This is a genomic window from Pseudomonas coleopterorum (genome assembly GCF_900105555.1).
GTDB classification, from domain to species: Bacteria; Pseudomonadota; Gammaproteobacteria; order Pseudomonadales; family Pseudomonadaceae; genus Aquipseudomonas; species Aquipseudomonas coleopterorum.
In genome coordinates, this window is record NZ_FNTZ01000001.1 from 922,746 (window position 1) to 979,463 (window position 56,718).

51 protein-coding genes and 1 other RNA gene (2 of these 52 running past the window's edge) are annotated in these 56,718 nt (G+C 62.6%); 39 read left to right on the forward strand and 13 right to left on the reverse strand.

Going from position 1 to position 56,718, the window contains the following annotated elements:
* A protein-coding gene (gene cysN / locus BLV18_RS04080; protein WP_090356497.1) for a sulfate adenylyltransferase subunit CysN crosses the window boundary here: on the forward strand, positions 1-1,602 show its 3' portion. The gene continues 297 nt to the left of window position 1, outside the view; only the last 1,602 of its 1,899 coding nucleotides appear in the window; the start codon falls outside the window, past its left edge; it ends in the stop codon at positions 1,600-1,602.
* 128 nt (positions 1,603-1,730) lie between these two features.
* Entirely contained in the window at positions 1,731-6,338 is a 4,608-nt protein-coding gene (locus tag BLV18_RS04085; protein WP_139211005.1) for a coiled-coil domain-containing protein, read from the forward strand.
* A gap of 107 nt (positions 6,339-6,445) precedes the next feature.
* Here BLV18_RS04085 and BLV18_RS04090 read toward each other — a convergent pair whose 3' ends face one another.
* On the reverse strand, positions 6,446-6,883 hold the full coding sequence (locus tag BLV18_RS04090; RefSeq protein WP_049860598.1) for a Z-ring associated ZapG family protein: 438 nt from the start codon (positions 6,881-6,883) through the stop codon (positions 6,446-6,448).
* 139 nt (positions 6,884-7,022) lie between these two features.
* Between BLV18_RS04090 and BLV18_RS04095 the strand changes: the two genes are divergently transcribed.
* From BLV18_RS04095 to zapE, 3 genes are all read left to right on the forward strand, one after another.
* Positions 7,023-7,652 (forward strand): alpha/beta hydrolase, encoded by a 630-nt coding sequence (locus tag BLV18_RS04095; protein WP_090356503.1) that lies wholly within the window; start codon positions 7,023-7,025, stop codon positions 7,650-7,652.
* Between the two features lie 34 nt (positions 7,653-7,686).
* Positions 7,687-9,036, forward strand: a complete 1,350-nt coding sequence (locus BLV18_RS04100) for a tryptophan--tRNA ligase (RefSeq protein WP_090356506.1) — start codon at positions 7,687-7,689, stop codon at positions 9,034-9,036.
* An 85-nt stretch (positions 9,037-9,121) separates the two neighbouring features.
* A complete protein-coding gene (gene zapE, locus BLV18_RS04105; protein ID WP_049860601.1) occupies positions 9,122-10,216 on the forward strand; it encodes a cell division protein ZapE in 1,095 nt (364 codons plus the stop codon).
* A gap of 93 nt (positions 10,217-10,309) precedes the next feature.
* On the opposite strand, the gene BLV18_RS04110 is transcribed toward zapE, so the two are convergent.
* Together BLV18_RS04110 and BLV18_RS04115 are read right to left on the reverse strand one after the other, a co-directional pair.
* Positions 10,310-11,308 carry a GlxA family transcriptional regulator gene (locus tag BLV18_RS04110; RefSeq protein ID WP_090356508.1) on the reverse strand — a complete coding sequence of 333 codons (999 nt, stop codon included), beginning with the start codon at positions 11,306-11,308 and terminating at the stop codon, positions 10,310-10,312.
* 188 nt (positions 11,309-11,496) lie between these two features.
* Entirely contained in the window at positions 11,497-12,537 is a 1,041-nt protein-coding gene (locus tag BLV18_RS04115) for an NADP(H)-dependent aldo-keto reductase (RefSeq protein ID WP_090356510.1), read from the reverse strand.
* A 251-nt stretch (positions 12,538-12,788) separates the two neighbouring features.
* Between BLV18_RS04115 and rplM the strand changes: the two genes are divergently transcribed.
* From rplM to BLV18_RS04150, 7 genes are all read left to right on the forward strand, one after another.
* A complete protein-coding gene (rplM, locus tag BLV18_RS04120; RefSeq protein WP_043186791.1) occupies positions 12,789-13,217 on the forward strand; it encodes a 50S ribosomal protein L13 in 429 nt (142 codons plus the stop codon).
* Between the two features lie 14 nt (positions 13,218-13,231).
* Complete coding sequence (gene rpsI / locus BLV18_RS04125) at positions 13,232-13,624, forward strand: 30S ribosomal protein S9 (RefSeq protein ID WP_049860604.1); 393 nt, start codon at positions 13,232-13,234, stop codon at positions 13,622-13,624.
* A gap of 133 nt (positions 13,625-13,757) precedes the next feature.
* Positions 13,758-14,366, forward strand: coding sequence for a ubiquinol-cytochrome c reductase iron-sulfur subunit (gene petA / locus BLV18_RS04130; protein WP_090356512.1), 609 nt, complete (start codon positions 13,758-13,760; stop codon positions 14,364-14,366).
* Positions 14,366-15,580 carry a cytochrome b gene (locus BLV18_RS04135; RefSeq protein ID WP_090356514.1) on the forward strand — a complete coding sequence of 405 codons (1,215 nt, stop codon included), beginning with the start codon at positions 14,366-14,368 and terminating at the stop codon, positions 15,578-15,580. The genes petA and BLV18_RS04135 overlap by 1 nt, the downstream gene beginning before the upstream one ends.
* Positions 15,577-16,305: a cytochrome c1 gene (locus BLV18_RS04140; RefSeq protein ID WP_090356517.1), complete on the forward strand. Its 729-nt coding sequence runs from the start codon at positions 15,577-15,579 to the stop codon at positions 16,303-16,305. Before BLV18_RS04135 ends, BLV18_RS04140 begins: the two co-directional genes overlap by 4 nt.
* Before the next feature lie 87 nt (positions 16,306-16,392).
* Complete coding sequence (locus BLV18_RS04145) at positions 16,393-17,010, forward strand: glutathione S-transferase N-terminal domain-containing protein (protein ID WP_043186799.1); 618 nt, start codon at positions 16,393-16,395, stop codon at positions 17,008-17,010.
* Positions 17,011-17,027: 17 nt separating this feature from the next.
* Positions 17,028-17,459, forward strand: coding sequence for a ClpXP protease specificity-enhancing factor (locus BLV18_RS04150; RefSeq protein WP_090356519.1), 432 nt, complete (start codon positions 17,028-17,030; stop codon positions 17,457-17,459).
* Positions 17,460-17,528: 69 nt separating this feature from the next.
* Here BLV18_RS04150 and BLV18_RS04155 read toward each other — a convergent pair whose 3' ends face one another.
* The 4 genes from BLV18_RS04155 to BLV18_RS04170 all read right to left on the reverse strand — a co-directional run bounded on the left by BLV18_RS04155 (position 17,529) and on the right by BLV18_RS04170 (position 20,985).
* Entirely contained in the window at positions 17,529-18,107 is a 579-nt protein-coding gene (locus tag BLV18_RS04155) for a BON domain-containing protein (RefSeq protein WP_090356521.1), read from the reverse strand.
* Entirely contained in the window at positions 18,104-18,697 is a 594-nt protein-coding gene (locus BLV18_RS04160) for a phosphoheptose isomerase (RefSeq protein ID WP_090356523.1), read from the reverse strand. Before BLV18_RS04160 ends, BLV18_RS04155 begins: the two co-directional genes overlap by 4 nt.
* 123 nt (positions 18,698-18,820) lie before the next feature.
* Positions 18,821-19,192: a YraN family protein gene (locus BLV18_RS04165; protein ID WP_090356525.1), complete on the reverse strand. Its 372-nt coding sequence runs from the start codon at positions 19,190-19,192 to the stop codon at positions 18,821-18,823.
* Entirely contained in the window at positions 19,192-20,985 is a 1,794-nt protein-coding gene (locus BLV18_RS04170; RefSeq protein WP_090356527.1) for a penicillin-binding protein activator, read from the reverse strand. The genes BLV18_RS04165 and BLV18_RS04170 overlap by 1 nt, the downstream gene beginning before the upstream one ends.
* A gap of 164 nt (positions 20,986-21,149) precedes the next feature.
* On the opposite strand from BLV18_RS04170, the gene rsmI reads away from it, so the two are divergent.
* From rsmI to lpxC, 18 genes are all read left to right on the forward strand, one after another.
* A complete protein-coding gene (rsmI, locus tag BLV18_RS04175) occupies positions 21,150-22,052 on the forward strand; it encodes a 16S rRNA (cytidine(1402)-2'-O)-methyltransferase (RefSeq protein ID WP_090356529.1) in 903 nt (300 codons plus the stop codon).
* Positions 22,053-22,128: 76 nt separating this feature from the next.
* Positions 22,129-22,501: RNase P RNA component class A (gene rnpB / locus BLV18_RS04180), an RNA gene on the forward strand.
* A gap of 324 nt (positions 22,502-22,825) precedes the next feature.
* Complete coding sequence (mraZ, locus tag BLV18_RS04185; protein ID WP_049860613.1) at positions 22,826-23,281, forward strand: division/cell wall cluster transcriptional repressor MraZ; 456 nt, start codon at positions 22,826-22,828, stop codon at positions 23,279-23,281.
* Positions 23,278-24,225: a 16S rRNA (cytosine(1402)-N(4))-methyltransferase RsmH gene (gene rsmH / locus BLV18_RS04190; protein ID WP_167375909.1), complete on the forward strand. Its 948-nt coding sequence runs from the start codon at positions 23,278-23,280 to the stop codon at positions 24,223-24,225. Before mraZ ends, rsmH begins: the two co-directional genes overlap by 4 nt.
* On the forward strand, positions 24,222-24,515 hold the full coding sequence (ftsL, locus tag BLV18_RS04195) for a cell division protein FtsL (RefSeq protein WP_049860615.1): 294 nt from the start codon (positions 24,222-24,224) through the stop codon (positions 24,513-24,515). The genes rsmH and ftsL overlap by 4 nt, the downstream gene beginning before the upstream one ends.
* Entirely contained in the window at positions 24,515-26,260 is a 1,746-nt protein-coding gene (locus BLV18_RS04200) for a peptidoglycan D,D-transpeptidase FtsI family protein (RefSeq protein ID WP_161804298.1), read from the forward strand. The genes ftsL and BLV18_RS04200 overlap by 1 nt, the downstream gene beginning before the upstream one ends.
* Positions 26,260-27,723: a UDP-N-acetylmuramoyl-L-alanyl-D-glutamate--2,6-diaminopimelate ligase gene (locus tag BLV18_RS04205; RefSeq protein WP_090356532.1), complete on the forward strand. Its 1,464-nt coding sequence runs from the start codon at positions 26,260-26,262 to the stop codon at positions 27,721-27,723. The genes BLV18_RS04200 and BLV18_RS04205 overlap by 1 nt, the downstream gene beginning before the upstream one ends.
* Positions 27,716-29,083 (forward strand): UDP-N-acetylmuramoyl-tripeptide--D-alanyl-D-alanine ligase, encoded by a 1,368-nt coding sequence (locus BLV18_RS04210; protein WP_090356534.1) that lies wholly within the window; start codon positions 27,716-27,718, stop codon positions 29,081-29,083. The genes BLV18_RS04205 and BLV18_RS04210 overlap by 8 nt, the downstream gene beginning before the upstream one ends.
* On the forward strand, positions 29,083-30,165 hold the full coding sequence (gene mraY, locus BLV18_RS04215; protein WP_043186836.1) for a phospho-N-acetylmuramoyl-pentapeptide-transferase: 1,083 nt from the start codon (positions 29,083-29,085) through the stop codon (positions 30,163-30,165). The genes BLV18_RS04210 and mraY overlap by 1 nt, the downstream gene beginning before the upstream one ends.
* A gap of 5 nt (positions 30,166-30,170) precedes the next feature.
* Positions 30,171-31,517 (forward strand): UDP-N-acetylmuramoyl-L-alanine--D-glutamate ligase, encoded by a 1,347-nt coding sequence (gene murD / locus BLV18_RS04220; protein ID WP_090356536.1) that lies wholly within the window; start codon positions 30,171-30,173, stop codon positions 31,515-31,517.
* A complete protein-coding gene (ftsW, locus tag BLV18_RS04225) occupies positions 31,514-32,728 on the forward strand; it encodes a putative lipid II flippase FtsW (RefSeq protein ID WP_049860620.1) in 1,215 nt (404 codons plus the stop codon). Before murD ends, ftsW begins: the two co-directional genes overlap by 4 nt.
* Positions 32,718-33,794: an undecaprenyldiphospho-muramoylpentapeptide beta-N-acetylglucosaminyltransferase gene (gene murG / locus BLV18_RS04230; RefSeq protein WP_090356538.1), complete on the forward strand. Its 1,077-nt coding sequence runs from the start codon at positions 32,718-32,720 to the stop codon at positions 33,792-33,794. Before ftsW ends, murG begins: the two co-directional genes overlap by 11 nt.
* Complete coding sequence (gene murC, locus BLV18_RS04235) at positions 33,787-35,232, forward strand: UDP-N-acetylmuramate--L-alanine ligase (RefSeq protein ID WP_049860622.1); 1,446 nt, start codon at positions 33,787-33,789, stop codon at positions 35,230-35,232. Before murG ends, murC begins: the two co-directional genes overlap by 8 nt.
* Positions 35,229-36,188, forward strand: coding sequence for a D-alanine--D-alanine ligase (locus BLV18_RS04240; RefSeq protein WP_049860623.1), 960 nt, complete (start codon positions 35,229-35,231; stop codon positions 36,186-36,188). The genes murC and BLV18_RS04240 overlap by 4 nt, the downstream gene beginning before the upstream one ends.
* A gap of 4 nt (positions 36,189-36,192) precedes the next feature.
* Positions 36,193-37,062: a cell division protein FtsQ/DivIB gene (locus tag BLV18_RS04245; protein WP_090356540.1), complete on the forward strand. Its 870-nt coding sequence runs from the start codon at positions 36,193-36,195 to the stop codon at positions 37,060-37,062.
* A 14-nt stretch (positions 37,063-37,076) separates the two neighbouring features.
* Positions 37,077-38,333 (forward strand): cell division protein FtsA, encoded by a 1,257-nt coding sequence (ftsA, locus tag BLV18_RS04250; RefSeq protein ID WP_090356542.1) that lies wholly within the window; start codon positions 37,077-37,079, stop codon positions 38,331-38,333.
* Between the two features lie 52 nt (positions 38,334-38,385).
* Positions 38,386-39,579 carry a cell division protein FtsZ gene (gene ftsZ, locus BLV18_RS04255; protein WP_049860625.1) on the forward strand — a complete coding sequence of 398 codons (1,194 nt, stop codon included), beginning with the start codon at positions 38,386-38,388 and terminating at the stop codon, positions 39,577-39,579.
* 112 nt (positions 39,580-39,691) lie between these two features.
* Positions 39,692-40,603 (forward strand): UDP-3-O-acyl-N-acetylglucosamine deacetylase, encoded by a 912-nt coding sequence (gene lpxC, locus BLV18_RS04260; RefSeq protein WP_049860626.1) that lies wholly within the window; start codon positions 39,692-39,694, stop codon positions 40,601-40,603.
* Positions 40,604-40,715: 112 nt separating this feature from the next.
* On the opposite strand, the gene BLV18_RS04265 is transcribed toward lpxC, so the two are convergent.
* The gene (locus BLV18_RS04265; protein WP_049860627.1) at positions 40,716-41,171 is read right to left on the reverse strand and encodes a DUF721 domain-containing protein; all 456 of its coding nucleotides are present in this window, start codon (positions 41,169-41,171) and stop codon (positions 40,716-40,718) included.
* A gap of 308 nt (positions 41,172-41,479) precedes the next feature.
* Between BLV18_RS04265 and secA the strand changes: the two genes are divergently transcribed.
* The 3 genes from secA (at position 41,480) to BLV18_RS04280 (ending at position 46,595) form a co-directional block, all read left to right on the forward strand.
* On the forward strand, positions 41,480-44,221 hold the full coding sequence (gene secA / locus BLV18_RS04270) for a preprotein translocase subunit SecA (RefSeq protein WP_090356544.1): 2,742 nt from the start codon (positions 41,480-41,482) through the stop codon (positions 44,219-44,221).
* Positions 44,222-44,364: 143 nt separating this feature from the next.
* Positions 44,365-45,582 (forward strand): bifunctional glutamate N-acetyltransferase/amino-acid acetyltransferase ArgJ, encoded by a 1,218-nt coding sequence (gene argJ, locus BLV18_RS04275; RefSeq protein ID WP_090356547.1) that lies wholly within the window; start codon positions 44,365-44,367, stop codon positions 45,580-45,582.
* A 68-nt stretch (positions 45,583-45,650) separates the two neighbouring features.
* Positions 45,651-46,595, forward strand: a complete 945-nt coding sequence (locus tag BLV18_RS04280; protein ID WP_090356549.1) for a Nudix family hydrolase — start codon at positions 45,651-45,653, stop codon at positions 46,593-46,595.
* A 42-nt stretch (positions 46,596-46,637) separates the two neighbouring features.
* On the opposite strand, the gene BLV18_RS04285 is transcribed toward BLV18_RS04280, so the two are convergent.
* From BLV18_RS04285 to BLV18_RS04295, 3 genes are all read right to left on the reverse strand, one after another.
* A complete protein-coding gene (locus tag BLV18_RS04285; RefSeq protein WP_090356551.1) occupies positions 46,638-47,207 on the reverse strand; it encodes a cob(I)yrinic acid a,c-diamide adenosyltransferase in 570 nt (189 codons plus the stop codon).
* Positions 47,208-47,209: 2 nt separating this feature from the next.
* Positions 47,210-49,225, reverse strand: a complete 2,016-nt coding sequence (locus tag BLV18_RS04290) for an ATP-binding protein (RefSeq protein WP_090356554.1) — start codon at positions 49,223-49,225, stop codon at positions 47,210-47,212.
* Between the two features lie 105 nt (positions 49,226-49,330).
* Positions 49,331-50,287, reverse strand: coding sequence for a putative 2-dehydropantoate 2-reductase (locus tag BLV18_RS04295; protein ID WP_208598842.1), 957 nt, complete (start codon positions 50,285-50,287; stop codon positions 49,331-49,333).
* Between the two features lie 158 nt (positions 50,288-50,445).
* Between BLV18_RS04295 and BLV18_RS04300 the strand changes: the two genes are divergently transcribed.
* Together BLV18_RS04300 and BLV18_RS04305 are read left to right on the forward strand one after the other, a co-directional pair.
* Entirely contained in the window at positions 50,446-50,925 is a 480-nt protein-coding gene (locus tag BLV18_RS04300) for a YajQ family cyclic di-GMP-binding protein (protein WP_049860634.1), read from the forward strand.
* A gap of 100 nt (positions 50,926-51,025) precedes the next feature.
* Positions 51,026-51,874: a mechanosensitive ion channel family protein gene (locus BLV18_RS04305; protein WP_090356555.1), complete on the forward strand. Its 849-nt coding sequence runs from the start codon at positions 51,026-51,028 to the stop codon at positions 51,872-51,874.
* Between the two features lie 58 nt (positions 51,875-51,932).
* On the opposite strand, the gene BLV18_RS04310 is transcribed toward BLV18_RS04305, so the two are convergent.
* Together BLV18_RS04310 and BLV18_RS04315 are read right to left on the reverse strand one after the other, a co-directional pair.
* Positions 51,933-53,471 carry an AmpG family muropeptide MFS transporter gene (locus BLV18_RS04310; RefSeq protein ID WP_090356557.1) on the reverse strand — a complete coding sequence of 513 codons (1,539 nt, stop codon included), beginning with the start codon at positions 53,469-53,471 and terminating at the stop codon, positions 51,933-51,935.
* Positions 53,472-53,512: 41 nt separating this feature from the next.
* Complete coding sequence (locus tag BLV18_RS04315) at positions 53,513-53,881, reverse strand: MGMT family protein (protein WP_056845063.1); 369 nt, start codon at positions 53,879-53,881, stop codon at positions 53,513-53,515.
* Between the two features lie 81 nt (positions 53,882-53,962).
* On the opposite strand from BLV18_RS04315, the gene BLV18_RS04320 reads away from it, so the two are divergent.
* The 4 genes from BLV18_RS04320 to groL form a co-directional block, all read left to right on the forward strand.
* Positions 53,963-54,970 carry a DUF481 domain-containing protein gene (locus tag BLV18_RS04320; RefSeq protein ID WP_056845064.1) on the forward strand — a complete coding sequence of 336 codons (1,008 nt, stop codon included), beginning with the start codon at positions 53,963-53,965 and terminating at the stop codon, positions 54,968-54,970.
* A 156-nt stretch (positions 54,971-55,126) separates the two neighbouring features.
* Positions 55,127-55,618 (forward strand): FxsA family protein, encoded by a 492-nt coding sequence (locus BLV18_RS04325; protein ID WP_090356558.1) that lies wholly within the window; start codon positions 55,127-55,129, stop codon positions 55,616-55,618.
* 249 nt (positions 55,619-55,867) lie between these two features.
* On the forward strand, positions 55,868-56,161 hold the full coding sequence (locus BLV18_RS04330) for a co-chaperone GroES (RefSeq protein ID WP_043186886.1): 294 nt from the start codon (positions 55,868-55,870) through the stop codon (positions 56,159-56,161).
* 45 nt (positions 56,162-56,206) lie between these two features.
* Positions 56,207-56,718, forward strand: the start of a protein-coding gene (groL, locus tag BLV18_RS04335; protein WP_056845066.1) for a chaperonin GroEL. It continues 1,135 nt past the right edge of the window; only the first 512 of its 1,647 coding nucleotides appear in the window; the start codon lies at positions 56,207-56,209; its stop codon lies beyond the right edge, outside the window.

Genomic DNA, 56,718 nt, shown 5'->3' on the forward strand with positions numbered 1-56,718 from the left:
TCCACGGCCAAGCGCAAGTTCATCATCGCCGACACCCCGGGCCATGAGCAGTACACGCGCAACATGGCCACCGGCGCGTCCACCTGCGACCTGGCGATCATCCTCGTCGATGCCCGCTACGGCGTGCAGACCCAGACCCGCCGGCACAGCTACATCGCGTCCCTGCTGGGCATCAAGCACATCGTTGTGGCCATCAACAAGATGGACCTCAAGGGCTTCGATGAGGGTGTGTTCGAGCAGATCAAGGCCGACTACCTCAAGTTCGCCGAAGCCATCGCTCTGCAGCCGACCACATTGGCCTTCGTGCCGATGTCGGCGCTCAAGGGCGACAACGTGGTCAACCGCAGCGAGCAATCGCCGTGGTACACCGGCCAGACCCTGATGGAAATTCTGGAAACGGTGGAAGTGGCGGCCGATCGCAACTTCGACGACCTGCGTTTCCCGGTTCAGTACGTCAACCGACCGAACCTCAACTTCCGCGGCTTCGCCGGCACTCTGGCCAGCGGTATCGTGCACAAGGGCGACGAAGTGGTGGTGTTGCCTTCGGGCAAGAGCAGCCGGGTCAAATCCATCGTCACCTTCGAGGGTGAGCTGGAACACGCCGGTCCCGGCCAGGCCGTGACCCTGACGATGGAAGACGAGATCGACATCTCCCGTGGCGACCTGCTGGTGCATGCCGCCAACGTGCCGACCGTCTCCGACAGCTTCGAAGCCATGCTGGTGTGGATGGCCGAAGAGCCCATGCTGCCGGGCAAGAAATACGACATCAAGCGCGCCACCAGCTACGTGCCGGGCTCGATCGCCAGCATCGTGCACAAAGTCGATGTCAACACCCTGGCCGAAGGCCCGGCCAGTGCGCTGCAGCTCAACGAGATCGGCAAGGTCAAGGTGTCGCTGGACAGCGCCATCGCTCTGGACGGTTACGACAGCAACCGCACCACCGGCGCGTTCATCATCATCGACCGTCTGACCAATGGCACCGTCGGCGCCGGCATGATCATCGCACCGGCAGCCGCCACCCAGGGCGGCAAGTCCCACGGTCGCTCCGCTCACGTGACCACAGAGGAACGCGCCCAGCGCTTCGGCCAGCAACCGGCTACCGTGCTGTTCAGCGGTCTGTCGGGTGCGGGCAAGAGCACCTTGGCCTACGCCGTCGAGCGCAAGCTGTTCGACATGGGCCGCGCAGTGTTCGTGCTCGATGGCCAGAACCTGCGGCATGACCTGAACAAAGGTCTGCCACAGGACCGCGCCGGACGTACCGAAAACTGGCGTCGTGCCGCTCACGTGGCGCGCCAGTTCAACGAAGCGGGGCTGGTGACCCTGGCCGCCTTCGTGGCGCCTGATGCAGCCGGCCGTGAGCAGGCGCGTGACCTGATCGGCGCCGATCGGCTGCTGACCGTCTACGTTCAGGCCTCACCCCTGGTCTGCCGCGAACGCGACCCTCAGGGTCTGTACGCTGCGGATCAGGACAACATCCCGGGCGAGTCCTTCCCGTACGATGTGCCGCTCAACGCCGACCTGGTGATCGACACCCAGTCCTCGTCCGTCGAGGAGGGCGTCAAGCAAGTCCTGGATCTGCTGCGCAGCCACGGCGCGATCTAAGCCTTGCGAAACGACAAGAGACCCCGCCTTGGCGGGGTCTCTTGTTTGCGGTGACTAATTGTCTACCACCCTGCATGACGCCCAGCGGTGCCTGATGCGCCTTCATACATCCTGAAGGCGCCAGCTCCATGACCTCTCTTCTTACCCTGAGCGGTGAAGTCGCTCGATCCGCACCATTGGCCAGTAGCGTCAGCAAGCATTTTGCCAGTCGTCCCTCGTTGCGTGACGTGGCGCAGCAGGTGCTGCTGACGCAGTTCGCCACCCGCTATCCCAAGCTGAACGTGGATTTTTCTCTTGTTCATCTGTTCGAGCCCATCGGCCCGACCGGCACTACACCCTTCTCGGGGTATCGCAAGCTGTTGCTGGCTGATGTTCTGATCGATCGCTACCTGCACGATAAGAACATCATCCTCGTTCAGGGCTACCACTTTCTTTCTGCACAGGCCGGCGCCGAAAATCCGAGCGCGCTGGCTGTGGATATGATCCAGGTGCAGGGCATCGTGAATGAATGGGGACCGCAGATACTGCGCGCCTACAGCGAAGCGCTGTGTAGCTACTGGGACCTGATCGCGCCGACGGGCGGTAGCCGCTGGCAATGGCTCGGCAATACCTTGCAGACCCGGCTCAAGCGCAGTGTCGAACGCGAACAGAAAGCAGGCCGCCTGAGCAATGATCAGGGCGCCACCGCTATGCTGTTGATATCGATGCCCAGCGCTCGCCAACGTGCGCTGTATACCGGCGATACCATCGAGGCGAGCTTGATCAGTGTGCAAGCCATGGGCTTGCCGTTGCAGCGTCATGCCGAGCTTACCCACGCCTTGTTCATCCGCCGCCGTGTCAGCAGTCATGGCGGCGACGTATTGCTTATGTATACCCCCGTCAACGGTCTGGAAGCGTTCTCGACCCTGCAGGCGATGGCGGACGCATTTGCCCTGCATCTTGGGCATGCGATCACAGGTCCGGTGCTTGAGCTGGCGCTGTATTCGCCTGCAGGCAACGTCTTCGAGGCCCAGGCCCAGGCCATTCTGGAGCAGCAACTCGAAGCATTGCAGGCGCTGGGTGATTATTGCCGGGCCAATGGCTTTGGCGTGGGTGCGCTGGAGCGGGGCGCGGACTATGTCACCTGCCTGTTCGATATCGACAGCGCCGAAGAGCGGGCGCGTCTGCAAGCGCTGCAAGACGGGCTGCCGACATGGTTGACGCAGGCCGATGACGCGCAACGGCGGGAATTCTCGCTGTACCTGGCGACCTTGGCCGCGCTGCGCGAACAGCAGCAGCACGCATCGTTCCTGGACGGCATCCCCGCCATCACCGACTTTGCCGAACAAGCGCTGATCAGGCAGATCGGCCGGGACCATCCTCATGCAGCGCTTGACGCTGTCGATGATGTCGAAGTGCACATCCTGACGGTACCCAACGCGCCGCTGAGCATCGTCAACGCGGGTGACATGACGTTGGAGGATCATGTCATCAGTTTGGTCGACCTGGCTTTGGACAACCTCTCGGGTCGACCCCAGGGGCGCTTGCTGATCCAGCCCAGGACGGGCGCTACACTGCCGTCCTGGGTCGATGAGACCACTATTCAGACCTTGATCGACAGGACCGATGCCAGCGGCGGCTACCTGGCGTTGCTTAAACAAAAACTCCTGCAGGACCCCGTCGAGTTCAAGCGTCGCAGCGCGCTGTTCGCCAGTCAGTTGCAGTGCCAGTTGCCAATGCTGGCGTTGGAAAACAGCATTCGCGGGCTGTGGGGGTTTACCCGTCTGGGCTGGAAGTATGTCGCCGGAGTCATGGAGGCCGCAGGTAACACTGAAATCGAAGGAGTGAGCGTGGCCATTCAAGCGCTGGCTATCCTGCCGGCGGCGGACATGAAGGTCGACAAGGTGTGCAACATGTATGTCATAGCCGCCACCGACGGTTCCGGTCTGCAGGTGTTGTACCGGCCGCTCATGCAGCCAACGTTGATTCAGTACCCGGACCGCGCCGCCTTGTTCGAGGCTATTGCCGAAGAAGGCGAGGTGCAGCGCAGCGTGCTCGACTGGCTCGATACCCCGGCACGCGCGCGTTATGCCAACGACGGCTTCCATCAGCCGCACCTGGTCCGCTTCGGGCAAGGTTCGGACTATGCGCCGATAAGCGTCCCTGCTGCTGCGGCCTTGGAGGGTGTGGCGCTGGGTGCCGATGTACTGACCGAGTTGTACCAGAGCTGCGTGAAGGCCTTGGTCACCGTGGCTGACCGGCGGTCTGTCTCCTCTGAGGAAAGCCGCTGGATCGGTTATCGCGCATTGGGCTGGACCGTGTTCAACGCGCTGCTGCCCATTCTTCCAGGGCCCTTGGCCAGCGCTGGCTGGCTGATCCAGGCCATGGCCGCCAGCAACGTTACGCTGGCCGCGCAGGCGGGTGGCGACAAGGATGTGGCAGATGATCAACTGGTGAATCTGCTCTTCAACGTTGCGCTGGTATTGCTGGTCCATACCACTGAGCGGTCCATGGCGATCCGCGAATTTCACCAGCCGGTGCGGGCGATGCCGGCAAAGACCACCGTGACAACACGCCTGCTACCCACACCGGTGCAGCACTTCGATGCCAATGCGCATCTGAGCTTTTCCTGGGCACGTGCCCAGCACCGGCTCAGCCCGGAGGATGCCACTGCCTTGGCCCGCTATCGTGTCGCGGCACCGCAGCCATTGCCCGAGCCTTTGTCACATGGCGCGCTGCGTGGGTTGTATCTGGATGGCGAGCGCTGGTTGTTGCCACTGGAGGGGCATTTCTATCAGGTCGCAGTCGACGATGGGCTGGTCCGCATTGTCGATGCCACCCGCCCGCAGACACCTGGCCCTTGGGTGGAGCGTGACGAGGTGGGTCGTTGGCGTCTGGATTTGCGTCTGCGTCTGCGCGGCGGGGGACCCAAGCGCAGCATTGCCGCACTGCGTGCGGCTAATCGAGAGCGCATGCAAGCCTGTGACCGGCAGATCGGCGAATTCAACCAGAAACGTTCAGCCCTGCATGCCCGTGTCAATGAGTTGCTGGGCAAGGTCAACCGTGCCATGAAGGCCAATGACAGCGAACGTTTGAGAGGGCTTCGCGAGGCAATGAGCCAGGCAACCGGCGACTATCTGGATGCGCTGCGCCAGGTGTTGGAGGTCAGTCTGGAACTGAACCAGTTGGAGCCTTACAGCAACCGGGCCAAGGAGCAGGCCAGCCTGCTGTTCCAGCTGTGTGAGGTCGCGCAGGAGGAAGTTATCAACCTGCGTTACAAAAGCCTCGATCTTCGTGACCGCGCCGAGGACATGAACGTGCTTCTGGAAGGGGCGGACATGAGCGAACGGCAGTCGCAACAGTTCTTCGATTATGTCAGCGACAGCATCGATGTTCTGGACAAGCAGATTCAACTGACCAAAGAACTGGGCCAGTGGAAAGAGCAACTGCGGCGTTTACCGATCGAAGGCGCCGCCGCCGTTGAGAAGCTGACCGCGAACTGGATCGAAGCCTTGTCGATCCGACGCTGGATCGGCTTGCTAGTGGATGGTCTGGCGCTGACCAGCATTCGCAATATTGCCTCCCTGGAGGTGGCGGACCGAATCATGGATTCGGTGGCCGAGCCAGTTCGTCTGGCGGCTCAGACCCATGCCGCTCTGGAGGAAACCGCCGAATACAATCTCACTGATCGAGTCGAGCTGCTGAACAGCCTGGACCTGCAATATGAAGCGGCACAACAATCCCTTGAGTTCTATGTCGGCGAACTCGGCGATCGGCTGCACGAACCTGCGCGTGTGCGCCTGGCCAAGCTGATTCAAGAGTTGCGCGACAGTGCCCAGACGGCCCTGGTGCCGCTGATCCGTGAACAGTTCAAGATGACCCGCAAGCAGCGCCAGCAAGCCCGTCATAAAAATATCTTCGTGACCCGACACAGAGGGCTGGTGGTAGGGCAGCGGCGTACCAAGGTCGCGGTCACCGATCGCGATATCGTCGATGTGATCGACCCCATCGAAAAGAAGGTACTGGCCTCGTTCGACAAGGATCCTGCTCAAGCGGATTGGGAGGCGCTGAAAACGACCCGCGAAGTGCTGCGTCCACGATCGGCGCGCCGTTCGCTGAACGCGGCGATCCGACGTGGCAACCAGTTGTTGCAAGGCGCCGACCAGCAGACCCGCAAGGCCTGGAAGGAGGCGCAAAAGCCCTATCTGCCGGTGGAGGTCGAAGACCGGCTACGGTTGTATGCACAGCAGTTGAGCGACGCGGCCGATGCCGTAGAGCAGCAATTGACCCGTGACAATCAGGTAGACGAGGCCACCAGCGAGCGCACGTCAGCCCATGGCCGCGCAGAGCTGTTCCGTAACAAGGCCGCCGAGTTGCTGGAGCAGGGACGCCTGATCCACATCCATATGGTCAAATGGCAACCTCCTGCGGCGGCTCGGGTAGACTACCTGTACCGCCAAGGTGCAGCACGGATCAGCCGTGTGGGGCCGCGCAGCAAGCTCAAACGCTCGCCTGGCTATCTGGAGGAATACCTGGTGGCCGACACGGCGGGCAAGCCTTTGTGGTACGCCCATTTTCACTACGCACATCCACGCGGTCCCCGCGATGCCTATACCGCCGCGCACCTGAAAACCGTAGAGCAACGCTTCGACGGATTCGAGAAGCAAAAGATCGACGAAGCGACTCATGGCAAATGGATCGGGATACTGCGCAGCGAAATCACGCCGCCCTTCGATCAGGTATATCTGGCACTTTGAGTCCGGCGCCAGTTCTCGCTTGGCCAAGGCGAAAAAAAAGCGGGGCCTGCTAATGCAGGCCCCGCTTTTTTGTCGACACGTGTTTCACATTGATCGAACGTGCAGCCCTACTTGCGCTTCAGGCCATACTGCTCGTCCAGCATGCCAGGCGAGTTCGCTGCCTTGGGCGCATAGTCGCGAGGTGGCTCGGCATCGCGCGGCGGTGTCAGGCGCTCGCGGTGAGGCTGCGGCGCGTCCGAGTGCAGGGCGGCAAGCAGGCGCTGGCGTGTGAGTTCATCAAGGGCCAGGCGGTCGGCGCCTTCGGCCAGGTGGTCCTGCACTTCCTGATAGCTCTGGGTCAGCTTCTTGACCAGGATCGCAGTGCTGTTGAAATGGGTCACTACCTCGTTCTGGTAGGTATCGAAACGTTCCTGGATATCATCGAGCTGACGCTGTGTGCCATTGGGCACGGCACGAGGTGCCAGGCGCGCGACGGCAAAACCGATGACCACACCGACCACCAGGGCCAGGGTTGGCAACAACCAAACTAAGAGCGAGAGTTCCACGAGTCCTTCCTCTATAAACGGCTTTGCTTTACGTTAACGGCTCGGACCTGCGCTGTATACCGCGCGCTTGCGCAATTTCGCAGGCCAGAATCTTCCAGCTAGACGAGTCGACCCCTGTTGGGGTCACGGAGTTCACCCCTTGCTCATCCGCGAAACCGCAGTTTTCATCGACGGCCCGCAGGGCCCACTCGAAGCGTTGTACCTCGACACCGCCGATGCTACGGGCATCGCCTTGATCTGCCACCCCAATCCGGTACAGGGCGGGACCATGCTCAACAAGGTGGTGTCCACCTTGCAACGCACCGCTCGCGATGCCGGCATGCTGACGCTGCGCTTCAACTACCGCGGCGTCGGCGCCAGCGCCGGAAGCCATGACATGGGCAGCGGTGAAGTCGACGATGCCTGGGCCGTGGCCCGCTGGCTTCGAGCGAAACACCCCGAACTGCCGCTGACGATTCTGGGCTTTTCCTTTGGCGGTTTCGTGGCAGCCACCCTGGCCGGCCGCCTGGAGGCTGAAGGCGAGGCGGTGCAGCAGTTGTTCATGGTCGCTCCAGCGGTGATGCGGATAACCGAGCGCTTGCCGCAGCAGGCCACATTGACCGTGATCCAGCCGGATGCCGACGAGGTGGTTGATCCACAGCTCGTCTACGACTGGTCCGACGAGCTCGAGCGCCCCCACGAGCTGCTGAAAGTGGCAGAATGCGGGCACTTTTTCCACGGCAAGCTGACCGACCTCAAGGATCTGCTGCTGCCGCGTCTTTCGAACTGATGCCCGTCCACGGCTCCTGAACAAGAATCGACCAATGACCACTCGTATCCTGACCGGTATCACCACCACTGGCACGCCTCACCTTGGCAACTATGCCGGCGCCATCCGCCCGGCGATCGTTGCCAGTCGCCAGAGTGACGCCGACTCGTTCTATTTCCTGGCCGATTACCACGCCCTGATCAAATGCGATGACCCGCTGCGCATCCAGCGCTCGCGTCTGGAAATCGCGGCCACCTGGCTGGCGTCGGGTCTGGATGTGGAGCGGGTGACGTTCTATCGGCAGTCCGATATCCCGGAAATCCCGGAACTGACCTGGCTGCTGACCTGCGTGGCCGCCAAGGGCCTGCTCAACCGCGCCCATGCCTACAAGGCGTCGGTAGACAAGAACGTCGAAACCGGTGAAGACCCCGATGCCGGCATCTCCATGGGCTTGTACAGCTATCCGGTGCTGATGGCCGCCGACATCCTGATGTTCAATGCGCACAAGGTGCCGGTCGGCCGCGACCAGATCCAGCACGTGGAAATGGCCCGCGACATCGGCCAGCGTTTCAACCACCTGTTCGGCAAGGGCCGTGAGTTCTTCGTCATGCCCGAGGCGTTGATCGAGGAAAGCGTCGCTACCTTGCCCGGCCTGGATGGGCGCAAGATGTCCAAGAGCTACGACAACACCATCCCGTTGTTCACCAGCGCCAAGGACATGAAGGACGCCATCTCGCGTATCGTCACCGACTCGCGCGCGCCGGGCGAAGCCAAGGACCCGGACAATTCGCACCTGTTTACCTTGTTCCAAGCCTTCGCCACGGCCGAGCAGAGCGCCGAGTTTCACGCCGCGCTGCGCGAAGGCCTGGGTTGGGGCGAGGCCAAGGCGCGCCTGTTCAACCTGCTCGATGCCGAGCTGGGTGAAGCCCGCGAGCGTTATCACCACTTTATCGAGCGCCCGGCGGAACTGGAGGACATCCTCCTGGCCGGCGCCGCTAAAGCCCGTGCCGTCGCCACGCCGTTTCTGGGTGAGCTGCGCGAGGCGGTGGGGCTTCGCTCCTTCCGCGAGCAGGTGCAGGTGACCACGGCAGGCAAGAAGAAAGCCGCCAAGGCTGCACGCTTCGTCAGCTTCCGTGACGACGACGGCAGCTTCCGCTTCCGTCTGCTCGACGCCAGCGGCGAGCAACTGCTGCTGTCGCGCAGCTTCGCCGACGGCAAGGCAGCCGGGCAGGTCAGCAAGCAATTGCAGCAGGGCGGTGAACTGGACATCCGCAGCGATGCCGAAAGCTTCACGCTGTGGCTGGACGACACCTGCGTGGCCGATGGCCCGACGTTCACCACGACAGAGGCCCGCGATACCGCCATTCAGGCGTTGCGCAAGGCACTGCAGCCCCAAGGGGAGTGATGCGACACCCTGTCGCAAAGCTCATTGCCATTATCCTGGGCCGTCGCTACAGTGACGGCCCGTTTTTGTTGCCTTGCTAACGAATATGACGCCCCTAGAACGATACCAAGCCGATCTCAAACGTCCCGAATTCTTCCACGACGCCGCCCAGGAAAATGCCGTCCGCCACCTGCAGCGTCTGTACGACGATCTGGTCGCCGCCGGGCACAGCAAACCTGGCGTGTTCGGCAAGCTGTTCGGCAAGAAGGAACCCAAGCTGGTCAAGGGGATTTACTTCTGGGGCGGCGTCGGCCGCGGCAAGACCTACCTGGTCGACACCTTCTTCGACGCCTTGCCGTTCGAGCAGAAAGTGCGTACGCACTTCCACCGCTTCATGAAGCGCGTGCACGAGGAACTGAAAACCCTCAAGGACGTGAAGAACCCGCTGACGGTGATCGCCAAGCGGTTCTCCGATGAGGCGCGGGTGATCTGCTTCGACGAATTCTTCGTTTCGGACATCACCGACGCGATGATCCTGGGCACCTTGATGGAAGAGCTGTTCAAGAACGGCGTCACGCTGGTGGCGACCTCCAACATCGTGCCTGACGGCCTGTACAAGGACGGTCTGCAACGAGCGCGCTTCCTGCCGGCGATCGCGCTGATCAAGGAGCACACCGAGATCGTCAACGTCGACAGCGGCGTCGACTATCGCCTGCGTCACCTGGAGCAGGCCGAGCTGTTCCACTCACCGCTCAACGAAGCCGCCCAGGCGAGCATGCGCGAAAGCTTCAAGGCGCTGACCCACAACAGCACCAAGGTGGTCGAGAACGACCCCCTGATGATCGAGAACCGCGAGATCCGCGCGCTACGCACCTGCGATGACGTGGCCTGGTTCGAATTCCGCGAGCTGTGCGACGGCCCACGCAGCCAGAACGACTACATCGAGCTGGGCAAGATCTTCAATGCCGTATTGCTCAGCGGTGTCGAGCAGATGAGCGTGACCACCGACGACATCGCCCGCCGCTTCATCAACATGGTCGACGAGTTCTACGATCGCAACGTGAAGCTGATCATCTCGGCCGAAGTGGAGCTCAAGGATCTGTACACCGGTGGACGTCTGAACTTCGAGTTCCAGCGCACCTTGAGCCGCCTGCTGGAAATGCAGTCCCACGAGTTCCTCTCGCGGGCGCACAAGCCCTGACAGACCGCAGGGTCTGTTTCGCGGCCGCCGACCGCTCCTGCCATTGTCCGCAGGACCGGTCAGTGACCGAGAAAAGCGCACCGCAATGTTTCTTCACGCCGCCTGCATGAACTGCTGACGATAGCCATTGGGCGACAGTTCGGTGTGCTGGCGGAACAGCCGCGCGAAGAAGCTCGCATCGTCGTACCCCACTTCATAGCTGATCGTCTTGACGCTCTTGCGGGTACCTGACAACAGGCCCTTGGCAGTTTCGATGCGCAGCCGCTGCAGGTAATGCAGCGGCTTGTCGCCAGTGGCGGCATGGAAACGACGCATGAAGTTGCGGATGCTCATGCCACGCTCGCGAGCCACGTCCTCGAAACGGAATTTCTCGGCGAAGTGTTCTTCGAGCCATTGCTGGATATGCAGGATCGGCACGTCACGGTGCAGCTTCTGGCCACCGAAGCCAATGCGTCCAGGCGTATAGCTGCGCTGCACTTCGTACAGGGTATCGCGCGAAACCGCCTGGGCTACATGGGCGCCACAGAACCGCTCGATCAGGTGAATGTACAGGTCGCAGGCCGACACCGGCCCGCCGGCACAGAAGAGGTTGTCCGCGTCGGTCAGGTGCTTGTCCTGATTGAGACGAACGCCGGGAAAGCGATGCTTGAATTCTTCGAAGAAACGCCAGTAGGTGGTCGCTTCCTTGCCGTCCAGCAGGCCACTGGCAGCCAGCCAGAACACGCCGCTGGCCTCACCGCACAGAACCGCGCCGCGGGCGTGTTGAGAGCACAGCCAAGGCAGCACCTGCGGGTAGCGCGCCGCAGCACTGTCGAAGTCGCCCCAGCAGGCGGGCAGGATGATCAGGTCGGCGTCTTCCAGACCACCGTCCACTGGCAGCATGACCTCGCTGAAACTGCGCACCGGCAGCCCGTCCGGGCTGACCAGGCGGGTCTCGAAGAGCGCATGGCGGTCCAGGCCCAGCTGCTTGCCGTAGCGCAGGCTGGCCATGTGGAAGAAGTCCTTGGCCTGCATCAGGGTCGAGGCCATGACCTGATCGGTGGCCAGAATGCAGACGCGCCGCAGCGCAGGCGTGTGGGGCGTGAAGATCATGATTTTATTCTTGTGGGGTGAAAGCGGTCAGGATATGGCCGAAGCGCCGCTGGATTCAAGCGAGGTCGAGAAGGGGAAGGGTATTGATCCCTTCACGGCCGCTGACCGCTCCTACGAAAGAGGTTCAGATCCCTGTAGGAGCGGCCAGTGGCTGCGAAGAGGCCATCAGCAACAGCAGCAATCGAAAGTCACGGCGCCGGATTCGGCTGCGCCTTGTGGATTGCCTCGATACCCGCCAGCACCTCTTCGGACAGTTGCAGATCGATGCTCGCCAGGTTGCTGTCCAGTTGTTCCAGCGAGGTCGCCCCGATGATGTTGCTGGTCACGAACGGCTGCGCGGTGACGAAGGCCAGGGCCATCTGCGCCGGGTCCAGACCGTGTTCGCGGGCCAGCGCCACGTAGCGGCTGGTGGCAGCGATTGCCTGGTCGTTGGCGTAGCGGGTGAAACGGCTGAACAGGGCCAGACGGCTACCGGCCGGACGTGCGCCGTTCTCGAACTTGCCCGAGAGCATGCCGAACGCCAGGGGCGAGTAGGCCAGCAGCCCGCACTGCTCACGGATGGCCACTTCGGCCAGGCCGACCTCGAAGGTGCGGTTGAGCAGGTTGTAGGGGTTCTGGATGGACACCGGGCGGGGCAGGTTGCCGCTGTCGGCCAGACCCAGGAACTTCATCGTGCCCCACGGCGTTTCGTTGGACAGCCCGACATGCCGGATCTTGCCGGCCTTGACCTGTTCATCGAGCACCTGCAGGGTTTCCTGCAACGGTGTGTCGAGGTGGTCCTGGGTGTGCTGATAGCCCAGCTTGCCGAAGAAGTTGGTACTGCGTTCCGGCCAGTGCAACTGATAGAGGTCGATCCAGTCGGTCTGCAACCGCTGCAGGCTGGCATCCAGGGCCGCGACGATGTGCTCGCGGTTGAATTTCAGCTGGCCATCGCGGATGTGGCTGATGCCGTTGCCGGGGCCGGCGATCTTGCTCGCCAGGATCCAGTCGGCGCGGTCGCCCTGGCGCTTGAACCAGTTGCCGATCACCCGCTCGGTGGCGGCATAGGTTTCCGGACGCGGTGGCACGGGGTACATTTCCGCCGTGTCGAGGAAATTGATGCCGGCCGCCTTGGCCCTTTCTATCTGCGCGAAGCCTTGCTCCTCGGTGTTCTGCTCGCCCCAGGTCATGGTGCCCAGGCACAGCGCGCTCACGTTCAGATCGGTACGTCCCAGCTTGCGATAGTGCATCGGTGACTCCTCTTGGCAAAGGAATCATAAAAGCAGGTTGATATTTTTTTCGCAATCTGGATAATTCGGCCCCTCTCTGTGAAGTGGAAGTGATGCCCCCCCTCCCGGAAGAATTTTGCCGTGTATGTGACGCGAAGACCCGAGCCCCCCAAAAGTGTCCCGTGCCCGGCTGCCTTTGACTTGTCAAAGTAAGCACTATTCAGTAAGATCCGCCGTCTCTTTTTGCTGGGCGGCCCCTGAGGCTATAAAGAATGAAAACTTTTACTGCTAAACCGGAAACAGTAAAGCGCGACTGGTTCGTCGTTGATGCTGCTGGTCAGACCCTGGGTCGTCTGGCTACAGAAATCGCGAGCCGTCTGCGTGGCAAGCACAAGCCTGAGTACACTCCTCACGTTGACACCGGCGACTACATCGTCGTCATCAACGCCGAGCAGGTGCGTGTCACTGGTGCCAAAACCACTGACAAGATCTACTACTCCCACTCCGGTTTCCCGGGCGGTATCAAGTCGATCAACTTCGAAAAGCTGATCGCCAAGGCGCCAGAGCGCGTGCTCGAGACCGCGGTTAAGGGCATGCTGCCCAAGAATCCGCTGGGTCGCGACATGTACCGTAAGCTGAAAGTCTATGCGGGCGCTGCTCACCCTCATACTGCTCAGCAGCCCCAAGAACTGAAGTTTTAACGGAATAGTTCATTATGTCGGCGACTCAAAATTACGGCACTGGCCGTCGCAAGACCGCAACCGCTCGCGTTTTCCTGCGTCCGGGCACCGGTAACATCTCCATCAACAATCGCACTCTGGACACCTTCTTCGGTCGCGAAACTGCCCGCATGGTAGTTCGCCAGCCGCTGGAGCTGACCGAGAACACCGAGAAGTTCGACATCTACGTCACCGTCATCGGTGGTGGTGTCAGCGGTCAGGCCGGTGCGATCCGTCACGGTATCACCCGTGCACTGATGGACTACGACGAAGCACTGCGTCCGGCCCTGCGTAAAGCAGGCTTCGTGACTCGCGATGCTCGTGAAGTTGAACGTAAGAAAGTCGGTCTGCGTAAAGCGCGTAAGCGTCCGCAGTACTCGAAGCGTTAATTCGCGTCTTCGTTCCAGAAAAAACCCGGTTCTCGCGAGCCGGGTTTTTTTTTCGCCCGTCAATCCGTGAGAGGCGCTGGTACACTGCGCGCTGGACAATGCAGATGCCTATTGCGGCAGGCTAAGGTAGAGGATGGCGGACGAGCAGAGCGGGGTGTGTGACATCGACCAGGGTCGCCGTCGCTTTCTGGTCAGAACCACGGCGCTGGTGGGCGCTGCCGGTGCGGTCGGCGCGACGGTGCCGTTCGTGGCTTCATGGCAACCCAGTGCCAAGGCTCGCGCCGCAGCCGCGCCGGTCAAGGTGAACATCGCCAAGATCGAGCCTGGGCAGCAGATGGTCGCCCGCTGGCGTGGCCAACCCGTTTTCATCTGCCGACGCACGCCGCAGGTACTCGACAATCTTGCCCACGACATCGACCATCTGGCGGATCCCGAATCGCGCGACTCGGACCAGCCAAGGTATGTCGACGCCGCATTGCGCGCCATCCGGCCCGAGGTGCTAGTGGTGGTCGGCATCTGTACGCACCTGGGTTGTTCGCCCACCTTCCGGCCCGAGGTTGCGCCAGCCGACCTGGGGCCGGACTGGCAGGGCGGGTATTTCTGCCCCTGTCATGGCTCGCACTACGATCTGGCAGGGCGTGTCTACAAGGCGCAGCCCGCACCCTTGAACCTCGCCGTGCCACCGCATTACTACGAAAGTGCCGATGTGCTCGTGCTGGGTATCGATGGGGAGAGTGCCTGATGCGAGGCCTGTTGCAGTGGATCGAAGCGCGCCTGCCGGTGGGCAGGGTGTGGCGCAACCACCTGAGCCAGTACTACGTCCCGAAGAATCTGAATGTTTTCTACATTTTCGGATCTCTGGCGCTGCTGATGCTGCTCAATCAGTTGCTCACCGGCATCTGGCTGACCATGAACTACACGCCCACGGCCGAGGGGGCTTTCGCGTCCATCGAGTACATCATGCGCGACGTCGAATATGGCTGGCTGCTGCGCTACCTGCATTCCACCGGTGCTTCGGCGTTCTTCATCGTGATCTACCTGCACATGTTCCGCAGCCTGCTGTATGGCTCCTATCAGAAGCCGCGCGAGCTGGTGTGGGTGTTCGGCATGTCGATCTATCTGCTGCTGATGGCGGAGGCCTTCATGGGGTACCTGCTGCCGTGGGGACAGATGTCGTACTGGGGGGCGCAGGTGATCATCTCGTTGTTTGGTGCCATCCCTATTGTGGGCGCCGATCTGGCCCAGTGGATCCGCGGTGACTACCTGGTCTCGGGCGTGACCTTGAGCCGTTTCTTTGCCTTGCATGTGGTGGCCTTGCCGCTGCTGATCGTGGCGCTGGTGGTGCTGCACATTCTGGCGCTGCACGAGGTGGGCTCGAACAACCCCGACGGCATCGACATCAAACGCCTGCGCGACGCGGACGGCAAGCCGCTGGACGGCATTGCCTTTCATCCCTACTACACGGTCAAGGATCTGCTCGGGGTGGCGGTTTTTCTGTTCGTGTTCAGCGCCGTGGTGTTCTTCTTTCCGCAGATGGGTGGATACTTTCTGGAGCCGACCAATTTCGAGCCCGCGAACGTGCTCAAGACGCCAGAGCACATTGCCCCCGTCTGGTACTTCACCCCGTTCTACGCGATTCTGCGTGCCGTGCCCGACAAGCTAATGGGCGTATGCGCCATGGGCCTGGCGATCGCCATTGTGTTCGTGCTGCCCTGGCTGGACCGCAGCCCGGTGAAGTCGATGCGCTACAAGGGATGGCTCAGCCGCATTGCGCTGGCGCTGTTCTGCGTGGCGTTCGTGGCGCTGGGCTACCTGGGCATGCAACCGGCCACAGCCGCCACGACCTGGGCGGCAAGGGTGTGCATGGTGCTGTACTTCGGCTATTTCCTGGCGATGCCGCTGTACACACGTCGGGAAATCACCCGGCCGGTGCCCGATCGGATTCCAAGCCGATGAAAGCGCTGATTGCGTTTGTGCTACTGCTGTTGTTGTCGCCGCTGACGGTCCTTGCGGCACCCGTCGCCTCTGGCGTGCAACCTATGGTGATCGACGTGACCGACAAAGCTGCTTTGCGCGACGGTGCGAACACCTTTGTCGGCTATTGCATGGGCTGCCACGGCACGCAATTTCAGCGGTACCAGACGGTGGCCGACGATTTGGGCATACCCTATGAGCAGATGTTGCAGACCTTGGCGCCAGCAGGGGCGAGCATTGCCGACCCCATGCAGACACGTTTGCTGCCGGGAGATGCCAAGGCCTGGTTCGGCGCCGAGGTCCCCGACCTGACCCTGATCGCTCGCGTGAGGGGTACCGACTGGCTGTACGCCTACCTGCAGGGCTTCTACGCCGACCCGGCGCGGCCCTGGGGTGTGAACAATACCGTCTACCCCAACGTCGGCATGCCCAATGTGCTGGAAAGCCTGCAGGGCCGTCAGGTACTCGACTGTGCCGAGCCGACGGCGCAACCGTGCACGCGTCTGCGCGTCACACCCGGTACCGGTAGCCTCGACGCTCGGCAATTCGACGACAAGGTCAGGAACCTGGTGACGTTCCTGGCCTACTCGGCCGACCCGGTACAGATTAAAAGCCGGCAGATTGGCCTGTACGTATTGCTGTACCTGGCGCTGCTGATCCTCCTCGCTTACTTGCTGAAACGCGAATACTGGAAGGACGTGGGTTGAAAGTGCGGTAAACTTCGCGGCTTGCTTGCGCCCCCTGCTGGGGTCGCTCGTTTTTGCATTCATACTCTATACGCGAGGAGGACCGCCATGGGCGTGACCAATCGGTTGGCCTGTTACTCCGACCCCGCCGACCACTATTCTCATCGGGTGCGCATCGTTCTCGCCGAGAAAGGCGTCAGCGCAGAGATCATCAACGTGGAAGGCGGTCGCCTGCCACCCCGGCTGATCGAAGTGAACCCCTACGGCAGCACGCCGACGCTGGTCGACCGGGACCTGGCCCTGTTCGAATCGACCGTGGTGATGGAATACCTCGACGAACGCTATCCCCATCCGCCGCTGTTGCCGGTGTATCCGGTGGCGCGCGCCAACAGCCGACTGCTGATCCACCGCATCCAGCGGGACTGGTGCGGCCTGGCCGATCTGATCCTGGATCCGCGCAGCAAGGAAGCCGCCCGGGTTCAGGCGCGCAAGGAACTGCGCGAAAGCCTGACCGGCGTGTCGGCCCTGTTCGCTGACAAGCCCTGCTTCCTCAGTGAGGAGCAAAGTCTGGTCGACTGCTGTCTACTGCCGATACTCTGGCGCTTGCCGATCATGGGTATCGAACTGCCGCGGCCCGCCAAGCCGCTGCTCGACTATATGGAACGTCAGTTCGCGCGGGAGGCCTTCAAGGCCAGCCTGTCTGCCGCTGAACGTGAAATGCGCTAGGTTTTGAGGAGCCGTTGATGAACTCCAGTCGTCCCTATCTGATCCGCGCGCTGTACGAGTGGATCGTCGACAATGACTGTACCCCGCACATGCTGGTCAATGCCGAGTACCCCTCGGTTCGGGTCCCGCAAGGTTTTGCCAGCGATGGCCAGATCGTATTGAACGTGTCGCCCAGCGCCGTACGCAATCTGCATATGGATAACGAAGCGGTCAGTTTCGACGGTCGCTTCGGCGGCGTGTCGCACACGCTGTTCGTGCCTACGGGCGCCATTCTGGGCATCTATGCTCGCGAGAACGGTCAGGGCATGGTCTTCGATCTGGAGTCGCCAGAGTTGGACGAGGAGGACGCCGAATTCGAGGACATCGTCGAATCAGACGACGATGCCCCGCCACCGGGCAGCCCACCGCCACGGCCTACCGGGCGTCCAAGCCTGAAAGTGGTGAAATGAAAAAAGGCGATCCGCAAGGATCGCCTTTTTTGTTGCGCCCGTACCGCCCGGCAGGGGCGGCATCGATGGTCAGTCGATGTATTCGAACAGCTTCACGATTTTCTGTACGCCGGAAACGCCCTGCACCAGGTTGGTGGCCCGGGTAGCCTCGGCCTGGGTCAGCAGACCCAGCAGGTAGACGATGCCGTTCTCGGTGACCACTTTGATGCGCGAGCCTGGGATGGCGCTGTCGGCCAGCATCTGGGTCTTGATCTTGGTGGTCAGCCAGGCGTCGTTGTTGCGCGCCAGCAGCGAAGACGGTGCCAGCACCTGGATTTCGTTGTGCACTTTCTTGACCCGCTGAACTTCACTGGCCGCCTGCTCGGCGAGGGTCTTGAGCTCGGCGCGCGGGGTCTGGCCGGCGAGCAGGACCACACCGTTGTAGCTGGTCACGACGATGTGGGAATTCTTGTCCAGATCGACATTGGCCTTGGCGATGTTCACCGACACCTTGGTTTCGATCAGCGAGTCGTCGATCTTGCTGCCCAGGGTGCGGGTACCACGGTCATCGTCGATCGGGTTGTCACGGGTGGCAGTCAGGACCGAGCTGCAGCCGGTGACGCTCAAGGCCAGGCTCAGGGCCACTAGGGCAAGGTGGGTACGCTTCATTCTTCACTCCCGAACAATTGGCTGTCGATCAAGTCGCAGAGGCAGTGGATCGCCAGCAGGTGAACTTCCTGAATGCGTGCCGTGACGTTGGCAGGCACGCGGATCTCGACGTCTTCAGGCAGCAGCAGGGAGGCCATGCCACCCCCGTCGCGGCCGGTCAGGGCAACCACCACCATGTCACGGTCGTGGGCGGCCTGGATGGCCTGGATGATGTTGGCCGAGTTGCCGCTGGTGGAGATGGCCAGCAACACGTCGCCGGGCTGTCCCAGCGCGCGGATCTGCTTGGAGAATACCTCGTTGTAGCTGTAGTCGTTGGAAATCGAGGTAATCGTCGAGCTGTCGGTGGTCAGGGCGATGGCGGGCAGGCTGGGGCGTTCGCGTTCGAAGCGGTTGAGCAGCTCGGACGAGAAGTGCTGGGCATCCCCGGCCGAGCCGCCGTTGCCGCAGGAAAGCATCTTGCCGTCGCTGAGCAGGGCGCCGACCATGACCTGGCTGGCTTGTTCGATGTACGGTGCAAGGACTTCCATCGCCTGTTGCTTGGTATCGATACTGGCCTGGAAAAGCTGGCGAATTCGGGATTGCATGTCCATCAAGGTGACCTTAAGTAAAGCGGCTGGTCGGGCAAGACCGCAACGCGGCGGCGGTTCCCGGCACAACAAGAATGTGCAGCCCGCAAAGCAAAGAGCGAGAACGCGTGGCTGGGGTGTCAGGTGTCAGCTGTCGAAGGCATTGCGTATCCAGTTCAGGCGCGTGGCCTGGGTACCGGTGCCTTCCAGGGCGATCACGTCGAAACGGCATGGATGTTGGGCCCAGCGTGTTTCCTCGAGGAGGAAATACTGCGCGGCCAACACCAGCTTTTCGCGCTTGCGGGCATCGATGCTGGCCAATGCTCCACCCCATTGTGCGTGCAGGCGATAGCGGACTTCGATGAATACTACTGTATCGCCCTCTAGCATGACCAGATCAAGCTCGCCTCGCTTGCACAACCAGTTCTGCGCGAGTAGCTCCAGGCCCTGTGCGCACAAGTGCTCCAAGGCCTGCTGCTCGGCCTCGCGACCCGCCTTCTGGCGAGGGCTCAGCGACATTACGGCGTAGTGTTGGGCAGGCGCTGGACTTGGCCACCGACGAACTGCGCCCAGGGCAGTTGGCGTTCGATGCGTTGGTTGGCGCCCATGCCCAGGTTGCCGGACAAGCCTTCGACGCGACTGTCGGGCAGGGCCTTGAGCTGCCCAAGGCGGGCGGCGAGGGTGTAGGCATCCACGCCCATGGCGTACAGCCGGCCCATGCTGCCGTTGGCCTGTGGCCACTGCCGAGTGACCTGCTGGCGCAGCGGGTTGCCGGCGTCGAGCAGCCAAGGCGTTTCGCAGAAGCGAATGCCGGTCATGTCGTTGTACTGAGCCTGGTCGCCACTGGCGCTGAACACGTGCGAAGTGGCGTAGACCGGAAGATCGCCGGCGTACTGGAAGTTCAGGGTCGGCTTGATTTGCTGCGCCTGCTGAGGTGTGGCAGCCAGGAAGATGAAATCGATGTCCTGGCGGCGCGAGCCCTGGGCGCCGCTGCTGCTCTGCAGCCCGCCGCCGGCGTTGCGCACATTGAGCATGTCGGCAATCTGCTGCGCCAGTTGCACTGGTTGGTCGACGCGTTCGGCTGCGATCAAGGTGCCGCCGTTGGCTTCCCAGTCCTGGCGGAAGGCGTTGAGCACGCGGTCACCCCAGTCACCCTTGGGGATCATCGCAGCAGCGCTGTGCAAGCCGTCGGCGCGGGCACGGCGCGACACTTCGCGCGCTTCGTCTTCGGCGGCCAGACCGAACTGGAACAGCTGGGGCGGCCCCATCTGGTTGGTGTCGCTGTAGTTCAGTGCCAGGGTCGGAAGGGGCAGTTGCGCACGTGCGGCCAGCTGTTTGACCAGTGGCTTTTCCAGCGGGCCGATTACCAGTTGCACGCCTTGGGCCTGAGCCTGGCGGTAGAAATCGTCGAGCGAAGTCAGGCGCGAACTGTCGATCACGTCGATCACCGGCGGCTTCTGACCGGCTTGCTGGGCCTGATAGTAGGCCGCCATGAAGCCTTCGCGCAGAGCGCGAGCCACGCCTGCGAGCTGCCCATCCTGCGGCAGCAGCAGGGCGATGCGAGTCAGGGGCTGGCTGGCCAGGGCCTTGAGTTTGACCAAAGGCGCAGGCAGCTGTCGCGCGGCCGGATGGGCGGCGTGTTGGGCTACCCAGGTATCGATGGCTGCTTGCTGCTGTTCCAGGGTGCCGGCGGATTTGACCGCCAGGGCCAGGCTCAACCAGCCGGCGAAGTCATCGGTGCCTTGATTCTGCAGTTGCTCGACGGGCAGCGAACCCACCAAGGCCCAGATGGCCTCATGGTTCTGGGCGGCAGCTTCACCACTGAGCAGAGGCGCGATGAACACCCGCTCGCGTGCGGCAGCCAGGATCTGGCCATCGGCTTCCAGTGCGCGAGCACGAACCAGGTGGGTGCGCACCTGCTGGTCGGCGGGCAACTCGCCCAGGCGCTGCAGGCTTGGATGATCGAGCGCGGCCAGCGCGGCCTTGGCGTCATTGCGCGTCAGTGCCAGCTCCGCGTTCAAGGTGCTGGCCAGTATCTGCAGGCCCGGCTTGAGCAGTTCGATGCGCACTTGCTGCAGGATCTGGGTGGCGCGGGCCGAGTCGCCCTGGCGAGCGGCCTGATCCGCCGCGCTCAGGCGCAGGACCGCCGCCTCTTCCGGCGACTTGCTGGCGCTGGCGCGTTCGAGCAACTGTTCCACGGTGGCGTCCGGTGTGCGGGGCAGCTCACCGAGATTGGATGAAGGCGAACTGGCGCACGCAGCCAGCAAGGCGGCGAGGCATAGGGCAGATAGAAGCCGCAGGCAGGCTGTCATGGATATCTTCCTGATTTACTCGATCAATAGACGGGCAAGTGTACCCAAGCATCGGCCGGGGTGCGACGAAGAAGGCTAGTCCGTCCTTATATAGGACGAGCAAATGTTTCACGTCGACTGCGCCGGATCGCTGGGCAAGCACTGGGTGGCGTGGAGCCTGTACAATGCGGGTTTGGCCGAACGACAAGGTGTGTGCTGTGACTGCTTCAAGCGCTTCTAATTCCACCCCGGGCACACTTTATGTAGTGGCCACGCCCATCGGCAATCTGGACGACATGAGCGCACGTGCGCTGAAGATCCTGGGCGAGGTGGCGCTGATTGCAGCCGAGGACACACGCCATTCGGTGCGCCTGATGCAGCACTTCGGATTGGATACGCCGCTGGCCGCCTGCCACGAGCACAACGAGCGGGACGAAGGCAGTCGTTTCATCCAGCGGTTGTTGGCCGGCGATGACGTGGCGCTGATTTCCGATGCCGGTACGCCGCTGATTTCCGATCCTGGTTATCACCTGGTACGTCAGGCACGTGCCGCGGGTGTGCAAGTGGTGCCGGTGCCCGGTCCCTGTGCCTTGATCGCAGCCCTGTCGGCTGCAGGCTTGCCGTCGGACCGGTTCATCTTCGAAGGTTTTCTTCCCGCCAAGACGGCCGGTCGCTGCGCGCGCCTCGAGCAGGTCAGGGAGGAACCGCGCACCTTGATCTTCTACGAGGCGCCCCATCGCATACTCGAGTGCCTGCAGGACATGGAAAAGGTCTTCGGTGGCGAGCGTCCGGCATTACTGGCGCGCGAACTGACGAAAACCTTCGAAACCCTCAAGGGGTTGCCGCTGGCAGAGCTGCGTGCATTCGTGGAAGCCGACAGCAACCAGCAGCGGGGCGAGTGTGTGGTGTTGGTGGCAGGCTGGAGCCCGCCGGTCACTGATGAGGCGGTCAGCGCCGAGGTCATGCGCATTCTGGATGTGCTGCTGGCAGAAATGCCGCTCAAGCGTGCCGCCGCCGTGGCGGCAGAGATCACCGGGGTGCGCAAGAATCTGCTTTATCAAGTGGCGCTGGAAAAGCAGAAGACGTGACTGCGGTGCGGGTATGGCCCGATTGGTGCGATTAAAGCTTGTCCTGGCCGGTGCATGTCGTTAACCTGCGCGCCGGAGAGTCGATCGGACAGTCGCTGCCCGTTTTTGTTCCGCAACTCGTTGCTGGGCAAGCGGGGGGAGGAAAGTCCGGGCTCCATAGGGCGGAGTGCCAGGTAATGCCTGGGGGGCGCGAGCCTACGGAAAGTGCCACAGAAAATAACCGCCTAAGCGCGCAAGCGCCGGTAAGGGTGAAAAGGTGCGGTAAGAGCGCACCGCACGTCTGGCAACAGTTCGTGGCTAGGTAAACCCCACTCGGAGCAAGACCAAATAGGGTTCCATATGGCGCGGCCCGCGTTGGAACCGGGTAGGTTGCTAGAGGTGTCCAGCGATGGCCATCGTAGAGGAATGACTGTCCTCGACAAAACCCGGCTTACAGATCGACTCTCCACCTTTTACTTCGCATCCTGCTGTATTCCCCGCAAAAAAAGGCAACCAAATCCCCTCTGGTAATGTCGAAAAATTCTTAGTCTTGAGACTCTACTTTAAGTTCAGGGCGCAGATGCTTGAACTCTAACGGCTTTATCCCTCCCTTGCGTGTCTCAAATACCGCTTTCCCTTCCTTTTGCGTTCTAAATCTCCGATCTATAAGGCTTTTCCCTACAGACGCGCCTTGACGGTGTGGTGGGGGGGTTCCTATAGTGTGCGCGAGTGGCGGGAAGTGGCGAAAAGTGGGTTTTTCGAGCTTAAAAATCTGAGTTCAGGGGAAACGCGACGTGTTTCGTGGAGCTAATCCGATCAACCTCGATGCCAAGGGACGGCTCGCCATGCCGAGTCGGTATCGTGACGAGTTGGATTCCAAATGCTCCGGTCAGCTGATCATCACGGTCGATACCGTCGACCCTTGCCTGTGTGTCTATCCACTGGATGAATGGGAACTCATTGAGGCCAAGCTGCGGGCCTTGCCATCGTTGGTGGAAAGCAACCGCCGTCTGCAGCGCCTGCTCATTGGCAATGCCGTCGACCTCGAACTCGATGGCAGTGGACGTTTTCTGGTGCCCCCGCGTCTTCGCGAGTACGCCCGGCTGGACAAGCACGCGATGCTGGTCGGCCAACTGAACAAGTTTCAATTGTGGGACGAGGGTGCGTGGAATGCCGTAAGTGCGGCAGACCTTGCAGCTATACAACAACCGGGCGCCATGCCCGAAGAATTGCGTGATTTGATCTTGTGACTATTGATAGCGGCTTCAATCACATCACCGTGCTGCTCGACGAAGCTGTCGAGGCTCTGGCCGTGCGCGACGATGGTTGCTATCTGGACGGCACTTTCGGCCGGGGTGGCCATAGCCGCCTGATCCTGCAGCACCTGGGGCCCGATGGCCGCCTGTTGGGGTTCGACAAGGACCCTCAAGCGATTGCCACCGGGCAAGCGCTGGCGGCCGAAGACGGCCGCTTTGTCATTGTACAGCGCAGCTTTGCCGAGCTCGGTGCCGAAGTGCGCGAGCGCGGCATGCATGGCAAGGTCAGCGGCATCCTGCTCGATCTGGGCGTTTCCTCGCCGCAACTCGACGATGCCGAGCGCGGCTTCAGTTTCCTTCATGACGGCCCGTTGGACATGCGCATGGACCCCACGCGGGGTGTAAGTGCGGCGCAGTTCATCGCCACTGCCGCCGAGGAGGAAATCGCCCGGGTGTTCAAGGAATACGGCGAAGAGCGGTTCGCTCGTCGCATGGCCCGTGCGGTAGTGGAGCGCCGCGAAGTGCAGCCGTTCGAGCGCACCGCCGACCTGGCCGAGGTGCTGAAGGTCGCCAACCCGGCGTGGGAGAAGGGCAAGAACCCTGCAACTCGCGCGTTCCAGGGACTGCGTATCCACGTCAACAATGAGCTGGCCGACCTCGAGGCGGGCCTGGAGGCTGCCCTTGATGCTCTGGAAATCGGTGGTCGCCTGGTGGTGATCAGCTTCCATTCCCTGGAAGACCGCATCGTCAAACTGTTCATGCGCAAGCTCACCAAGGGCGAAGCCGACAACCTGCCGCGCAACCTGCCGGTGCGGTTCGAAGCCTTCGTGCCCAAGGTCAAGCTGCATGGCAAGGCGCAGTTCGCTTCCGAAGCCGAGCTCAAGGCCAACCCGCGCTCGCGCAGTGCCGTCATGCGTGTCGCGGAGAAGCTGCGATGAGCAAGCTGCTCAACAAGCCGCTACCGGGCGGCAGTTTCCTCATGCTGCTGCTGTTCGTCGCCGTGCTGGTGTCGGCCATCGGCGTTTCCTACAGCGCGCACATCAATCGGCAACTGCTCAACACGCTGTACGGCGAGCTGAGCGAGCGCGACAAGGCGCAGGCCGAATGGGGTCGTCTGATCCTGGAGCAAAGCACCTGGACCGCACACAGCCGTATCGAATCCCTGGCCACCGAACAGTTGAAGATGCGCATCCCGGATGCCACTGAAATTCGCATGGTGTCGCCATGATGAAGCTCGACGGGGCACTGTTCCCGTGGCGGTTCCGCCTGATGGTCGGCCTGCTCCTGCTGCTGGTCGGCGGCATCGTTGCGCAGATCGTCTACCTGCAGGTGATCAATCGTGACTTCCTGATCGGTCAGGGCGACGCGCGCAGCATGCGGCACATCCCCATTCCCGCGCATCGCGGCCTGATCACCGACCGCAATGGCGAGCCTCTGGCCGTGAGTACGCCGGTGACCACCCTGTGGGCCAACCCCAAGGAAATGCAGCTGGCCAAGGACAAGTGGCCTGCGCTCGCACGCGCGCTCGGGCAAGACCCCAAGGCTCTGGCCGAGCGCCTGGAAGCTCAGGCGAGCAAGGAATTCATCTACCTGGTCCGCGGCCTGACTCCCGAACAAGGCGCGTCGGTACTCGACCTGAAAACCCCGGGTGTCTACGGCATCGAGGAATTCCGTCGTTTCTACCCGGCGGGCGACGTGACCGCGCACATGGTCGGCTTCACCGACCTCGACGATCACGGCCGTGAAGGCGTCGAGCTGGCCTATGACGAGTGGCTCGCCGGCGTACCTGGCAAGCGTCAGGTCATCAAGGACCGCCGTGGGCGGTTGATCAAGGACGTACAGGTCACCAAGAACGCCAAGGCCGGCAAGACCTTGGCGTTGTCCATCGACCTGCGTCTGCAGTATCTGGCCAGCCGCGAGCTGCGCAACGCCATCACTGAGAACGAAGCCAAGGCCGGCAGCATGGTCATCATGGACGTGAAAACCGGTGAGGTGCTGGCCATGGTCAACCAGCCGACCTACAACCCCAACAACCGCCGCACCATGCTGCCTGCGGCCATGCGTAACCGTGCGATCATCGACGTGTTCGAGCCGGGCTCGACCATGAAGCCGATCTCCATGAGCGCGGCATTGGAAACCGGTCGCTGGAAGCCCAGCGACAAGGTCGACGTGTACCCAGGCACGTTGCAGATCGGTCGCTACACCATCAAGGACGTGACCAAGACCGAAGGTCCGGTGCTTGACCTGACCGGGATTCTGATCAACTCCAGTAACGTGGGCATGAGCAAGGTGGCCTTCGACATTGGCGGCGAGAGCATCTATCGCGTCATGTCCGCGGTGGGCCTGGGTCAGTACACCGGCCTGGGCTTCCCGGGCGAGCGCGTCGGCAACCTGCCCAACCACCGTGAATGGCGCAAGGCCGAGACCGCCACGCTGTCCTACGGCTACGGCCTGTCGGTGACGGCGCTGCAGTTGGTGCACGCCTATGCGGCCATCGCCAACAACGGCCGTATCGTGCCCCTGACCATTCTCAAGAGCGACCAGCCGCCGACCGCGGCGCAGGTGATTCCCGAGAAGGTCGCCAAGACCGTGCAGGGCATGCTCCAGCAAGTCATCGAAGACACCCGCGGCGTGTATCGCGCGCGGGTGCCTTCGTATCACGTGGCGGGCAAGTCGGGTACCGCGCGCAAGGCCACCATCGGCTCGCGCGGCTACACCGAGAATGCCTACCGCTCGCTGTTCGCAGGTTTCGGCCCGATGAGCGACCCTCGCTACGCGATCGTCGTGGTGATCGACGAACCGAGCAAGGGTGGCTACTACGGCGGCCTGGTCAGCGCCCCGGTCTTCAGCAAGGTGATGTCCGGCACGCTGCGCCTGATGAACGTGCAACCTGACAACCTGCCGCCGCCGGTGCCGCAGCAGCAGGTCAACGCCGCACCGGCGACCCCATTGATAAAAGGAGGGCGCGGCTGATGACCATGCCCCTGAGCAAGCTTTTTTCTGAAGCCAGCCGCGATCCGATGATCCGCGAGCTGACCCTGGACAGCCGCAACGTGCGTCCGGGCGATCTGTTTCTGGCCGTACCCGGCAGTAAGGTCGATGGCCGAGCGCACATCGCCGATGCCCTCAAGCTGGGTGCCGCTGCCGTGGCCTATGAAGTGGAAGGCGCTACCGTGCTGCCGCTCACCGATGTGCCCCTGATTCCGGTAAAAGGGCTGATCGCGCAGTTGTCGAGCATCGCCGGGCGCTTCTACGGCGAGCCGAGCCGCTCGGTGAATATGGTTGGCGTCACCGGTACCAATGGCAAGACCAGCATTACCCAGTTGGTGGCTCAGGCGCTCGATGCCCTGGGCGAGCACTGCGGCCTGATCGGTACCCTGGGCACCGGTTTCTACGGTGCCTTGCAGAGCGGCCGATTGACCACTCCCGACCCGATCGCCGTGCAGTCCACACTGTACGATCTTAAAAAGGGCGGCGCTCACGCCGTGGCCATGGAAGTGTCTTCGCACGCACTGGATCAGGGCCGCGTGGCCGCGCTGGATTTCGACATCGCCGTGCTGAGCAACCTGTCCCGTGACCATCTGGATTACCACGGCAGCATGCAGGCCTACGCAGAAGCCAAGGCCCGACTGTTCGCCTGGCCAAGCCTGAAGTGCCGTGTGCTCAATCTGGACGATGCGTTCGGTCGCGAGTTGGCCAAGCAGGATCACGAGTCGCGGCTGATCACCTACAGCCTCAGCGACAGCAGCGCGACCCTGTACTGCCGCGACGCGCAATTCGATGATCACGGTGTGCGCGCCACGCTGGTGACCTCACACGGTGAATACAGCCTGCGCAGCAGCCTGCTCGGGCGCTTCAATCTGAGCAACGTATTGGCGGCGGTCGGTGCCCTGATGGGCATGGAATACCCACTGGACGACGTGCTCAAGGTGATGCGCCAGGTGCAGGGACCGCAAGGTCGCATGCAGCGTCTGGGCGGTGGCGACAAGCCCTTGGTGGTGGTCGACTACGCGCACACCCCCGATGCCCTGGACCAGGTCCTGCAGGCCTTGCGGCCTCACGCCAAGGGCCAGTTGCTGTGTCTTTTCGGCTGTGGCGGCGACCGCGACAGTGGCAAGCGCCCGTTGATGGCCGAAGTCGCCGAGCGCCTGGCCGACCGCGTGCTGGTCACCGACGACAACCCTCGCAGCGAAGATCCACTGCGCATCTTCGACGACATTCGTGTGGGTTTTTCCAGCGCGGCCAACGCGACCTTCGTGGCAGGCCGTGGCACCGCCATTGCCCAACTGATCGATTCGGCTTCGGTCGACGATGTCATCGTGCTGGCCGGCAAGGGTCATGAAGACTATCAGGAGATCAACGGCGAGCGTCATCCGTTCTCCGACCTGCAGCAGGCCGAGCAGGCTCTGGCTGCATGGGGAGCTGCCGATGCTTGACGCCATGACCCTCAGCCAACTGGCAGGCACTCTGCACGGACACGTAGTGGGTGACGACGCGCGCTTCGACGGTGTCAGCATCGACAGCCGGGCCATCACTGCAGGCGATCTGTTCGTCGCATTGGCCGGTCCTCGTTTCGATGGTCACGACTATCTGGACGACGTCGCCGCCAAGGGCGCGGTAGCCGCGCTGGTGCAGCGCGCAGTTCCAGACTCAACGCTGCCGCAGTTGGTCGTGGCCGACACGCGTCTGGCGCTCGGCCAGCTCGGCGCGCTGAACCGCGCCGCGTTCGGCCGCCCGGTGGCTGCGATCACCGGTTCGAGCGGCAAGACCACGGTCAAGGAAATGCTTGCCAGCATTCTGCGGACTCAAGGCCCGGTGCTGGCCACCCGTGGCAATCTGAACAATGACCTGGGCGCACCGCTGACCTTGCTCGAACTGGCGCCGCAGCACACTGCGGCAGTGATCGAGCTGGGTGCATCGCGGGTGGGCGAAATCGCTTACACCGTCGGTCTGACCCGTCCGCACGTGGCGCTCATCACCAACGCCGGCACCGCCCATGTGGGCGAGTTCGGCGGTCCGGACAAGATCGTCGAGGCCAAGGGCGAGATCCTCGAAGGCCTGGGCGAGGGTGGCAAGGCCGTGCTCAACCTCGACGACAAGGCATTCCCGATCTGGCAGGCACGCGCCGGTCAGCATGCCGTGCTGACGTTCTCGCTGGACAACACCGCGGCGGATTTTCATTCCAGTGCCCGGCACAATGATGCTCGTGGTTGCCCGTCCTTCACCCTGCACGGGCCGGAAGGCGAAGTGTTCGTCCAGCTCAATTTGCTCGGCACCCACAACGTGCTCAACGCCCTGGCGGCAGCGGCTGCTGCGCAGGCTCTGGGCGTGACGCTGGCCGGCATTCAGACGGGCTTGAATGCGGTGCAGCCGGTCAAGGGCCGCACGGTCGCGCAGCTCGCCGTCAACGGCGCGCGGGTCATCGACGACACCTACAACGCAAATCCCACCTCGATGTGCGCGGCAATCGATATACTCGCCGGCTTTTCCGGGCGCACCGTCCTGGTCCTCGGAGATATCGGCGAACTGGGCGCCTGGGCCGAAGCCGGCCATCGCCAGGTAGGTGAATATGCCGTCGGCAAGGTCGACGCGCTGTACGCGGTCGGTCCATTGATGCGCCACGCGGTGACCGCGTTCGGTGCTCAGGGGCAGCACTTCGCCAATCAGGCAGACCTGATCGCGGCGCTGGCCGCCGAGCAGGGTTCCAATACCACTATTTTGATCAAGGGATCACGCAGCGCGGCGATGGAAAACATCGTGGTGGCGCTGTGTGGTTCTGGCGGGGAGAAACACTGATGTTGCTGCTGCTGGCAGAATTTCTGCAACAGTTCTATAAAGGCTTCGCGGTCTTTCAGTACCTGACCCTGCGCGGGATTCTGGGTGTACTGACCGCGCTGTCGCTGGCCCTCTGGCTGGGCCCCTGGATGATCCGCACCCTGCAGATTCGTCAGATTGGCCAGGCGGTACGCAACGATGGTCCGCAATCGCACCTGTCCAAGTCCGGTACGCCGACCATGGGCGGCGCCCTGATTCTCTCGGCCATCGCCATCAGCACGCTGCTGTGGGCGGATCTGTCCAACCGCTATGTCTGGGTCGTGCTCATCGTCACCCTGCTGTTCGGCGGCATCGGCTGGGTGGACGACTATCGCAAGGTGATCGAGAAGAATTCCCGCGGCCTGCCCAGCCGCTGGAAATATTTCTGGCAGTCGGTGTTTGGCCTGGGGGCGGCGGTGTTTCTGTTCATGACCGCCAACAGCCCGGTGGAAACCACCCTGATCATCCCGATGCTCAAGGACGCCAGCATTCCGCTGGGTGCCGGGTTCATCGTGCTGACCTACTTCGTCATCGTCGGCTCCAGCAACGCGGTCAACCTGACCGACGGCCTCGACGGCCTGGCGATTCTGCCGACGGTGATGGTGGGCGGCGCGCTGGGGATTTTCTGCTACCTGTCGGGCAACGTTAAATTTGCCGAATACCTGCTGATTCCCTATGTGCCAGGTGCCGGTGAACTGATTGTCTTCTGTGGCGCCCTGATCGGCGCCGGCCTGGGTTTCTTGTGGTTCAACACCTACCCGGCCCAGGTGTTCATGGGTGACGTCGGCGCGCTGGCGCTGGGCGCAGCCCTGGGTACCATCGCGGTGATCGTGCGTCAGGAGATCGTCCTGTTCATCATGGGCGGCATCTTCGTCGTCGAGACGCTGTCGGTGGTGATCCAGGTCGCCTCGTTCAAGCTCACCGGTCGTCGTGTGTTCCGCATGGCGCCGATTCACCACCATTTCGAACTCAAGGGCTGGCCCGAACCACGGGTCATCGTGCGTTTCTGGATCATCACCGTCATTCTGGTGCTGATCGGCCTTGCCACCCTGAAGCTGAGGTAGAACGAGTGTCTCTGATCGCTTCTTCCCACTTCCGCATCGTTGTCGGCCTCGGCAAGAGCGGCATGTCCCTGGTGCGCTTCCTCGCGCGTCAGGGCGTGGCGTTTGCCGTGGCCGATACACGCGAAGCGCCGCCGGAACTGGTGACGCTGCGTCGCGACTATCCGCAGGTGGAAGTCCGTTGCGGTGAGCTGGACGTGGAATTCCTGTGCCGCGCCGATGAACTCTACGTGAGCCCCGGTCTGGCACTGGCGACTCCCGCCCTGCAGCAGGCAGCGGCGCGAGGCGTGCACCTGTCCGGCGATATCGATCTGTTTGCCCGTCATGCCAAGGCCCCGATCGTGGCGATCACCGGCTCCAACGCCAAAAGCACCGTGACCACGCTGGTGGGCGAAATGGCCGCTGCGGCCGGCAAGCGCGTGGCGGTGGGCGGCAACCTAGGGCAGCCAGCGCTCGACCTGCTCGATGACGATGTCGAGCTGTACGTGCTGGAACTGTCGAGCTTTCAGCTGGAAACCACCCATCAGCTCAATGCCGAAGTGGCCACGGTGCTCAACGTCAGCGAAGACCACATGGACCGCTACAGCGGGCTGCCGGCCTATCACCTGGCCAAGCATCGGATTTTCCGCGGCGCCCGCAAGGTCGTCTTCAATCGTCAGGATGCCCTGAGCCGGCCGCTGATCGGCGAGGGCATGCCGTGCTGGACGTTCGGCCTGAACAAGCCGGACTTCAAGGCTTTCGGCCTGCGCGAGGAAGGCGGGCAGAAGTACCTGGCCTATGAGTTCGAGAACCTGATGCCGGTCAGCGAGCTCAAGGTGCGTGGCGCACACAATCAGGCCAATGCCCTGGCCGCGCTTGCCCTGGGACACGCGGTGGGTCTGCCGTTCGACGCCATGCTGGCCAGCCTGCGTGAATTCACCGGGCTCACGCACCGCTGCCAGTGGCTGCGCGAGCGCGATGGCGTGGCCTGGTACGACGATTCCAAGGCGACCAACGTCGGTGCTGCGATTGCCGCCATCGAAGGGTTGGGCGCCGATATCGAAGGCCAGCTTGTGCTGATCGCGGGCGGCGACGGCAAGGGCGCCGATTTCACCGCGCTCGGCCAGCCTATCCAGCGTCATTGCCGTGCTCTGGTACTGCTGGGTCGCGACGCCGGCCGTATTGCGGCCGTTGTCGGGCCAGGCGTTGCCCAGGTCAACGTCGCCTCGATCGAGGAAGCGGTTCAGCGCTGCGCCGAACTGGCCCGTCCCGGTGATGCCGTGCTGCTCTCACCGGCCTGCGCGAGTCTGGACATGTTCAAGAATTATGAAGAGCGCGGGCGCCTGTTCGCCCATGCCGTAGAGGGCTTGTCATGATCTTCGGTGTCATCAAGCCATTTCCCTCGCCGCTGATCAGCGGTCGCGGGATCGATATCGACTTCGCCATGCTGGCCGGTTGCCTGGCGCTGCTGGGCCTCGGTCTGGTCATGATCACCTCGGCTTCTTCGGAAGTTGCGGCGGTCAACTCGGGCAACTCGTTGTCGATGATGATCCGCCACCTTGTGTACCTTGTGATCGGTATCGGCACCTGCATCGTCACCATGATGGTGCCCATTGCCACCTGGCAGCGCATAGGCGGTACGCTGCTGATCGCTGCATTCGGCTTGCTGGTGATGGTCCTGCTGCCCGGTATCGGTCGCGAAGTGAACGGATCCATGCGCTGGATCGGCTTCGGCATGTTCAACGTGCAGCCTTCGGAAATCGCCAAGGTGTTCGTGGTGATCTTCCTGGCAGGCTATCTGGTACGTCGTCAGCAGGAAGTGCGCGACAGCTGGATGGGCTTCTTCAAGCCGTTCTTCGTGTTGCTGCCGATGGCCGGACTGCTGCTGATGGAGCCTGACTTCGGCGCCACGGTGGTGATGATGGGGGCCGCAGCTGCGATGCTGTTCCTGGGTGGCGTGGGCCTGTTCCGTTTCGCCCTGATGGTGGCCTTGGCGGTGGGTGCGGTATTCGTGTTGGTTCAGGCCCAGCCGTATCGCATGGCGCGTCTGATCACCTTCACCGACCCGTGGAGCGACCAGTTCGGCTCCGGTTATCAATTGACCCAGGCGCTGATCGCCTTCGGTCGTGGCCAGTGGTTCGGCGTTGGGCTGGGCAACAGCGTGCAGAAGCAGTTCTACCTGCCCGAAGCCCACACCGACTTCGTGTTCTCGGTGCTCGCTGAAGAGCTGGGCGTGGTGGGTTCGCTGTGCACCGTGGCGCTGTTCGTGTTCGTCTGTATCCGCGGCATGTACATCGGATTCTGGGCCGAGCGGGCCAAGCAATACTTTGCCGCGTACGTGGCCTATGGCCTGTCGTTCCTGTGGATCGGCCAGTTCCTGATCAACATCGGCGTGAACGTCGGCCTGCTGCCGACCAAGGGTCTGACCCTGCCGTTTCTCAGCTACGGCGGCAGCTCGCTGGTCATCTGCTGCGCCTGTCTGGGGTTGTTGCTGCGCATCGAGTGGGAAAGCCGCTCGCACCTGGGTAGCGAAGAGGTGGAATTCAGCGAAAGCGATTTCGCCGAGGAGACGCCCCATGGCCGGTAAAGGCAATGTGCTGATCATGGCTGGTGGCACCGGCGGACACGTGTTCCCGGCCCTGGCCTGCGCGCGCGAGTTCCAGGCGCGCGGTTTCAGCGTGCACTGGCTGGGTACGCCGCGCGGTATCGAGAACGAGCTGGTGCCGGCCAACGGCCTGCCGTTGCATCTGATCGATGTCAGCGGTGTGCGTGGCAAGAGCCGACTGGCCCTGCTCAAGGCGCCGTTCGCCATCTGCAAGGCCGTGGTTCAGGCGCGTCGCATCATTGCCCGGCTGCGACCGGTGTGCGTGGTCGGCTTCGGTGGTTACCTGACCGGCCCTGGCGGCGTGGCTGCGCGGCTGGCCGGTGTACCGGTGATCGTTCATGAGCAGAATGCAGTGGCCGGTACCGCCAATCGCCTGTTGGTGCCTTTCGCCAGCCGAGTCTGCGAAGCTTTCCCCGACACCTTCGCCGCTTCGGTCAAGCGCCGGACCACCGGAAATCCGGTGCGCAGCGAGTTGTTCATGGAAACGCCGCGCCAGGCACTGATCGGGCGCCAGCCACGGCTGCTGGTCCTGGGCGGCAGCCTGGGCGCCGAGCCGTTGAACAAGCTGTTGCCCGAAGCCCTGGCGCAGGTTCCTGCACAGTACCGGCCTGAGGTGTTTCACCAGGCTGGCAAGAAGCACGATGAGATCACCGCCGAGCGCTATCGCACCGCCGGTGTCGAGGCGCAGGTCGCCCCGTTCATCAAGGACATGGCCCAAGCCTATGGCTGGGCCGACCTGGTGGTCTGCCGCGCGGGCGCGTTGACCATCAGCGAGCTGGCCGCCGCCGGCCTGCCGTCGCTGTTGGTGCCTTTGCCCCACGCGATCGACGATCACCAGACACGCAATGCCGATTATCTGGCCCGCGAAGGCGCTGCCTTCCTCATGCCACAAGCGACAACCGGCGCGGCGCAACTTGCCGAGCGCCTGAAAGAGGTTTTGATGCAACCCGAAAAACTCCTGAGCATGGCGAGCACTGCCCGCCGCCTGGCCAAACCCGATGCCACGCGCAATGTGGTCGACGTCTGCCTGGAGGTGGCCCATGGTTGAGAACCAGAAGGCCATTCCGCAACCGGAAATGCGCCGCATCCGTCGCATCCATTTCGTCGGCATCGGCGGCGTGGGCATGTGCGGCATCGCCGAGGTGCTGCTGAACCTGGGCTACGACGTCTCGGGTTCCGACCTCAAGGCTTCGCCGGTGACCGAGCGACTGACGTCGTTCGGCGCGCAGATCTTCATCGGCCACCGTGCCGAAAACGCCGCCAGCGCCGACGTGCTGGTGGTCTCCAGTGCCGTCAACACCAGCAACCCGGAAGTCGCCACCGCGCTGGAACGCCGGATTCCGGTGGTACCGCGCGCCGAGATGCTCGCCGAACTGATGCGCTATCGGCACGGCATCGCCGTGGCCGGAACCCATGGCAAGACCACCACCACCAGCCTGATCGCCTCGGTGTTCGCGGCCGGTGGCCTGGACCCCACGTTCGTCATCGGCGGTCGTCTGAATGCGGCTGGCACCAATGCCCAGCTGGGCACCAGTCGCTATCTGATCGCCGAAGCCGACGAGTCCGATGCCAGCTTCCTGCACCTGCAGCCGCTGGTGGCCGTGGTCACCAACATCGACGCCGATCACATGGCGACCTACGGCGGCGACTTCAACGTATTGAAGAAGACCTTCGTCGAGTTCCTGCACAACCTGCCGTTCTACGGCCTAGCCGTGGTCTGCCTGGATGACCCGGTGGTGCGCGAGATCCTTCCACAGATCGCCCGTCCGACCCTGACCTATGGCATCAGCGAAGAAGCCGACGTGCGTGCCATCAACGTGCGCCAGCAAGGCATGCTGACCCACTTCACGGTGCTGCGCCGCGACCGCGAGCCGCTCAACGTGTCGGTCAACATGCCAGGCAACCACAACGTGCTCAATGCCCTGGCAACGATCGCCATCGCCACCGACGAAGGCATCAGCGACAGCGCCATCGTCCAGGGTCTGTCCGGATTCCAGGGCGTTGGCCGACGCTTCCAGGTGTACGGCGAACTGCCGGTCGAAGGCGGCAGCGTGATGCTGGTCGACGACTATGGCCATCACCCCCGCGAAGTGGCGGCCGTGATCGCTGCCGTGCGCGGCGGCTGGCCCGATAAACGTCTGGTGATGGTATATCAGCCCCACCGCTTCAGCCGCACGCGCGACTTGTACGACGATTTCGTACAAGTGCTCGCCGACGCCAATGTGTTGCTGCTGATGGAGGTCTACCCGGCCGGTGAAGAGCCGATCCCGGGCGCCGACAGCCGTCAGTTGTGCCACAGCATCCGCCAGCGCGGCCAGCTGGACCCCATCTATATCGAACGCGGCGTCGAGCTGGCGCCACTGGTCAAGCCGTTGCTGCGCGCCGGTGACATCCTGCTCTGCCAGGGCGCCGGCGACATCGGCGGCCTTGCTCCGCAGTTGCTCAAAAGCCCGCTGTTCGCGCAGGCCTCGGAGAAATCGCAATGAACATTCTGGATCTCAACACCCTGCGTTCGCAGATCATGCCCAGCGACTTCGGTCGCGTGGCCGTGCTCTACGGCGGCAAGAGCGCCGAGCGCGAGGTGTCGCTGAAATCGGGCGCCGCGTGCCTGGAGGCCTTGCAGAGCGCTGGCGTGGACGCGTTCGGTATCGACGTTGGCGATGACCTGCTGGCGCGCCTGCAGGCGCAGAAGATCGACCATGCCTTCATCATTCTGCACGGCCGCGGCGGCGAAGACGGCAGCATGCAGGGCCTGCTCGAGTGCCTGGACATTCCCTACACCGGCAGCGGCATCCTCGCCAGCGCCCTGGCGATGGACAAACTGCGCACCAAGCAGGTGTGGCAGAGCCTCGGCTTGCCGACCCCGGCGCATGCCGTGCTGGCGAGCGAACAGGATTGTATTTTCGCGGCCGGGGAACTGGGCTTCCCTTTGATCGTCAAACCCGCCCATGAAGGTTCAAGCATCGGGATGGCCAAGGTGAACAGCGTCGACGAACTGGTCGACGCCTGGAAAGCCGCCAGCACCTACGACTCACAAGTGCTGGTCGAACAATGGGTCCAGGGCCCTGAGTTCACTGTCGCGACGCTGCGTGGCCAGATGCTGCCTGCCATCGCGCTGGGCACACCCCACACGTTCTACGACTACGACGCCAAATACGTCGCCAACGATACCCAGTACCGCGTTCCCTGTGGCCTCGCGCCCGCCAAGGAGCAGGAACTCATCGACCTCTGCGCGCGCGCCTGCGATGCCATCGGCATTCAGGGCTGGGGGCGCGTGGACGTGATGCAGGACCAGCAGGGCCGTTTCTGGCTGCTGGAAGTCAACACCGCTCCAGGCATGACCGATCACAGCCTGGTGCCCATGGCGGCGAAAGCGGCTGGCCTGGATTTCCAGCAGTTGGTGCTGGCGATTCTTGCCGCCAGTTGCAAGGCACGAGGGTAAGACCATGCACGGCCCAGTGATTCGCCATCAGTCACCTGCCATCGGTCGCAACAAGCCGGTGCCGCGGGGTGCAAGCCGCATGGTGGCCAAAGAGCCACTGTCGGTGCGTCTGCCCAAGGCCAACTTCAGCATCTTCAAGAAGCTGATGTGGCCGGTGCTGCTGGTGGGTCTGGGTTTTGGCACCTATGAAGGCGCCCAGTACCTGATGCCCTACGCCGACCGCCCGATCACCAAGGTGTCGGTGCAGGGCGACCTGGCCTACATCAACCAGCAGTCGGTGCAGGAGCGTATCCAGCCTTATGTCGGCAGCACGTTCTTCAGCATCGACCTGACCCGCATGCGCACCGAGCTGGAGACCATGCCCTGGATCGCCCACGCCGAAGTACGCCGCGTATGGCCCGACCAGGTGGTGATTCGCCTGGAAGAGCAACTGCCGGTCGCGCGCTGGGGCAACGAGTCGCTGCTCAACAACCAGGGCCAGGCGTTCGCGCCTCGCGAACTGGGCAACTACGAACACTTGCCGCAGTTGTTCGGCCCGGCACGGGCCCAACAGCAGGTGATGCAGCAATACCAGGTGCTGAGTCAGATGTTGCGTCCGCTGGGCTATTCGGTAGCTCGGCTGGAACTGACCGAACGCGGCAGCTGGTTTCTCACCACAGGCGCAGGAAGCGCCGGCCCAGGCATCGAGCTGTTGCTGGGACGTGACCACTTGATGGAAAAAATGCGCCGCTTTATCGCCATTTACGACAAGACACTCAAAGACCAGATCACGAATATCGCGCGTATCGACCTGCGCTATGCCAACGGCCTGGCCGTGGGCTGGCGTGAAACGAGCGCCCCGACGGCGGACAAGCCCGCCGTCGCGAAGAATTGACAAGAGGCAGGACCATGGCAAACGTGCAAAGCGGCAAAATGATCGTCGGGCTGGACATCGGTACCTCCAAGGTGGTGGCGCTGGTGGGCGAAGTCGCGGCCGACGGTACGCTGGACATCGTGGGGATCGGTACCCATCCTTCGCGCGGCCTGAAGAAGGGCGTGGTGGTGAACATCGAGTCGACCGTGGCGTCGATCCAGCGTGCGGTCGAAGAAGCCCAGCTGATGGCCGGTTGCCGCATTCACTCGGCGTTCGTCGGCGTTGCCGGTAACCACATTCGCAGCCTGAACTCCCACGGGATCGTGGCCATTCGCGACCGTGAGGTCAGTACGGCCGACCTGGAACGCGTTCTGGACGCGGCCCAGGCCGTGGCGATCCCGGCCGACCAGCGCGTCCTGCACACCCTGCCGCAGGATTACGTGATCGACAACCAGGAAGGCGTGCGCGAGCCCCTGGGCATGTCAGGCGTGCGTCTGGAAGCCAAGGTTCACGTGGTGACCTGCGCCGTCAACGCGGCTCAGAACATCGAGAAGTGCGTTCGTCGCTGCGGCCTGGAAATCGACGACATCATCCTCGAGCAGTTGGCCTCGGCCTACTCGGTACTGACCGATGACGAGAAAGAACTGGGCGTGTGCCTGGTCGACATCGGCGGCGGTACCACGGATATCGCCATCTTCACCGAAGGCGCCATCCGTCACACCGCAGTCATCCCCATTGCGGGCGATCAGGTCACCAACGACATCGCCATGGCCCTGCGGACCCCCACGCAGTACGCCGAAGAGATCAAGATCCGTTACGCCTGCGCCCTGGCCAAGCTGGCCGGTGCCGGCGAAACCATCAAGGTGCCCAGTGTCGGTGACCGTCCGCCGCGCGAGCTGTCGCGCCAGGCGCTGGCCGAAGTCGTCGAGCCACGCTACGACGAACTGTTCACCCTGGTCCAGGCCGAGCTGCGTCGCAGCGGCTACGAAGACCTCATCCCGGCCGGCATCGTGCTGACCGGTGGTACGGCAAAAATGGAAGGCGCGGTCGAGCTGGCCGAAGAAATCTTCCACATGCCGGTGCGCCTGGGCGTGCCGCATAGCGTACGGGGGCTGAGTGACGTCATCAGCAACCCCATCTATTCCACCGGCGTGGGCCTGCTGATGTACGGCCTGCAGAAGCAGTCCGATGGCTTGAACCTGTCAGGTATCAGCAACAGCAGCAGTTATAGCGACGACACCAAGGCTCCGGTGCTGGAACGGCTGAAGCGTTGGGTGCAAGGCAATTTCTGATTCAAAACGGCAGTAGCGGTAGGCGCACACAAATAGAGAAAGGAGAGGGCACATGTTCGAACTCGTAGACAACATCCCGCAAAGCCCGGTAATCAAAGTTATCGGTGTCGGCGGTGGCGGCGGCAACGCCGTCAACCACATGGTCAAGAGCAACATCGAAGGCGTCGAATTCATCTGCGCCAACACCGATGCTCAGGCACTCAAGAACATCGGTGCACGCACGATCCTGCAACTGGGTACCGGCGTCACCAAGGGCCTGGGCGCTGGCGCCAACCCCGAAGTCGGCCGTCAGGCCGCGATGGAAGACCGCGAGCGCATCGCCGAAGTGCTGCAAGGCACCAACATGGTCTTCATCACCACCGGCATGGGCGGCGGTACCGGTACCGGTGCTGCACCGATCATCGCCGAAGTGGCCAAGGAAATGGGCATCCTGACCGTTGCGGTCGTGACTCGTCCGTTCCCCTTCGAAGGCCGCAAACGCATGCAGATCGCCGATGAAGGCATCCGTATGCTGTCCGAAAGCGTCGACTCGTTGATCACCATCCCCAACGAGAAGCTGCTGACCATCCTGGGCAAGGATGCCAGCCTGCTGTCGGCGTTCGCCAAGGCTGACGATGTGCTGGCCGGTGCCGTTCGCGGTATCTCCGACATCATCAAGCGTCCGGGCATGATCAACGTCGACTTCGCCGACGTGCGTACCGTGATGAGCGAAATGGGCATGGCGATGATGGGTACCGGCTGCGCCAGCGGTCCGAATCGCGCGCGCGAGGCCACCGAAGCGGCCATTCGCAACCCGCTGCTCGAAGACGTCAACCTGCAGGGCGCTCGCGGCATTCTGGTGAACATCACCGCAGGTCCCGACCTGTCGCTGGGTGAATACTCCGACGTGGGTAGCATCATCGAAGCGTTCGCCTCCGACCACGCGATGGTCAAGGTCGGTACCGTGATCGATCCGGACATGCGCGATGAACTGCACGTTACCGTCGTGGCCACCGGCCTGGGCGCGAAGATCGAGAAGCCTGTGAAGGTCATCGACAACACCATGCAGACCGCCGCCCAGACGCCTCCACCTTCGCAGCAGCCTGCTCGTCAGGACGCTCCATCGGTGAACTACCGCGACCTGGACCGCCCGACCGTGATGCGCAACCAGGCTCACGCCGGCGCTGCCGCTGCGGCCAAGCTGAACCCACAGGATGACCTGGATTATCTGGACATCCCGGCCTTCCTGCGTCGTCAGGCCGATTGATGCAATTTATCAGGGGTATTAGGGTGATTGGTGTTCAGCAAAGGTTCGGTCTGCTATCATCGCCAGCCTTTGTTGATACCAGTTCGCAATTTGCGCTGAAGCGGCCAATGCCATGATTAAACAACGCACCCTGAAGAATATTATCCGTGCCACAGGCGTCGGCTTGCACTCCGGTGAGAAGGTCTACCTGACCTTGAAGCCCGCGCCCGTGGATACCGGCATCGTGTTCTGCCGTGTCGACCTCGATCCGGTCGTGCAGATCCCTGCGCGCGCCCACAATGTCGGCGCAACCACGATGTCCACCACTTTGGTCAATGGCGATGTCAAGGTCGATACCGTAGAGCATCTACTGTCGGCCATGGCGGGCCTGGGAATCGATAACGCCTACGTCGAGCTCTCCGCGTCCGAAGTGCCGATCATGGATGGCAGTGCCGGACCCTTCGTATTCCTGATTCAATCGGCTGGCCTGGAAGAACAGGACGCGCCGAAGAAATTCATCCGGATCCTGCGTGAAGTGACAGTGACGGAGGGCGACAAGCGCGCCACCTTCCTGCCTTTCGAAGGGTTCAAGGTGAGCTTCGAAATAGATTTCGATCATCCTGTCTTCAAGGATCGCACCCAGACCGCCAGCGTCGACTTTTCCAGCACGTCCTTCGTGAAGGAAGTCAGTCGGGCGCGCACGTTCGGCTTCATGAGCGACCTTGAATACCTGCGCAAGCACAATCGTGCACTGGGCGGCAGCGTTGAAAACGCTATCGTGGTGGACGAGGCAGGCGTCATGAATGAGGACGGTCTTCGCTACGAAGACGAATTCGTCAAACACAAGATTCTCGATGCAATCGGCGATCTCTATCAGCTGGGTAACAGCCTGATTGGCGAATTCCGTGGCTACAAGTCGGGCCACGCACTGAACAACCAGCTTCTTCGTCGTCTGCTCGAGCAGGACGACGCCTGGGAAGTGGTTACGTTCGAAGATGCCAGCACGGTACCGATCTCTTACATGCGGCCAGCTGCGTTGGGTTGATACAACCTCTCTTTTCTGGTTTCACATTTATAGGCCACCCATTGGGTGGCTTTTTTTTTTGGGTGTTGTTTTCTGAGCCGGGGCGGGAGGACGGTCGGGGCGTGGCGAGGGCTCAGCGTGGCCGCTTGGCGTGAGCTGCCAGACGTTCCAGCGCCGCGCGCAGATTGGGATCGCTGATGCCCTCGGCGGTCGCCTGGATGTTCTCGCCCGCGCTGATCGACAGGTCGATGCTGCGCGCGCCGGCCTTGCTCTGCACGGTGGGCGGCTGCACCTTGAACAGGATGCGCGTCAGGCTGCTGAATTCCTCCAGCGCCTGCAGATCGCGTTGCAGGCGCTTCTGCTGGTAGCGCAGGCGCGTGGCCCAGTGGCCGTCGGTGACGATCAGCAACAGGCTGCCCTCGCGCCACGAAGCGACGTAGCAATGCTCACGCGCCGCCGGCTGCAGTTGGCTCTCGAACAGGCGCTGCAGATGGGACAGGCGCTGGGCCTGGCTGAACAGGGCCTTGAGCGGTTTGGCTTCGCGCAGCAGGACTGCCGGTGCCCGGGCGGGCAGGGGGCGAAAGACCATGGGGATACACCTGAAGTTACAGAGTCGGCATGTTAACAGAATCCCTCGCCCACACCGTTTCACATGGACGACACAGGCCAGCTCTCGGCATTTGAATGGATGACATCTGCACCTCGCGGGTTGAAGTTGGCGAAAAAGCCCTTATTGTAAAGCCGCCCCATTACAACGCTGTGCCAGCATCGTGGACATCGCGCCACTTTCCTCTCCATCGTTTCCGGGTAGAATGCTCGTTCGCATGCGGCCATGAGGGCTGCACGGGCGACTCACGGGGCCGCCCTCCATCCCTATGTGTGGAAGATCCTGCCAATATGTTTGCGCCTTTGTTAAAGAAACTTTTTGGAAGCAAGAACGAGCGTGAAGTACGACGCATGCTCAAGACGGTACAAGCCGTCAATGCCTTCGAAGAGCAGATGGTGGCCCTTTCGGACGAGCAGCTGCGCGCCAAGACCGCAGAGTTCAAGGCCCGCCTGGCAAAAGGCGAGACCCTCGACCAGCTGCTGCCCGAAGCCTTCGCCGTCTGCCGCGAAGCCGGCAAGCGCGTCATGGGTATGCGGCACTTCGATGTCCAGCTGATCGGTGGCATCACCCTGCACGAAGGCATGATCGCCGAAATGCGCACCGGTGAAGGCAAGACCCTGGTAGCGACCCTGGGCGTGTACCTCAACGCACTGTCCGGCAAGGGCGTGCACGTGGTCACGGTCAACGACTACCTGGCGCGTCGCGATGCCAACTGGATGCGTCCGCTGTACGAATACCTGGGCCTTACCGTCGGCGTGGTCACGCCGTTCGCGCCGCCGGAAGAGAAGCGTCTGGCCTATGCCGCCGACATCACCTACGGCACCAACAACGAATTCGGTTTCGACTACCTGCGCGACAACATGGCGTTCAGCATGGAAGAGAAATTCCAGCGCGAGCTGAATTTCGCCGTGATCGACGAAGTCGACTCCATCCTGATCGACGAAGCCCGTACGCCGCTGATCATCTCCGGCCAGGCCGAAGACAGCTCCAAGCTGTACACCGAGATCAACCGCCTGATCCCGCAACTCGAGCAGCACATCGAGGAAGTCGAGGGCCAGGTCACCAAGGAAGGCCACTACAGCATCGACGAGAAGACCCGTCAGGTCGAACTCAACGAAGCCGGTCACCAGTACATCGAGGAAATGCTCACCCGCGCCGGCCTGCTGGCCGAGGGCGAGAGCCTCTACTCGGCGCACAACCTGGGCCTGCTGACCCACGTCTACGCCGGCCTGCGTGCGCACAAGCTGTTCAACCGCAACGTCGAGTACATCGTCCAGGACGGGCAGATCCTGCTGGTCGACGAGCACACCGGTCGTACCATGCCGGGCCGTCGCCTGTCCGAAGGCCTGCATCAGGCTATCGAGGCCAAGGAAAACCTGAACATCCAGGCCGAGAGCCAGACCCTCGCCTCGACCACGTTCCAGAACTACTTCCGCCTGTACAACAAGCTCTCGGGCATGACCGGTACGGCCGACACCGAAGCGTTCGAGTTCGCCCAGATCTACCAGCTCAACGTGATGGTGATCCCGCCGAACAAGCCGCTGGCGCGCAAGGACTTCAACGACCTGGTCTATCTGACTGCGGACGAGAAGTACGCCGCCATCGTTACCGACATCAAGGAAAGCATGGCCCAGGGCCGTCCGGTGCTGGTCGGTACTGCAACCATCGAAACCTCCGAGCACATGTCGCGCCTGCTCAACCAGGAAGGCATCGAGCACAAGGTGCTCAACGCCAAGTTCCACGAGAAGGAAGCGGAGATCATCGCCCAGGCCGGTCGTCCCGGCGCGCTGACCATCGCCACCAACATGGCCGGTCGCGGTACCGACATCCTGCTGGGCGGCAACTGGGAAGTCGAAGTCGCCTCCCTGGAAAACCCGACCGAAGAGCAGATCGCGCAGATCAAGGCCGACTGGCAGAAGCGTCATCAGCAGGTGCTCGAATCCGGTGGTCTGCACGTGATCGCTTCCGAGCGTCACGAGTCGCGCCGTATCGACAACCAGCTGCGTGGCCGTGCCGGTCGTCAGGGTGACGCCGGTTCCAGCCGCTTCTACCTGTCGCTGGAAGACAGCCTGATGCGCATCTTCGCCTCCGACCGGGTGAAGAACTTCATGAAGGCGCTGGGCATGCAGTCCGGCGAAGCCATCGAGCATCGCATGGTCACCAACGCGATCGAAAAGGCCCAGCGCAAGGTCGAAGGCCGCAACTTCGACATCCGCAAGCAATTGCTGGAGTTCGACGACGTCGCCAACGAGCAGCGCAAGGTCATCTACCACATGCGCAACAGCCTGCTGGCGTCCGACAACGTCGGAGACACCATTGCCGACTTCCGTCAGGAAGTCCTTGGTCAGCTGTTCTCCCAGCACATTCCGCCACAGTCGCTGCCCGAGCAGTGGGACGTTCCAGGCCTGGAAGCGGCCTTGCAGACCGATTTCGGCGTGAGCCTGCCGATCCAGCAGTGGCTGGATGCGGACGACAAGCTGTACGAGGAGACCCTGCGCGAGAAGGTCATGGTCGAGTTGCTGGCGGCCTACACCGAGAAGGAAGATCAGGCCAGCGCCGACGCCCTGCGCACCTTCGAGAAGCAGATCCTGCTGCGCGTGCTCGACGACCTGTGGAAAGATCACCTGTCGACCATGGACCACCTGCGTCACGGTATTCACCTGCGCGGCTACGCCCAGAAGAACCCGAAGCAGGAGTACAAGCGCGAGTCGTTCAGCCTGTTCCAGGAGCTGCTCGATTCGATCAAGCGCGACACCATCCGTGTGCTGTCTCACGTTCAGGTGCGCCGCGAAGATCCGGTCGAAGAAGAAGCGCGTCTGCGTCGCGATGCCGAGGAGTTGGCAGCGCGCATGCAGTTCGAACACGCCCCGGCGCCGGGCCTGGACCAGCCCGAAGTATTGGCCGAAGACGCCGAAGTCGTTGCCGCCACCGTGTCGGAGCCAGTGCGCAATGACCAGAAGCTGGGCCGCAACGAATTGTGCTGGTGCGGCTCGGGCAAGAAATTCAAGCATTGCCACGGCAAGATCGACTGATCGCGTTTCGACAGGCTTTGCAGCAACATCACGCCGCGACTGACGCTGGTTCCCAGGATGGGTGCCCGCGTACGGATCGCGGCGTTCGTCCCTCTACTGGCGGCGTCGACGATACGCCGCAGATTCCTCAAAGGAGTGCTCACATGGCTGTTGGTCTTGGTCCCTTGCCCACGCTGCATCCGGTTCCGGGTTTCGAGCTGGGCATCTCCAGCGCCGGTATCAAACGCCCCGGACGCAAGGACGTTGTGGTCATGCGTTGCGCCGAGGGTTCCAGCGTCGCCGGCGTGTTCACCCTGAATGCGTTCTGCGCGGCACCGGTCATTGTGTCCAAGCAGCGCGTGGGTGGCCCCGTGCGTTATCTGTTGACCAATACCGGCAACGCCAACGCCGGGACCGGCGAGCCGGGTCTGGCTGCGGCCGAGCGCACCACGGCGCGTCTGGCCGAACTGGCGGGCGTGGACGCCAGCGCCGTGCTGCCGTTCTCCACCGGGGTGATTGGCGAGCCACTGCCCGTCGAGAAGATCGAAGGGGCCTTGCAGGCTGCGCTCGACGATCTGTCGATCGACAACTGGGCGGCTGCGGCCACCGGCATCATGACCACGGACACCCTGCCCAAGGGCGCCAGTCGCCAGTTCCAGCACGAGGGCGTCACCGTCACCGTGACCGGTATCAGCAAAGGCGCCGGCATGATCCGCCCGAACATGGCGACCATGCTGGGCTACATCGCCACCGACGCCAAGGTCGCGCCGGGTGTGCTGCAGGATCTGCTGCGCGACGGCGCCAACAAGTCGTTCAACCGCATCACCATCGACGGTGACACCTCGACCAACGACTGCTGCATGCTGGTCGCCACCGGGCAGGCGGCGTTGCCGGAAATCAACGAGGCCAGCGGGCCGCTGTTCGCAGCGCTCAAGCAGGCGGTTCTCGAGGTGTGCATGGAAGTGGCCCAGGCCATCGTGCGCGACGGCGAGGGGGCGACCAAGTTCGTCACGGTCCAGGTCAACGGCGGCGGCAACCACCAGGAGTGTCTGGACGTGGCCTACACCGTGGCCCACTCGCCGCTGATCAAGACGGCGCTGTTCGCTTCCGATCCGAACTGGGGGCGCATTCTGGCCGCTGTCGGCCGGGCCGGTGTGCCGGAGCTGGATGTCAGCAAGATCGACGTGTTCCTGGGCGATGTGTGCATCGCCAGCCGTGGCGCCCGTGCTGCCAGCTATACCGAGGAGCAGGGCTCGGCGGTGATGGCGCAGGAAGAGATCGGCATTCGGATCGAGCTGGGTCGCGGCGAGTGCAGCGAGACCATCTGGACCACCGACCTGTCCCACGAGTACGTGAAGATCAACGCCGAATACCGCACCTGACTGGCGCGCCCGGCTGCGCCTTGCAGGGGCATCCGGGCACTGGCAGCTCAGCGCGGTCTGGAGATCGAGTGAAACGAATACATGTAGCCGCCGCGGTGATCCGTGGCGCGGATCAGCGCATTCTGATTGCCCGCCGCGGCGATACCCAGCACCAGGGCGGTCTGTGGGAGTTTCCCGGTGGCAAGGTCGAGCCCGGCGAGACGGTGCAGGCGGCGCTGGCCCGCGAGCTGCGCGAGGAGTTGGGGATCGAGGTAAGCCTGGCGCGGCCGTTGATCAAGGTGCATCACGACTACGCCGACAAGCAGGTCCTGCTGGATGTCTGGGAAGTCACCGCGTTCACGGGTGACCCCCATGGCGTCGAAGGCCAGCCGTTGGCATGGGTCAAGGCGCGCGAGCTGCCGGGCTACGCGTTTCCCGAGGCCAATCGGCCGATCGTGGCGGCGGCCAGTCTGCCGGGCGAATACCTGATCACCCCGGATGGGCTGGACAACTCGACCCTGCTGCGCGGCATGCAGGAAGCGATCGCCGGTGGCATCAAGCTGCTGCAACTGCGCGCACCTAATGGCTACGATCCGCAGTACCGCGACCTGGCGGTGGATGCGGTCGGGTTGTGTGCAGGCAAGGCCCAGTTGATGCTCAAGGGGCCATTGGAGTGGCTGGGCGATTTTCCTTCGGCCGGGTGGCACCTGACCTCGGCGCAGTTGCGCAAATACGCCAGCAAAGGTCGGCCGTTTCCCGCCGAGCGTTGGCTGGCCGCGTCTTGTCACGATGCCGAAGAGCTGGCGTTGGCGCAGCAGATGGGTGTGGATTTCGTCACCCTTTCGCCCGTGCAACCGACCCTGACCCATCCCGATGCGCAGCCATTGGGCTGGGATCAGGCGCGTGGTTTGATCGAGGGCTTCAACCAGCCGGTGTTCCTGCTGGGCGGGCTGCGGCCGCAGGATCAGGCGAAAGCCTGGGAGATCGGTGCCCAAGGTGTCGCAGGCATTCGCGCCTTCTGGCCCTCTCCCTGACAACCGCTCCGCGCACCCCCTGTAGCAGCGGCGCAAGCCGCGTCAGCGGTCACTCGACTTGGCTGGCTGCCAGAGAATCTCGGGAATACTTTCACGCCGGGCGATGATCCGTGCAGCCACGAACAGCAGATCGGACATCCGGTTGATGTACGCCAGGCTCACCGCCGACAACGGCTCAACCGCATTGAGCTGCTGACAGCGGCGCTCGGCTGTACGCGCCAGGCTGCGGCATACATGGGCCTGGGCAATCAGCAGCGAGCCTCCCGGTAGAATGAAGTTTTCCAGCGGGCCCAGCTCGTCGTTCCAGGTATCGATGGCCGCCTCCAGGCGCTCTACCTCCTTTGCATCCAGCGCCTGGTATGCAGGCATGGCCAACTCCCCACCCAGATCGAACAGCCGATGCTGACAGGGCGCGAGCACCTCGCTGACCTCGTTCAGCCGCGAATCGTCGGCCAGCCCTGCCAGCAGCACGCCCAGCTGGCTGTTCAGGCTGTCGACTTCGCCAATGGCCTCCACGCGGGGATGGTCCTTGGGCACCCGACGGCCGTCGCCGAGCCCGGTTTCACCTTGGTCGCCGGTGCGCGTGTAAATCTTCGACAGGCGAAAGCCCATGTTCATATCTCCGTGGTGGTGAGGGGCAGCGGATTGCCGGCCAATGGCAGGCGCAGCGTGAAGCAGGTGCCCTGGCCGGGGCTGGACTGCACTTCCATCTGGCCCTTGTGGTTGTTGGTGATGATGAAGTAGGACACCGACAGGCCCAGCCCGGTGCCCTGGCCGATCTCCTTGGTGGTGAAGAACGGTTCGAAGATGCGCTTGCGCACGCTCTCGGGCATTCCCACACCGTTGTCCTCGACCTGGATTTCAGCCCATGGCGGGTTCAGTCGCGTGCGCAGGGTGATGCGTCCCGGTTCCTGTTCGTCGTTGCGCTGATGAATGGCCTGGGCGGCATTCTTCAGCAGGTTGAGCAGCACCTGCTCCAGTTCGTTGGCCGTGCCGGGCACCGGGCCCAGTGCCGGGTCGAACTGGCGCACGATGTTCTGCCCCTTGAAGTCGAAACCGATCGCCAGGTCGAAGTCGTTGCCGGCGATTTCCACGGCTTGATCGATCAGCGCCGGCAGCTCGCAGGGCGCCATTTCCCGGGTGCTGCGGCGGCTGAAGCTGAGCATGTGGGTGACGATCTTCGCGGCCCGTGCGCCAGCCTGCTGGATACCGTCGAGCAACTGCGGGATTTCTCGTCCTTGCAGGTAGGCGTTCACCGCGGCCAGATCGATACCGGCGTCGCTGGCTTGTTCGAGGTTCTTCGGCAGGTCGGCCGAGAGGCGCCGCCTGACGTTCTGCACGTTGTGCAGGATCGCGCCCAGGGGGTTGTTGATCTCGTGAGCCATCCCCGCTGCGAGGCCGCCGACCGAGAGCATCTTTTCCGACTGCACCATCATTTCTTCCAGCGACAGGCGCTGGGTGATGTCGTCGATACGAATCACCACCCCGCGGCCGGCGCCGCCCATCAGCGGATAGAAGGTCAGCGCGTAATGGCGGGGCGTATCGTCCTTGACCCAGGTCACCCGCTCGATCTTGGCCACCGTGTGTTGTTCGACGGTGGTCTTGAGTTGCGGCAGGAACGGCTTGAGTGGGGCGAACGCGAGAAAGATCGGCTGGTTCAGCGCCTCGTCCAGCGGCGTGCCGGAAAGGGCGCTGGCCTCCTGGTTCCATTGGGTGACGTACAGTTGCTCGTCGAGGGCGATGAGTGCCGACGGCATGGAGTCGATGATGCTGTTGAGGTAGTTCTGGAAACCGGTGAGCTTCTTTTCGATCTTGCTGCGCACCTGGACTTCAAGTTCGAGCTTGCGGTTGGTGTGGCGGGTTTCCTCGGCCAGTCCCTGGGCCTGGTCGTAGGCGGCCTGAGACTCGTCGCGGGCTCGCTTGAGCTGCTGTTCGCGCGCCTCGATGCGCGAAAGCATGGTGTTGAAGGCTTCCGCCAGACTGCCGATCTCGTCATGGTTGCCGCGGCCTGCGCGCAAGGCGTAGTTCTCCTCGCGGGTGACCTGGCGCGACAGTTCTTCGAGGCGATAGATGGGCTGGGTGATCAGGCGCTTGATCTGCCGGGCGATGACCAGCCACAACAATACGCTGAACACCAGGATGCCGAGGCTCGCAGTGAGGGTGCCGGTGTAGAACGCCACGGGCAGCTCGCTGCTGGCCACCAGCAACAGATGGCCGGCGTTGGGCAGTGGCACCAACTGGGTGCTGCGGAATTCAGTGGAACGCCAGCTTTCGATGCTGTCGAAGCGCGCGGGCATCTTCAATCGATCGCCGTGCTGCAACTGGGCCAGACGCTCGCCCTGGGCATCGTAGATGGCCGCGGCGCGCAGGGGCGAATAGCCATTGAGCTCTTCGAGCAGGGCCTCGGCCTCCTGCGGCGAGCGCACCGCCCGCTGCGCGAGGCTGGGGTTGGCCAGCAGCCGGCCAATCGTCTGCAGAGCCTGGGGTGCCATGCTCTCCTGGGAGATCCAATAGGCCGCGCTGATGAACGTCAGGTTGGCGACCAGCAGCACGGTGGTCAACAGCACCAGCAGGGCGGCCAGCAGCTTCTGGCCAACCGGCAGGTTCTCGAGTCTCTGGCGCAGGGGCATGGGTGTGATCGCTTCCAAGGCAGTGCAGGGCAGAGCCGCAGTGTAGCAAAGTGTGCTGCGGGCACCGTGAGAGCGCGTATTGTCCGAGAAAGGAGCGACGCGGCTTCAGGGCTTGTGCAGGGCCTTGATCAGTCGTGCCTGCAATGTGTGTAGACCCGGCACCTCGCACTGCCGGTCGAGCGCTGCTGCGCAGGCGTAGCCCAGCAGGTAGTCGACCTCGGTTCGGCGACCTTGGTCGACATCCTGATACATCGAAGAGTAGTTGGCGGCCGTCGCTTGGATGACCCTTGTCACCTCTTCATGCAGCCCGTCGGCGGCGTCTGCCTGGCCACACGCTCGCAGCAGTCGTGCCAGCTCGGCGCACAGCGAGGCCACTTCGTCAGGGTGATCGACCAATGCCCCGTTGCGACAGCCATGCAACACGGTCAGCGGATTGATCGCGCAGTTGAGGGCCAGCTTGCGCCACAGGCGCGATTCGATAGCGTCGGTCCACTGATGCGCGATGCCAGCCCGAGCCAGGTCGGCCAGCAGCGCCGTCGGAGCTTCTGCGCAGTTTGGGTCGGCATTGCCCAGCCAGGTCAGTCCCTGCCCGGCGAAGACCGCTTGGAAGTCACTGGCGCGATAGGCTCCTTCGGTCGTCGAAGCATAGATACAGCGTGTGTGCGGCAGCATCCGCGCCACCGCTTGCTGACTGCCCATGCCGTTCTGCAACAGGATCACTTCGGCGCCCGGCACCAGGCGCGCGGCGACACTGGCGATGGCCGCCTGCGCATCGTAAGCCTTGCACGCCAGCAGCAGACGCGTGATCGGTCCATCACCGGCGACGCTCGTGGCGGGCAGCAGGTGAACATGGGTCTGGGCGCCTTCGGTCAAGCTCAGCCCACCGGCCTGGAGGTAAGCCTGCAACCGTGCGGCATCGCGCAGCAGCAGGTGCACCGGCACACCGGCACGAGCCAGTCGGCACGCCCACAATACGCCCAGGCTGCCGACGCCCAGCACATGCCAGGTCCGATCCAATGGCTGTTCGGCCGCAGGCTCATGGGTGGGGTGTTGCTCGCGCATCGCAGACTCGCTCGAAAAATGGATGACCCGGGCCTGAATTCAAGCCGCAGGTGGCCTTTCACAATGCCGGCTCCCTTATAATGAGCGGGCATTTCAATCGTCAAGCCAGGCGCGCTCCTTCTTTCAACGAGCCGCCGATCATTTTCCGGAGAAAACACATGCCCTCGTTCGACGTAGTGTCCGAGTTGGACAAGCACGAAGTCACCAACGCGGTCGACAACGCCATCAAGGAGCTGGATCGCCGTTACGACCTCAAAGGCAAAGGCAGTTTCGCCTTCAAGGACCTCACGGTCACCCTGACCGCCGAAGCCGAGTTCCAGCTCGAAGCCATGATCGAGATCCTCAAGATGGCCCTGGTCAAGCGCAAGATCGACGTGCAGTGCCTCGAGATCAAGGACGCCTATGCCTCGGGCAAGGAAATGAAGCAGGAAGCCGTGCTGCGCGAAGGCATCGAAAAGGAACTGGCGAAGAAGATCGTCGCCCACGTCAAGGATGCCAAGCTCAAGGTGCAGGCGGCCATCCAGGGTGAGCAGGTGCGCATCACCGGCAAGAAGCGCGATGACCTGCAGGAGGCGATTGCCGCCCTGCGCGCCAAGGAATTCGGCATGCCCCTGCAGTTCAACAACTTCCGCGATTGATGAAACCTTGGGCTGCCCGAGGCGTCGGAGCAGGTGCCCCCGAGGGACGCGATCCCATGTGGTCGGGGGCATACGTGTATTACGGTGGTAGGAGAACCCCATGGATTTGAACGCAGAAGTCGATCATCTGGTAAAGGCTTCACAAGCCTGGATTCCGATGGTCATGCAATATGCCAGCAAGGTCGTCCTGGCGCTGGTGGTGTTGTGTGTAGGGTGGTGGCTGATCAACAGGGTCACCGCCAGCCTGCAGAAACTCTTGGCGTTGCGGCACATCGACCTGGCGTTGCAGCGTTTCATCGGCACCTTGGCCAACGTCGTTCTGAAGATTCTGCTGTTGGTCAGCGTCGCCTCGACCATCGGCATCGAAACCACGTCGTTCGTCGCCGCCATCGGTGGTGCGACCGTGGCCATCGGTCTGGCCCTGCAAGGCAGCCTGGCGAACTTCGCCGGCGGTGTGCTGATCCTGCTGTTTCGTCCTTTCCGTATCGGTGACTGGATCGAAGCGCAGGGTGTGAGCGGTACCGTCGACTCCATCCAGATCTTTCACACCGTATTGCGCACCGGCGACAACCGCACGGTGATCCTGCCCAACGGCAACCTGTCCAACGGCATCATCACCAACACCAACCGTCAGCCTACGCGCAAGATCACCTTCGACATCGGCGTGGACTACGACGCCGACCTGCAGAAGGCCCGCGAGATCCTGCTGGACCTGGCCAGGGACCCACGCGTGCTGCAGACACCGGCACCCGAAGCCGTGGTGGCCGCCCTGGGCGACAGTTCGATCACCGTGTCCCTGCGCATATGGGTGAACACCGGCGACTTCGGCGCAGTGACCAACATGCTCAACGGCGAGATTCGCGATCGCCTGCGCGCCGAGGGTATCGACATTCCATTCCCGCAGCGGGTCATCCGCGTGATGCAGGAAGAAGCCAAGCAGCCAGCCTGAGTCTGTCTTGCGAGGCGCAACGAAAAAGCCCCGGTCGTCATGGCCGGGGCTTTTTTTGTCAGGCCGCTTCTTCGTCGGGCCCCTCGCGGGCGATGCGCGCGTTCTCCTGCTTCCAGTGCAGGGCGATCAGCAGCAGCGTCGGCACGCCGAGCAGGGCGGTGATCAGGAAGAAGTTGTGATAGCCGAACTTCTCGACCATGACCCCTGAATAACCGCCGATCAGGCGCGGCAGCAGGAGCATGATCGAGCTCAGCAGCGCATATTGAGTGGCCGAGAACTTGAGGTTGGTCAGGCTCGACAGGTAGGCGACGAAGGCCGAGGTGGCCAAGCCGGAACTGAAATTGTCCAGCGAGATGGTCAACACCAGCATCTTCAGGTTCGGCCCCATGTCGGCCAGCATCAGGAACAGCAGGTTGGTCCCGGCCGACGTGATACCGCCGATGAACAGGATCGGCAGGATGCCGAAGCGCACGATCAGCAAGCCGCCGAAGCCGGCGCCGAGCAGGGTCATGATCAGGCCGAAGATCTTGCTGACGCTGGCGATCTGGTCCTTGGTGAAGCCCTGGTCGATGTAAAACACGTTGGCCATGACCCCCATGACCGTATCGGACATCCGATAGGTCGCGATCAGCCCCAGCAGCAGCAAGGCTTGCCAGCGGTAGCGCAGAATGAAGTCGTTGACCGGGGTCAGCACCGGCGCCAGCCCGCGGCGACCGACCGACGACAGGCATGCGGCGGTCAGAATGATGTAGAGCAGGGCACGCAGAAATGCCCGGTCTTCGAGCAGCAGGTCGACCAGGCTCTGACTGCCGAACAGCACACTGGCGAAATCGGTGTTGTACAGCTGGGTGAACATGGCCGGTACCGACACCAGCAGCACGATCAGCACGAACACCGACATCAATTGATGGCTGAAGCCATAGCGCGCCGCCGACAATTGCGTGCGCAGGGCCACCGGCGGTTCACGCATGACCAGGGTGGTGATCAGCGCTGGCACCATCAACAAGCCGAACAGCAGGTAGGTGTTGGCCCAGGCCTGATGCAGATAGGCAAATCCGGTGGAGCCGAAGCCTTCGGCGAAATACAGGGCGCCGGCGGTGGCCAGCAGCGCGGCCACACGGTAGCCGGCCATGTAGCTGGCGGCGAGGGCGGCCTGGCGCTGATCTTCGGCGATCTCCAGGCGGTAGGCATCCACGGCGATGTCCTGAGTGGCCGAGGCGAACGCGACCACGACGGCAATGGCGATCAACCACGACAGATGTTTTTGCGGGTCGCAGAAACTCATGCCTACCAGGCCGAGAATCACCAGTGCCTGTGCCAGCACCAGCCAGGAGCGCCGCCGCCCCAGCTTGCCGAGCAGCGGCAACCGCCACTGGTCGAGCAGCGGCGACCATACCCACTTGAAGGCATAGGCCAGGCCGATGAGGCTGGCATAGCCGATGGTTTCACGGGCGACGCCCGCTTCACGCAACCACACCGAGAGGGTCGAAAACACCAGCATGTACGGCAGGCCGGCAGCGAAACCGAGCAGCAGAAGCACAACGGTGGAAGGGCTGGCATAAGCGGCGAGCGCGGCGCGCCAGGTTTTACGGGGCATGGGCTGGAATCTGCCTCAGTTTGCGAAACAAAGCGCGCACTCTAACCGCATGCTTGCTCCGGACGCCAGCCATGGCGTGCCATATCGACGCGATTCTTCATGATCAGTACGCCTTCGCTGCGCAAGCGCGCCCGTTGTTCGGCGCCGCTGGACGTTCCCGCCTCAAGGCTCAGCCGCCCGCCGGCGGCAACCACGCGGTGCCAGGGCAGACGGGTGCCGTCCGGCAGTTGGCTCAAGGTTCGCCCCACCCAGCGCGCCGCGCGACCGAGCATGGCCAGTTCGGCCAGCTGCCCATAGGTCACGACTTTGCCTTCTGGCACTTGGGCCAGCACGGTGTAGAGCGCGGTGCGGCGAATGGCCGCGGCCTGATCGGGGTCATTCTGCAGTTGAGAATTGAACTCGTCTGTCATCTGGGTGTCTGTCCTTGCTCGGATCTAGTCCTACCGAATAATGCCGCATTTCCTACACATCAGAGCCCCCAGAATCTGCCTATGTTGCCTAGAACCCTGCTGTGCCTTGCCCTGGCTTCCACTTCTACCGCGACCTTTGCTGATACGGTCTGGCTGAAAAACGGTGACCGCATCTCCGGCAAGATTACCGTGTTCGACGGTGGCAAGTTGATGATCAAGACCGAATACGGTGGCTCGATTCCGCTGGACTGGAAGCAGATCAAGACCATGGAGAGCGATCAGGAGCTGCTGGTCAAGCAGGATGACTACATGGGCGAGAAGCCCAAGTCGATCAAAGCCGCCGAAGATGGCAAGGTCATTCTGCAGAACGGTGAGGCGCCCAAGACCGTCGAACTGGCCAGCATCCAGCAGATCATCAAGCCCAAGCCCGTGGTCACCGACCTGCAGATCAAGGGCAATGTCGACATGGGCCTGGACTACAAGCGCGCCGAAACCGATACCGACGACTATAACGTCGCCTTCAAGACCACCGCCCGGCACGGCAAGTGGCGCCACATCGGCTCGGGCGAGTACAACCGCGAGTCCCAGGACAGCGTCGTCACCACCGACAATTTCGCCTTGGAATACTCCCTCGACCGCTTCTTCACCGATCAGTGGTTCTGGCAAGGGCGCCTGGATTACAAGCGCGACAAGATCGAAGACCTGGAGCGCCAGCGCACCATCGGTACCGGCCCTGGCTACCAGTTCTGGGATGACGAGCTCGGGGCGTTCTCGCTGGGCGGCCTGTTCAACCGCACCGACTTCCAATACGCCGACGGCGACAAGGACAACTTCTATTCCGTGGCCATGAAGTGGGACTACAACCGCTACCTGATCGGCAAGACGGTGGAGTTCTTCACCAACGGCGAACTCGGCAAGCCGATCAGCAACGTGGCCGATTACAGCCTGGATGCCGAAGTGGGCCTGCGCTACAAGGTTACCGAATGGGCTTCTCTCAACCTCAAGGCCGAGAAGGATCTGGTCAGCGGCACCAGTGGCGCGGACCTTGACAGCACCCGTTACACGGCCGGTTTCGGCGTCGCCTGGTAACCTTGCAATACGCCGACACATGTTCGCGAGGCCGCGAGTGACGCGGGTTTTGCGGGCATGTGCGGTGCCATCGATTCGCCCCTGCCTTGAATTAACGATTTATTGACGTCATCTAGGGTCTACTGGAAGGCATTCTTCCGTAGAGGAAACCATTTGATGCGCGCTTTTCTATTGCTGTTCCTGCTGTTCCCCGTATTGGAACTGTACGTCTTCTTCAAGGTGAGCACCGCAATCGGGTTTTTCCCCACGCTGTTGCTCATTATTGCCGGCTCGGTGCTGGGTGTGCTGGTGATGCGCGTGGCCGGTCTGGCCACGGTTCTGCGCACCCGCGCCAGCCTGCAGCGTGGCGAACTGCCTGCCGAGCAGATGTTCAACGGCCTGGTCACTGCAATGGGCGGTGTCCTGCTGATCGTGCCCGGCTTCATCACCGATGTGTTCGGCGTGCTGTGCCTGCTGCCCTTTACCCGGCATTTCCTGATCCGCAAGGTGCGTGAGCGGGCCCAGGCGCAGGCCATGCGCCAGCGTGCGTTCGCCGATGACATGCCACCCCCGGGTGGTTCGACCCAGGCCTACCGCGCCCATGTGATCGAAGGCGAGGTCATAGAAGGCGAAGTGGTCGGACGCGAAACAGGGCGTACCGATCGTTGAAAAATGCCTTTCAGCTTGTCGACGGCGCCTTCGGGCGCCGTTTCTTTTTCGCCGTCGGCATGGAAATTTTTAACCCTGGCCCTTGTAATCCTGCGCGTCGACCTCATGTATGGGTCACCGCAAGGTTTGTGGCATCAGCGCCACACATGTTTCCGCGTCTTGCATTGCCAGACGCGACCGGTTACGCCGGAAGATCCACGCCGCCGGTACACACCGGCCGATGAAAACCATAATTAGGAGAGATCGACAATGAAGCTTCGCCCTCTGCATGACCGCGTCGTTATCCGTCGCAGCGAAGAAGAGTCCAAAACCGCTGGCGGTATCGTTCTGCCAGGTTCGGCCGCTGAAAAACCCAACCGTGGCGAAATCGTCGCAGTGGGCACCGGCAAGATCCTGGATAGCGGCGAAGTCCGCGCGCTGGCCGTCAAGGTGGGTGACAAGGTGGTCTTCGGCCCTTACTCGGGCAGCAACACCGTCAAGGTCGACGGTGAAGACCTGCTGGTGATGAGCGAGAACGAAATTCTCGCCGTCGTCGAAGGCTGATACCACTGAACGCCCGTTACTCCCCAGTATTCAAGGAAATCGATTATGGCTGCTAAAGAAGTTAAATTCGGCGACTCCGCCCGCAAGAAAATGCTCACTGGTGTCAACGTCCTGGCTGACGCGGTAAAAGCGACTCTAGGCCCGAAAGGCCGTAACGTGATCATCGAGAAAAGCTTCGGCGCCCCGACCATCACCAAGGACGGCGTTTCCGTTGCCAAGGAAATCGAGCTCGAAGATCGTTTCGAAAACATGGGCGCGCAGCTGGTCAAAGACGTTGCCTCCCGTGCCAACGATGACGCAGGCGACGGCACCACTACCGCTACCGTTCTGGCTCAAGCCATTGTCAACGAAGGCTACAAGGCCGTCGCTGCTGGCATGAACCCGATGGACCTCAAGCGCGGCATCGACAAAGCGACCATCGCTGTCGTTGCTGAGCTGAAAAACCTGTCCAAGCCATGTGCCGATACCAAGGCTATCGCTCAGGTCGGTACCATCTCCGCTAACTCCGACAGCTCCATCGGCGACATCATTGCCGAAGCCATGGAAAAAGTCGGTAA

What these genes read in the sequence shown, in the direction of transcription:
- BLV18_RS04085 (WP_139211005.1), top strand. Translation starts at nt 1,731, where the DNA reads ATGACCTCTCTTCTTACCCTGAGCGGTGAAGTCGCTCGATCCGCACCA.
- BLV18_RS04100 (WP_090356506.1), top strand. Translation starts at nt 7,687, where the DNA reads ATGACCACTCGTATCCTGACCGGTATCACCACCACTGGCACGCCTCAC.
- zapE (WP_049860601.1), top strand. Translation starts at nt 9,122, where the DNA reads ATGACGCCCCTAGAACGATACCAAGCCGATCTCAAACGTCCCGAATTC.
- BLV18_RS04110 (WP_090356508.1), bottom strand. Translation starts at nt 11,308, where the DNA reads ATGATCTTCACGCCCCACACGCCTGCGCTGCGGCGCGTCTGCATTCTG.
- BLV18_RS04115 (WP_090356510.1), bottom strand. Translation starts at nt 12,537, where the DNA reads ATGCACTATCGCAAGCTGGGACGTACCGATCTGAACGTGAGCGCGCTG.
- rplM (WP_043186791.1), top strand. Translation starts at nt 12,789, where the DNA reads ATGAAAACTTTTACTGCTAAACCGGAAACAGTAAAGCGCGACTGGTTC.
- rpsI (WP_049860604.1), top strand. Translation starts at nt 13,232, where the DNA reads ATGTCGGCGACTCAAAATTACGGCACTGGCCGTCGCAAGACCGCAACC.
- petA (WP_090356512.1), top strand. Translation starts at nt 13,758, where the DNA reads ATGGCGGACGAGCAGAGCGGGGTGTGTGACATCGACCAGGGTCGCCGT.
- BLV18_RS04135 (WP_090356514.1), top strand. Translation starts at nt 14,366, where the DNA reads ATGCGAGGCCTGTTGCAGTGGATCGAAGCGCGCCTGCCGGTGGGCAGG.
- BLV18_RS04140 (WP_090356517.1), top strand. Translation starts at nt 15,577, where the DNA reads ATGAAAGCGCTGATTGCGTTTGTGCTACTGCTGTTGTTGTCGCCGCTG.
- BLV18_RS04145 (WP_043186799.1), top strand. Translation starts at nt 16,393, where the DNA reads ATGGGCGTGACCAATCGGTTGGCCTGTTACTCCGACCCCGCCGACCAC.
- BLV18_RS04150 (WP_090356519.1), top strand. Translation starts at nt 17,028, where the DNA reads ATGAACTCCAGTCGTCCCTATCTGATCCGCGCGCTGTACGAGTGGATC.
- BLV18_RS04155 (WP_090356521.1), bottom strand. Translation starts at nt 18,107, where the DNA reads ATGAAGCGTACCCACCTTGCCCTAGTGGCCCTGAGCCTGGCCTTGAGC.
- BLV18_RS04160 (WP_090356523.1), bottom strand. Translation starts at nt 18,697, where the DNA reads ATGGACATGCAATCCCGAATTCGCCAGCTTTTCCAGGCCAGTATCGAT.
- BLV18_RS04165 (WP_090356525.1), bottom strand. Translation starts at nt 19,192, where the DNA reads ATGTCGCTGAGCCCTCGCCAGAAGGCGGGTCGCGAGGCCGAGCAGCAG.
- BLV18_RS04170 (WP_090356527.1), bottom strand. Translation starts at nt 20,985, where the DNA reads ATGACAGCCTGCCTGCGGCTTCTATCTGCCCTATGCCTCGCCGCCTTG.
- rsmI (WP_090356529.1), top strand. Translation starts at nt 21,150, where the DNA reads ATGCGGGTTTGGCCGAACGACAAGGTGTGTGCTGTGACTGCTTCAAGC.
- ftsL (WP_049860615.1), top strand. Translation starts at nt 24,222, where the DNA reads ATGAGCAAGCTGCTCAACAAGCCGCTACCGGGCGGCAGTTTCCTCATG.
- BLV18_RS04200 (WP_161804298.1), top strand. Translation starts at nt 24,515, where the DNA reads ATGAAGCTCGACGGGGCACTGTTCCCGTGGCGGTTCCGCCTGATGGTC.
- BLV18_RS04205 (WP_090356532.1), top strand. Translation starts at nt 26,260, where the DNA reads ATGACCATGCCCCTGAGCAAGCTTTTTTCTGAAGCCAGCCGCGATCCG.
- BLV18_RS04210 (WP_090356534.1), top strand. Translation starts at nt 27,716, where the DNA reads ATGCTTGACGCCATGACCCTCAGCCAACTGGCAGGCACTCTGCACGGA.
- mraY (WP_043186836.1), top strand. Translation starts at nt 29,083, where the DNA reads ATGTTGCTGCTGCTGGCAGAATTTCTGCAACAGTTCTATAAAGGCTTC.
- ftsW (WP_049860620.1), top strand. Translation starts at nt 31,514, where the DNA reads ATGATCTTCGGTGTCATCAAGCCATTTCCCTCGCCGCTGATCAGCGGT.
- murG (WP_090356538.1), top strand. Translation starts at nt 32,718, where the DNA reads ATGGCCGGTAAAGGCAATGTGCTGATCATGGCTGGTGGCACCGGCGGA.
- murC (WP_049860622.1), top strand. Translation starts at nt 33,787, where the DNA reads ATGGTTGAGAACCAGAAGGCCATTCCGCAACCGGAAATGCGCCGCATC.
- BLV18_RS04240 (WP_049860623.1), top strand. Translation starts at nt 35,229, where the DNA reads ATGAACATTCTGGATCTCAACACCCTGCGTTCGCAGATCATGCCCAGC.
- BLV18_RS04245 (WP_090356540.1), top strand. Translation starts at nt 36,193, where the DNA reads ATGCACGGCCCAGTGATTCGCCATCAGTCACCTGCCATCGGTCGCAAC.
- ftsA (WP_090356542.1), top strand. Translation starts at nt 37,077, where the DNA reads ATGGCAAACGTGCAAAGCGGCAAAATGATCGTCGGGCTGGACATCGGT.
- ftsZ (WP_049860625.1), top strand. Translation starts at nt 38,386, where the DNA reads ATGTTCGAACTCGTAGACAACATCCCGCAAAGCCCGGTAATCAAAGTT.
- lpxC (WP_049860626.1), top strand. Translation starts at nt 39,692, where the DNA reads ATGATTAAACAACGCACCCTGAAGAATATTATCCGTGCCACAGGCGTC.
- BLV18_RS04265 (WP_049860627.1), bottom strand. Translation starts at nt 41,171, where the DNA reads ATGGTCTTTCGCCCCCTGCCCGCCCGGGCACCGGCAGTCCTGCTGCGC.
- secA (WP_090356544.1), top strand. Translation starts at nt 41,480, where the DNA reads ATGTTTGCGCCTTTGTTAAAGAAACTTTTTGGAAGCAAGAACGAGCGT.
- argJ (WP_090356547.1), top strand. Translation starts at nt 44,365, where the DNA reads ATGGCTGTTGGTCTTGGTCCCTTGCCCACGCTGCATCCGGTTCCGGGT.
- BLV18_RS04285 (WP_090356551.1), bottom strand. Translation starts at nt 47,207, where the DNA reads ATGGGCTTTCGCCTGTCGAAGATTTACACGCGCACCGGCGACCAAGGT.
- BLV18_RS04290 (WP_090356554.1), bottom strand. Translation starts at nt 49,225, where the DNA reads ATGCCCCTGCGCCAGAGACTCGAGAACCTGCCGGTTGGCCAGAAGCTG.
- BLV18_RS04295 (WP_208598842.1), bottom strand. Translation starts at nt 50,287, where the DNA reads ATGCGCGAGCAACACCCCACCCATGAGCCTGCGGCCGAACAGCCATTG.
- BLV18_RS04300 (WP_049860634.1), top strand. Translation starts at nt 50,446, where the DNA reads ATGCCCTCGTTCGACGTAGTGTCCGAGTTGGACAAGCACGAAGTCACC.
- BLV18_RS04305 (WP_090356555.1), top strand. Translation starts at nt 51,026, where the DNA reads ATGGATTTGAACGCAGAAGTCGATCATCTGGTAAAGGCTTCACAAGCC.
- BLV18_RS04310 (WP_090356557.1), bottom strand. Translation starts at nt 53,471, where the DNA reads ATGCCCCGTAAAACCTGGCGCGCCGCGCTCGCCGCTTATGCCAGCCCT.
- BLV18_RS04315 (WP_056845063.1), bottom strand. Translation starts at nt 53,881, where the DNA reads ATGACAGACGAGTTCAATTCTCAACTGCAGAATGACCCCGATCAGGCC.
- BLV18_RS04320 (WP_056845064.1), top strand. Translation starts at nt 53,963, where the DNA reads ATGTTGCCTAGAACCCTGCTGTGCCTTGCCCTGGCTTCCACTTCTACC.
- BLV18_RS04325 (WP_090356558.1), top strand. Translation starts at nt 55,127, where the DNA reads ATGCGCGCTTTTCTATTGCTGTTCCTGCTGTTCCCCGTATTGGAACTG.
- BLV18_RS04330 (WP_043186886.1), top strand. Translation starts at nt 55,868, where the DNA reads ATGAAGCTTCGCCCTCTGCATGACCGCGTCGTTATCCGTCGCAGCGAA.